50 protein-coding genes and 1 riboswitch (1 of these 51 running past the window's edge) are annotated in these 55,766 nt (G+C 73.6%); of the genes, 20 read left to right on the top strand and 30 right to left on the bottom strand.

The genetic code is table 11. From position 1 onward, the window contains the following. Positions 1-691, top strand: partial view of a hypothetical protein gene (locus tag EV384_RS05750; RefSeq protein WP_130330821.1) — the 3' portion only. 263 nt of this gene lie to the left of the window's left edge; the window shows 691 of its 954 coding nt (coding positions 264-954); its start codon lies off the left edge, out of view; it ends in the stop codon at positions 689-691. Beyond that, complete coding sequence (locus tag EV384_RS05745; RefSeq protein WP_130330819.1) at positions 691-1,626, top strand: serine hydrolase; 936 nt, start codon at positions 691-693, stop codon at positions 1,624-1,626. The genes EV384_RS05750 and EV384_RS05745 overlap by 1 nt, the downstream gene beginning before the upstream one ends. 140 nt (positions 1,627-1,766) lie before the next feature. On the opposite strand, the gene EV384_RS05740 is transcribed toward EV384_RS05745, so the two are convergent. Genes EV384_RS05740 through EV384_RS05730 form a run of 3 tightly spaced genes read right to left on the bottom strand, consistent with a single transcriptional unit; the run spans position 1,767 to position 4,590 of the window. Then, the gene (locus EV384_RS05740) at positions 1,767-2,618 is read right to left on the bottom strand and encodes a menaquinone biosynthetic enzyme MqnA/MqnD family protein (RefSeq protein ID WP_130330817.1); all 852 of its coding nucleotides are present in this window, start codon (positions 2,616-2,618) and stop codon (positions 1,767-1,769) included. Between the two features lie 33 nt (positions 2,619-2,651). Continuing rightward, positions 2,652-3,965 carry an MFS transporter gene (locus EV384_RS05735; protein WP_130330815.1) on the bottom strand — a complete coding sequence of 438 codons (1,314 nt, stop codon included), beginning with the start codon at positions 3,963-3,965 and terminating at the stop codon, positions 2,652-2,654. 43 nt (positions 3,966-4,008) lie between these two features. Beyond that, entirely contained in the window at positions 4,009-4,590 is a 582-nt protein-coding gene (locus tag EV384_RS05730; RefSeq protein ID WP_130330813.1) for an ArsR/SmtB family transcription factor, read from the bottom strand. Positions 4,591-4,849: 259 nt separating this feature from the next. Between EV384_RS05730 and EV384_RS05725 the strand changes: the two genes are divergently transcribed. Then, entirely contained in the window at positions 4,850-7,021 is a 2,172-nt protein-coding gene (locus EV384_RS05725) for a HelD family protein (protein ID WP_130330811.1), read from the top strand. Positions 7,022-7,025: 4 nt separating this feature from the next. On the opposite strand, the gene EV384_RS05720 is transcribed toward EV384_RS05725, so the two are convergent. Then, positions 7,026-8,075 carry a WD40/YVTN/BNR-like repeat-containing protein gene (locus EV384_RS05720; protein WP_130330809.1) on the bottom strand — a complete coding sequence of 350 codons (1,050 nt, stop codon included), beginning with the start codon at positions 8,073-8,075 and terminating at the stop codon, positions 7,026-7,028. A 78-nt stretch (positions 8,076-8,153) separates the two neighbouring features. On the opposite strand from EV384_RS05720, the gene EV384_RS05715 reads away from it, so the two are divergent. From EV384_RS05715 to EV384_RS05705, 3 genes are read left to right on the top strand one after another with little or no spacing between them, the layout of a single operon-like run. Continuing rightward, positions 8,154-9,080 (top strand): ABC transporter ATP-binding protein, encoded by a 927-nt coding sequence (locus EV384_RS05715; RefSeq protein ID WP_242623952.1) that lies wholly within the window; start codon positions 8,154-8,156, stop codon positions 9,078-9,080. 8 nt (positions 9,081-9,088) lie between these two features. Continuing rightward, positions 9,089-9,826 (top strand): ABC transporter permease, encoded by a 738-nt coding sequence (locus EV384_RS05710; RefSeq protein WP_130330807.1) that lies wholly within the window; start codon positions 9,089-9,091, stop codon positions 9,824-9,826. Positions 9,827-9,871: 45 nt separating this feature from the next. Beyond that, the gene (locus EV384_RS05705) at positions 9,872-10,678 is read left to right on the top strand and encodes a VOC family protein (RefSeq protein WP_423202889.1); all 807 of its coding nucleotides are present in this window, start codon (positions 9,872-9,874) and stop codon (positions 10,676-10,678) included. 125 nt (positions 10,679-10,803) lie between these two features. Here EV384_RS05705 and EV384_RS05700 read toward each other — a convergent pair whose 3' ends face one another. From EV384_RS05700 to EV384_RS05685, 4 genes are all read right to left on the bottom strand, one after another. Then, the gene (locus EV384_RS05700; RefSeq protein WP_130330803.1) at positions 10,804-11,583 is read right to left on the bottom strand and encodes an ABC transporter ATP-binding protein; all 780 of its coding nucleotides are present in this window, start codon (positions 11,581-11,583) and stop codon (positions 10,804-10,806) included. After that, positions 11,580-12,722, bottom strand: coding sequence for a FecCD family ABC transporter permease (locus tag EV384_RS05695; protein ID WP_423202888.1), 1,143 nt, complete (start codon positions 12,720-12,722; stop codon positions 11,580-11,582). Before EV384_RS05695 ends, EV384_RS05700 begins: the two co-directional genes overlap by 4 nt. Positions 12,723-12,729: 7 nt before the next feature. Further along, a complete protein-coding gene (locus EV384_RS05690; protein ID WP_130330801.1) occupies positions 12,730-13,668 on the bottom strand; it encodes an ABC transporter substrate-binding protein in 939 nt (312 codons plus the stop codon). A 115-nt stretch (positions 13,669-13,783) separates the two neighbouring features. Continuing rightward, a riboswitch (cobalamin riboswitch) is annotated at positions 13,784-13,873 on the bottom strand. 109 nt (positions 13,874-13,982) lie between these two features. Continuing rightward, the gene (locus tag EV384_RS05685; protein ID WP_130330799.1) at positions 13,983-15,848 is read right to left on the bottom strand and encodes a M14 family metallopeptidase; all 1,866 of its coding nucleotides are present in this window, start codon (positions 15,846-15,848) and stop codon (positions 13,983-13,985) included. A gap of 203 nt (positions 15,849-16,051) precedes the next feature. On the opposite strand from EV384_RS05685, the gene EV384_RS05680 reads away from it, so the two are divergent. After that, complete coding sequence (locus EV384_RS05680; protein WP_130330797.1) at positions 16,052-17,389, top strand: peptidase C39 family protein; 1,338 nt, start codon at positions 16,052-16,054, stop codon at positions 17,387-17,389. 51 nt (positions 17,390-17,440) lie between these two features. Here EV384_RS05680 and EV384_RS05675 read toward each other — a convergent pair whose 3' ends face one another. From EV384_RS05675 to mqnE, 4 genes are all read right to left on the bottom strand, one after another. Then, complete coding sequence (locus EV384_RS05675) at positions 17,441-17,914, bottom strand: hypothetical protein (RefSeq protein ID WP_130330795.1); 474 nt, start codon at positions 17,912-17,914, stop codon at positions 17,441-17,443. Positions 17,915-18,038: 124 nt separating this feature from the next. Beyond that, positions 18,039-18,320 (bottom strand): DUF4229 domain-containing protein, encoded by a 282-nt coding sequence (locus EV384_RS05670; protein WP_130330793.1) that lies wholly within the window; start codon positions 18,318-18,320, stop codon positions 18,039-18,041. 45 nt (positions 18,321-18,365) lie between these two features. Further along, positions 18,366-18,788 (bottom strand): hypothetical protein, encoded by a 423-nt coding sequence (locus EV384_RS05665; RefSeq protein WP_130330791.1) that lies wholly within the window; start codon positions 18,786-18,788, stop codon positions 18,366-18,368. Positions 18,789-18,798: 10 nt separating this feature from the next. Further along, positions 18,799-19,968, bottom strand: a complete 1,170-nt coding sequence (mqnE, locus tag EV384_RS05660) for an aminofutalosine synthase MqnE (protein ID WP_130330789.1) — start codon at positions 19,966-19,968, stop codon at positions 18,799-18,801. A gap of 242 nt (positions 19,969-20,210) precedes the next feature. Here mqnE and EV384_RS05655 point away from each other — a divergent pair, with 242 nt between their 5' ends. The 4 genes from EV384_RS05655 to EV384_RS05640 all read left to right on the top strand — a co-directional run bounded on the left by EV384_RS05655 (position 20,211) and on the right by EV384_RS05640 (position 25,955). Beyond that, entirely contained in the window at positions 20,211-21,791 is a 1,581-nt protein-coding gene (locus EV384_RS05655) for a C40 family peptidase (RefSeq protein WP_165439879.1), read from the top strand. 113 nt (positions 21,792-21,904) lie between these two features. Continuing rightward, on the top strand, positions 21,905-23,341 hold the full coding sequence (locus EV384_RS05650; protein WP_130330785.1) for a hypothetical protein: 1,437 nt from the start codon (positions 21,905-21,907) through the stop codon (positions 23,339-23,341). A gap of 208 nt (positions 23,342-23,549) precedes the next feature. Beyond that, the gene (locus tag EV384_RS05645) at positions 23,550-25,232 is read left to right on the top strand and encodes a DEAD/DEAH box helicase (RefSeq protein ID WP_423202887.1); all 1,683 of its coding nucleotides are present in this window, start codon (positions 23,550-23,552) and stop codon (positions 25,230-25,232) included. Between the two features lie 102 nt (positions 25,233-25,334). Further along, a complete protein-coding gene (locus tag EV384_RS05640; protein WP_130340265.1) occupies positions 25,335-25,955 on the top strand; it encodes a putative glycolipid-binding domain-containing protein in 621 nt (206 codons plus the stop codon). 16 nt (positions 25,956-25,971) lie between these two features. Here EV384_RS05640 and cds1 read toward each other — a convergent pair whose 3' ends face one another. The 3 genes from cds1 to EV384_RS05625 all read right to left on the bottom strand — a co-directional run bounded on the left by cds1 (position 25,972) and on the right by EV384_RS05625 (position 28,505). Further along, positions 25,972-27,063, bottom strand: a complete 1,092-nt coding sequence (gene cds1, locus EV384_RS05635) for an L-cysteine desulfhydrase Cds1 (protein WP_130330781.1) — start codon at positions 27,061-27,063, stop codon at positions 25,972-25,974. Positions 27,064-27,085: 22 nt separating this feature from the next. After that, positions 27,086-27,955, bottom strand: coding sequence for an SDR family NAD(P)-dependent oxidoreductase (locus EV384_RS05630; RefSeq protein WP_130330779.1), 870 nt, complete (start codon positions 27,953-27,955; stop codon positions 27,086-27,088). Positions 27,956-28,046: 91 nt separating this feature from the next. Then, complete coding sequence (locus EV384_RS05625) at positions 28,047-28,505, bottom strand: Lrp/AsnC family transcriptional regulator (protein WP_130330777.1); 459 nt, start codon at positions 28,503-28,505, stop codon at positions 28,047-28,049. Between the two features lie 267 nt (positions 28,506-28,772). Between EV384_RS05625 and EV384_RS05620 the strand changes: the two genes are divergently transcribed. After that, complete coding sequence (locus tag EV384_RS05620) at positions 28,773-29,039, top strand: BldC family transcriptional regulator (RefSeq protein ID WP_130330775.1); 267 nt, start codon at positions 28,773-28,775, stop codon at positions 29,037-29,039. 26 nt (positions 29,040-29,065) lie between these two features. On the opposite strand, the gene EV384_RS05615 is transcribed toward EV384_RS05620, so the two are convergent. Further along, complete coding sequence (locus EV384_RS05615; RefSeq protein ID WP_130330773.1) at positions 29,066-29,710, bottom strand: UbiX family flavin prenyltransferase; 645 nt, start codon at positions 29,708-29,710, stop codon at positions 29,066-29,068. A 207-nt stretch (positions 29,711-29,917) separates the two neighbouring features. Here EV384_RS05615 and EV384_RS05610 point away from each other — a divergent pair, with 207 nt between their 5' ends. Next, a complete protein-coding gene (locus EV384_RS05610) occupies positions 29,918-30,883 on the top strand; it encodes a terpene synthase family protein (RefSeq protein ID WP_130330771.1) in 966 nt (321 codons plus the stop codon). A 9-nt stretch (positions 30,884-30,892) separates the two neighbouring features. On the opposite strand, the gene mqnP is transcribed toward EV384_RS05610, so the two are convergent. After that, positions 30,893-31,804 (bottom strand): menaquinone biosynthesis prenyltransferase MqnP, encoded by a 912-nt coding sequence (gene mqnP / locus EV384_RS05605; RefSeq protein WP_130330769.1) that lies wholly within the window; start codon positions 31,802-31,804, stop codon positions 30,893-30,895. After that, complete coding sequence (locus EV384_RS05600; RefSeq protein ID WP_130330767.1) at positions 31,804-33,264, bottom strand: menaquinone biosynthesis decarboxylase; 1,461 nt, start codon at positions 33,262-33,264, stop codon at positions 31,804-31,806. The genes mqnP and EV384_RS05600 overlap by 1 nt, the downstream gene beginning before the upstream one ends. Before the next feature lie 132 nt (positions 33,265-33,396). Here EV384_RS05600 and EV384_RS05595 point away from each other — a divergent pair, with 132 nt between their 5' ends. Further along, positions 33,397-34,269, top strand: coding sequence for an alpha/beta fold hydrolase (locus tag EV384_RS05595; RefSeq protein ID WP_130330765.1), 873 nt, complete (start codon positions 33,397-33,399; stop codon positions 34,267-34,269). Between the two features lie 4 nt (positions 34,270-34,273). Here the strand turns inward: EV384_RS05595 and EV384_RS05590 are convergent, their stop codons facing one another. Next, positions 34,274-34,834 carry a carboxymuconolactone decarboxylase family protein gene (locus tag EV384_RS05590; protein WP_130330763.1) on the bottom strand — a complete coding sequence of 187 codons (561 nt, stop codon included), beginning with the start codon at positions 34,832-34,834 and terminating at the stop codon, positions 34,274-34,276. Positions 34,835-34,897: 63 nt separating this feature from the next. Between EV384_RS05590 and EV384_RS05585 the strand changes: the two genes are divergently transcribed. The 3 genes from EV384_RS05585 to EV384_RS05575 are packed head-to-tail and all read left to right on the top strand — an operon-like array spanning position 34,898 to position 37,068. After that, complete coding sequence (locus EV384_RS05585; protein WP_130330761.1) at positions 34,898-35,368, top strand: MarR family winged helix-turn-helix transcriptional regulator; 471 nt, start codon at positions 34,898-34,900, stop codon at positions 35,366-35,368. A 57-nt stretch (positions 35,369-35,425) separates the two neighbouring features. Next, positions 35,426-35,653: a hypothetical protein gene (locus tag EV384_RS05580; RefSeq protein ID WP_130330759.1), complete on the top strand. Its 228-nt coding sequence runs from the start codon at positions 35,426-35,428 to the stop codon at positions 35,651-35,653. A gap of 59 nt (positions 35,654-35,712) precedes the next feature. Beyond that, positions 35,713-37,068 carry a hypothetical protein gene (locus EV384_RS05575; protein WP_130330757.1) on the top strand — a complete coding sequence of 452 codons (1,356 nt, stop codon included), beginning with the start codon at positions 35,713-35,715 and terminating at the stop codon, positions 37,066-37,068. Between the two features lie 58 nt (positions 37,069-37,126). Here EV384_RS05575 and ccsB read toward each other — a convergent pair whose 3' ends face one another. The 6 genes from ccsB to hemL are packed head-to-tail and all read right to left on the bottom strand — an operon-like array spanning position 37,127 to position 43,136. Beyond that, complete coding sequence (gene ccsB / locus EV384_RS05570; protein ID WP_130330755.1) at positions 37,127-38,107, bottom strand: c-type cytochrome biogenesis protein CcsB; 981 nt, start codon at positions 38,105-38,107, stop codon at positions 37,127-37,129. Beyond that, on the bottom strand, positions 38,107-39,726 hold the full coding sequence (gene resB, locus EV384_RS05565; RefSeq protein ID WP_130330753.1) for a cytochrome c biogenesis protein ResB: 1,620 nt from the start codon (positions 39,724-39,726) through the stop codon (positions 38,107-38,109). The genes ccsB and resB overlap by 1 nt, the downstream gene beginning before the upstream one ends. Next, positions 39,726-40,574: a cytochrome c biogenesis CcdA family protein gene (locus EV384_RS05560; protein ID WP_130330751.1), complete on the bottom strand. Its 849-nt coding sequence runs from the start codon at positions 40,572-40,574 to the stop codon at positions 39,726-39,728. Before EV384_RS05560 ends, resB begins: the two co-directional genes overlap by 1 nt. Then, complete coding sequence (locus EV384_RS05555) at positions 40,574-41,146, bottom strand: TlpA family protein disulfide reductase (RefSeq protein ID WP_130330749.1); 573 nt, start codon at positions 41,144-41,146, stop codon at positions 40,574-40,576. The genes EV384_RS05560 and EV384_RS05555 overlap by 1 nt, the downstream gene beginning before the upstream one ends. Then, positions 41,146-41,793: a histidine phosphatase family protein gene (locus tag EV384_RS05550; protein WP_130330747.1), complete on the bottom strand. Its 648-nt coding sequence runs from the start codon at positions 41,791-41,793 to the stop codon at positions 41,146-41,148. Before EV384_RS05550 ends, EV384_RS05555 begins: the two co-directional genes overlap by 1 nt. Positions 41,794-41,798: 5 nt before the next feature. Beyond that, entirely contained in the window at positions 41,799-43,136 is a 1,338-nt protein-coding gene (gene hemL, locus EV384_RS05545; protein WP_130330745.1) for a glutamate-1-semialdehyde 2,1-aminomutase, read from the bottom strand. A 187-nt stretch (positions 43,137-43,323) separates the two neighbouring features. Here hemL and EV384_RS05540 point away from each other — a divergent pair, with 187 nt between their 5' ends. After that, positions 43,324-43,656 (top strand): STAS domain-containing protein, encoded by a 333-nt coding sequence (locus EV384_RS05540; protein ID WP_130330743.1) that lies wholly within the window; start codon positions 43,324-43,326, stop codon positions 43,654-43,656. Between the two features lie 101 nt (positions 43,657-43,757). Here EV384_RS05540 and EV384_RS05535 read toward each other — a convergent pair whose 3' ends face one another. Together EV384_RS05535 and EV384_RS05530 are read right to left on the bottom strand one after the other, a co-directional pair. Then, on the bottom strand, positions 43,758-45,350 hold the full coding sequence (locus tag EV384_RS05535) for an ABC transporter permease (RefSeq protein ID WP_130330741.1): 1,593 nt from the start codon (positions 45,348-45,350) through the stop codon (positions 43,758-43,760). Then, positions 45,347-46,249, bottom strand: coding sequence for an ABC transporter ATP-binding protein (locus EV384_RS05530; protein WP_130330739.1), 903 nt, complete (start codon positions 46,247-46,249; stop codon positions 45,347-45,349). The genes EV384_RS05535 and EV384_RS05530 overlap by 4 nt, the downstream gene beginning before the upstream one ends. Before the next feature lie 93 nt (positions 46,250-46,342). Between EV384_RS05530 and EV384_RS05525 the strand changes: the two genes are divergently transcribed. Further along, a complete protein-coding gene (locus EV384_RS05525) occupies positions 46,343-46,852 on the top strand; it encodes a GbsR/MarR family transcriptional regulator (RefSeq protein WP_130330737.1) in 510 nt (169 codons plus the stop codon). Between the two features lie 75 nt (positions 46,853-46,927). Here EV384_RS05525 and EV384_RS05520 read toward each other — a convergent pair whose 3' ends face one another. Continuing rightward, positions 46,928-47,485: a response regulator gene (locus EV384_RS05520; protein WP_130330735.1), complete on the bottom strand. Its 558-nt coding sequence runs from the start codon at positions 47,483-47,485 to the stop codon at positions 46,928-46,930. Beyond that, the gene (locus EV384_RS05515; RefSeq protein ID WP_130330733.1) at positions 47,482-51,846 is read right to left on the bottom strand and encodes a hybrid sensor histidine kinase/response regulator; all 4,365 of its coding nucleotides are present in this window, start codon (positions 51,844-51,846) and stop codon (positions 47,482-47,484) included. The genes EV384_RS05520 and EV384_RS05515 overlap by 4 nt, the downstream gene beginning before the upstream one ends. 253 nt (positions 51,847-52,099) lie before the next feature. On the opposite strand from EV384_RS05515, the gene EV384_RS05510 reads away from it, so the two are divergent. Continuing rightward, a complete protein-coding gene (locus EV384_RS05510) occupies positions 52,100-54,160 on the top strand; it encodes a SpoIIE family protein phosphatase (protein ID WP_207232558.1) in 2,061 nt (686 codons plus the stop codon). Between the two features lie 127 nt (positions 54,161-54,287). On the opposite strand, the gene EV384_RS05505 is transcribed toward EV384_RS05510, so the two are convergent. Next, a complete protein-coding gene (locus EV384_RS05505) occupies positions 54,288-55,715 on the bottom strand; it encodes an FAD-binding oxidoreductase (protein ID WP_130330729.1) in 1,428 nt (475 codons plus the stop codon). Positions 55,716-55,766: the final 51 nt, after the last annotated feature.

Raw genomic sequence — 55,766 nt, 5'->3', positions numbered from 1 at the left:
CGGCGCCAAGAACATGACGTCGACCAACTCGACCGAGTCGATGATCAAGGCGTGGATCGTCTCCGACTACCTGCGCCAGCTCAAAGACAAGCCGCTGAGCGCGGCGCGGAAGAAGCAGGCGGACACCGCCATCCGGGACAGCAACGACATCTCCGCCGAGGCGTTGTACAACGCCGGCGGGCGGCGGCCGGTCCTGGAGCGGCTGATCAAGATGTGCAAGCTGACCGACACGAAGATCGAGGCCACGAGGGCCAAGTGGGCGTACACCCAGATGTCGCCGCAGGACGCGGTGCGGATGGGTGACTGCATCGGGGACGGCACGGCCGCCGGACCGAAGTGGACCAAGTGGGTGCTCAGCGAGATGGCCAGCGTCCGCGGCGGCGTCAAGGACCAGCAGGCCACCCAGGGTGGCGGCCACTGGGGCATCATCGACGGCCTGCCGGACGAGATCACCGCGCAGGGCCCGGTCAGCATCAAGAACGGCTTCACCATGCTGTGGGCGGACGTCCAGTGGCACGTCAACTGCCTCGCGGTGACCGACAAGTGGACCCTCGCGGTGATGCTGCGCTACCCGCAGAAGTACGGCCTCGAGTACGGCGCGAAGGTCTGCGCCAGCGTCGCCACCCAGCTCGTCACCCCGCAGCCCGGCGCGGCCCTCAAGGTGCCGCAGCAACCGGTCGGGAAGCTCTGATGGCCGGTAACCGGCGCCGCCCGGGCAGCCACCAGCGCCCCCTGACGTTCGCCGCCGTCGCCGCCGTGCTGGTCGGCCTGGTGCTCGTCTCGCTCCGGCTGGTCCCCGGCTCCCCGCTGCGCCCCACGGCCGCCTCCCACCCGGCCGGGTCGGCCGGCCGGACCACCAACGCGCCCACCGACCGCAGCGACCGGCCCCAGCCGACCCCGTCGCCGTCCCCCTCTCTGGAGCCCCTGCCGTTCCAGGCCCAGGAGCTCGACCTCGACATCAAGGGCTGGTACGCCTGGAGCGTGCTGGACAAGCGGACCGGCCAGATCATCGGCTCGAAGAACATGGGCGAGACCAGCACCACCGCCTCGATGATCAAGTCGTGGATCGTCGCCGACTACCTGCGCCGGGCGGCCGAGGCCGGGCAGACCCCGAGCGACGCCAAGCTCGCCGACGCCACCCGGATCATTCGGGACAGCGACAACACCCGGGCCGAGCAGTTCTACAACAACGTCGGCCGGTCGGCCTCGATCAAGCGGCTGATCTCGACCTGCAAGCTCACCGACAGCAAGGTGGCCGCGGACGGCGGCTGGAGCCGGACCAACCTGTCGCCCCGAGACACCGCGCGGCTCGGGCTCTGCATCTCCGACGGGCGGGCCGCCGGGCCGAAGTGGACGAAGTGGCTGCTCAACGAGATGCGGCTGGTCCGCGGCGCCGGCGACTTCGGCATCCGCAAGGCGTTCCCGGCCGCCGAGCGGAAGACCATCGCGATCAAGAACGGCTGGATCGACCGGACCCGCGAGCAGGAGATGCACATCAACTGCCTCGCCATCGGCGACACCTGGACGATGGGCGTGATGGTCCGCTACCCGATCAACATGGGCTACGAATACGGCATGAAGAACTGCCAGAAGATCACTGAGGCGCTGCTCCGCCCGGCCACCTGAGCCGACGTCCTCCGCTTCGCCGACGTGGCGGTGTCCCGGTCCCCGGGGTGCCGCCACGTCGCCGTTCCGCCGAAAACCGGCCGGCGCGGGCCGGCCGGCGCGGACCGGCCGGCGCGGACCGGCCGGCACGCCCGCCGGGGTCAGCCGGCGAAGAACGCAGGGCCGCCCTCGGGCAGGGCCGGGGCCTCACCGAGCGCGGCGGCCCGCCGGGCGAACTCGCGCAAGCCGGCCACCTGCCGCTCGCCGAGGGAGAAGTCGAGAGTGCGGAAGTAGGTCGCCAGGGTCGCCGCGTCGAACGGCTCCCACCGGGCGGCCGCCTCGGCGACCTGGTCCAGCTCGGCCAGGCAGAGGTCGCGCGAGCGCAGGAACGCCTCGTGCACCTCCTTGACCAGGCCGGGGTGGGCGGCGGCGAAGTCGCGGCGGACCGCCCAGACGGCGAAGACCATCGGCAGGCCGGTCCACTCCCGCCAGGCCTGGCCGAGGTCGGTGACCTCCAGGCCCCGGCGGGGCGCCTCGTAGAGGGCGCGCAGCGCCACGTCGCCGATCAGCACCCCGGCGTCGGCCTCCAGCAGCATCTGGGTCAGGTCCGGCGGGCAGCGGAAGTACTCGGGACGGACGCCGTACCGCTCGCCGAGCAGCATCTGGGCCAGGAGCACGCCGGTCCGGGAGGTCGAGCCGAGGGCGACCCGGCCGCCGTCCAGCTCGGCGAGGGGCTTGGTGGAGACCACGTTGACCGAGAGCACCGGGCCGTCGCTGCCGACCGCCAGGTCCGGCAGGAGCAGCAGCTCGTCGGCGTGCCGCAGGTACTCCACCTGCGAGATCGGCCCGATGTCCAGGTCGCCGGCGACCAGCGCGGCGTTCAGCCGGTCCGGCGAGTCCTTGTGCAGGTCGACGTCGAGCAGCGCGCCGGACCGCATCAGCCCCCAGTAGATCGGCAGGCAGTTCAGGAACTGGATGTGTCCGACCCGGGGGCGGGCGATGCGGTCAGCCATGCCCCGACCGTATCCCCGCCGCCGACGCCCGGCTCAACGGGAGGGCACCGGAGTGGCCAACTCCGCACCGGCCGCCGGCACCGCGGCGGCCTCCTGCCGGTCGTTGTCGGCCGGCTCAGGGTTGCTCACCCGCGGGCGGCCCATCCGCTCGGCCCGGACGGCGCGGCGCACCGGCAGCGCGACCGCACCCACCGCCAGCAGACCGGCCACCCCGGCGCCGGCGACCAACGGTCGTGGCTCGGCCACCTCCAGCAGCAGCCCGCCGATCAGGAAACCGCCCATCCCGGCGCCCTGGACCGCGGCACCGAACACGGCGAACGCGCGGCCCCGGTCCGCCGCGGGCACCCGGCGGGCCAGCAGCAGGTTGTTGAAGACGTTGTCGCCCCCGTTGGCCACCCCGCCGGCCAGCCAGATCGGCACGAGCAGCAGCGCGGCGGGCACCGCCGCCGAGGCCAGCACCGCCAGGCAGCAGCCGCCGAGCAGGGCCAGGCCGGCGCCGAGCAGCGCGCCGTCGTCGGTGAGTCGCCGGGCGAGCCGGGCGAAGAGCCAGCCGCCGAGCACGATGCCGAGTGTCCAGGAGCCGGTCACCAGTCCGTACACGGTGGTGGAGCTGCCCAGGGTCTCCCGGATGAAGAAGACCTCGACCACGTTGATCGCGCCGACCGCGGTGACCACCGCGGCGAGGGCGCCGACCATCACGACCAGCAGCGGGTCGCGGCGCAGCCGCCAGGTGGGGTGCGCGCCGTGGGCGGCGGTGGGCTCGGGGCGCCGCCGGCCGCCCCGCCGGGTGCGGATGAGCAGCCCGGCCGCCACCAGCGCGAGGTAGCTGCCGGCGTCGACGAGCAGCGGCAGGCGGGCGCCGAACTCGCCGACCAGCAGCCCGGCCAGCGCCGGCCCGGCGAGCGCCCCCAGGGTGCCGGCGGTCTGGTTGAGGGCGCTGGCCCGGGGCAGGTCGTCGGCCCGGACCATGGCGGGCACCAGGGCGGCGAGCACCGGCTGGGTGACCGCGAGACCGGCGGCGAGCAGTGCCACCAGGCCGATGACCAGGGCCGGGTGCCCGGCGTACGCGAGGGCGAGGCAGGTCCCGGCCTGGGCGAGCCCGGCGACCACCAGCAGCAGCCGGCTGTCCACCCGGTCGGCGAGCCGCCCGGTCAGCGGGGCGAGCGCCACCAGCGGCAGGGTGGCCGCGAGCAGCAGGCCGGAGACGGCCAGCCCGCCCGCCCCGGCGGACTGGAGGGCCAGCGTGAGGGCGCTGGCGGCGAGGAAGTCGCCACAGCTGGAGATTCCCCGGGCGGCGGTGGCGAGCCAGACGTCGGACCAGCGCGACGGGCCAGGTGTGAAGGACATACTTCGAAAATAATGCTTCACATCTGGTCGGCACAAGCCCCCTTCACTCGAGGGGCAGCGCCCGGTACTGGACGGCGACGGTGCGCGCACCCGCCGGCGGGTCCCGGCGGATCCGCCGGCGGTACGGCTCCAACAGCTCGTGGACGGCCTCGTTCAGCGCCGCCAACTCCTCGGCGGTGAGCAGCAACAGGGTGTCGCTGAGCCGGGCGGCGTCGTACCACTCCGCCGGCTCGCCCGCCGCCCGGTCGAGCCAGTCGAAGGTCCGCTGCGCGTCCCGGGCGGTGTGCGCCTCCACCAGCGCCCGCTCGGCGGCCCGCGCCTCCGAATCGGCCGACCGTCCCGGCTCGATGTAGTAGGACGGGCTGAACGCCCGCCACACCCGCTCCCGGGCGTCACCCCGGCTCGGCGCCGGCTCGATCAGGCCGAACTTCGCCAACGCCCGCAGGTGGTAGCTGGTCGCGCTCGGCGACAGGCCGGCGATCTCGGCGCACTCGGTGGCGGTGGCACCGCCCTCCAGCGAACTGAGGTGTTCCATGATCGCGAGTCGGGCCGGATGGGCCAACGCCCGCATCACCTGCGGGTCGCTGATCGTCACCCGGCGCTGCTCGGGGCGCGCCTCGGTCATGCCCCCTATGATCCCGCTCCCGCTCCGCGTGGTCCGACCGGCCGGGCCCGGTCGGGCGTCCGTAGCGGCGGAACCAGCCACCATCGCCCCGCCGCAACCGGAAAATGCGTGGCCCGCGGCCACGACGAGGCGTAACGTGGAGCGCCGCGCGCGAGGCCGCGCGCCACCTCGCCACCGGGCACAGCCGGCACCGCGTCTGACGGAGCGCCGGGCGGCCCAGGTCAACCGATCACACGAACGCACCGGAAGGTCGCCTCGGATGACCCTTGCCGCCGAACCCCACCGCGCCAGCCTGCCCGCCCGACCCGACACCCCACCCCGCGACGAGCTGGACACCCAGCTCGCCGCCGAACGCGCCCACCTGGACACCTCCCGGGCCGCGCTGCGCCGGATGCGGGAACGCGCCGAAGCCCTCTTCGCCGGCGGCGAGCAGGTCGCCGGCGACCCGTACGCGGCGGAGATGCTGGGCCGCACCCTCGCCCGGCGGGTCGCCGAACTCGCCGACGACCCGACCACCCCGCTCTTCTTCGGCCGGCTCGACTTCGGCGACGCCGACCCGGACCACGCCGGGCGGGACTACCACGTCGGGCGGCGGCACGTCACCGACGAGGCGGGCGAGCCGCTGGTGCTGGACTGGCGGGCCCCGGTCTCCCGCTCGTTCTACCGGGCCAGCGCCCGGGACCCGCAGGGCGTCGCGGTCCGGCGGCGGTTCGGCTTCAGCAGCGGCCTGCTGACCAGCTTCGAGGACGAGCACCTGGACCGGGGCGAGGAGCTGGGCACCGCCAGCCGGATCCTCACCGCCGAGATCGAGCGGCCCCGCGTCGGGCCGATGCGGGACATCGTCGCCACCATCCAGCCCGAGCAGGACGAGCTGGTCCGCGCCGACCTGGCCGACTCGATCTGCGTCCAGGGGGCGCCGGGCACCGGTAAGACCGCCGTCGGGCTGCACCGGGCCGCGTACCTGCTCTACCTGCACCGGGAGCGGCTGCGCCGCTCCGGGGTGCTGATCGTCGGGCCGAACCGGGCCTTCCTGTCGTACATCGCGGCGGTGCTGCCGGCGCTCGGCGAGGTCGAGGTCGCGCAGGCGACCGTGGAGGACCTGGTCGTCCGGGCGCCGGTACGGGCCGTCGACGACCCGGCCGTCGCCACCCTCAAGCACGACGTCCGGATGGCCGAGGTGCTGCGCCGCGCCGTCGACGCGCACATCGGTACGCCGACCGAGCCGATCATGGTCTCGGACGGATCGTTCCGCTGGCGGATCGGCCTCGACCCGCTGCACCGGGTGGTCGAGGAGACCCGCCGGGAAGGGCTGCCCTACGCCACCGGCCGGGAACGCGTCCGGGCCCGCGTGGTCGGGCTGCTGCAACGCCAGTCCGAGGCGCGCCGCGCCGAGTCACCCAGCGACGCCTGGCTGCGCCGGATGGCCAAGGCGAAGCCGGTCACCGCCTTCCTCGACGCGGTCTGGCCGGCGCTCACCCCCGAGGGGCTGGTGCACACCCTGCTCAGCGACCCGGACGCGCTCGCCGCCGCCGCGGACGGCCTGCTCACCGCCGAGGAGCAGGCGCTGCTGCTCGGTTCGGCGGTCACCGCCGGACCGGCGGCGGAGACGGGCGACGGCGCGGCCACCGACGGGGCAGCCGGGCGGCGGAGCGGCCGGACGGCGACCGGGACGAAGCTCGGCCGGACGCCGAAGGCCACGAAGTGGACGGCCGCCGACGCGGTGCTGATCGACGAGGCGGCCGGGCTGATCGAGCGGCCGGCCGGCTTCGGCCACGTGGTGGTCGACGAGGCGCAGGACCTCTCCCCGATGCAGTGCCGGGCCATCGCCCGGCGCAGCGAGCACGGCTCGATCACGCTCCTCGGCGACCTGGCCCAGGGCACCGCGCCGTGGGCCGCCAGCGACTGGCGGGAGTCCCTGGCCCACCTCGGCAAGCCGGACGCGGTGGTGGTGCCGCTGAGCGTCGGCTTCCGGGTGCCGACGGTGGTGGTCGCGTTCGCCAACCGGCTGCTGCCGGCGCTCGCCGTCGACGTACCGCCGGCCGAGTCGCTGCGCCGCGACGGCGGCCTGGACGTGCGTACCGTGGCCGACCTGACCGTGGCGACGGTGGCCGAGGTGCGGGCGGCGCTCGCGCACGACGGCTCGGTCGGCGTGATCGCCGCCGAGGACACGGTGGACCGGCTCCGGGCGGCGCTCGCCGACGCGGGCGTCGAGACCGCGAGCGCCGACGACGTGGCGGCCGCGGCGCGCGTCACCGTGGTGCCCGCGACCCTGGTCAAAGGCCTGGAGTACGACCACGTCGTGGTCGTCGAGCCGGCGGCGATCGTCGCGGCGGAGCCGCGCGGGCTGCACCGCCTCTACGTGGTGCTGACCCGGGCGGTCTCCCGGCTCTCGGTGCTGCACCGCGAGCCGCTGCCGGAGCCGCTCGGCTGAGCGGTCAGCGCCAGCTCAGCCGGGCCACCCGCCCCAGCTCGCCGGAGGCCCAGCAGGCGCCCGTCGGGGTGCACTCGACCGCGTCGAAGCTGCCGGTGTCGAAGCGCCGCCAGGTCCGGCCGCCGTCCCGGCTGACGTCGCTGCCGGTCGGGCCCACCGCCAGGGCGGCGCCGCCGGGCGCCCAGGTCGCCCCGGACCGGTACTCGCCGGGCTGTGCGGCGGCGACCGTCCAGGTGCGACCGCCATCGGTAGAGCGGACCGCGCCGTCCGGGGCGCTGGTCGGGGTGGCGTAGTCCCCGCCCAGCGCGATGCCGTGCCGGGGGTCGCGGAACGCCAGCGAGTAGATGCCGGCGGACGGGCCGCCGGGCACCGGGGTGTCGGCGACCTGCCAGCTCAGCCCCCGGTCGTCGGTGCGGAACACCCGGGCGGTCGCCCCGCCGCCAGTGGCGAACCAGGCCCGGTCCGGGTCGTGGTCGGCGGTGACCAGGCAGGTGCCGCTCGCGGCGAACGCGAACTCGCCGGGCAGCGCGGCGGGCATGCCGGCGGTCGGCAGCACCGACCAGGAGCGGCCGCCGTCGGCGGTGGCGACCAGCCGGAACCGGCCGTCCACCGGGTCCGACAGGGCCAGCCCGTGCCGGTCGTCGAAGAAGGCGAGGCAGTCGTAGAAGGCCGCGACGTCGGCGTTGCGGAAGGTCTCGGCCCAGCTCTGCCCGCCGTCGTCGGTGCGGTAGACCCGGGACTCGCCGCCCGGCCCGATCGACAGGACCACCGCCCGGAGCGCGTCGAACGCCTCGATGTCCCGGAACTGCAGCGGTACGTCGGTGGTCGGCCCCACCTGCGCCCAGTGCCGTCCACCGTCGACGGTACGTAGCACGGTGGAGGCGCTGCCGCTGGCCCAGGCCACCCGGCCGTCGACCGGGGCGAGCCCGCGCAGCCGGGCGGTCACCCCCGTCTCGGTGAGCTGCCAGTCGGGCTCCGGGTGCCAGGCGGCCCCGGAACCGGTGGCGATGACGGCGGCGGCCAGGACGAGAGAGGTGAGCGCACGCATCCGCATGCGCCGGAACCTACCGGAGATCGGCGACAACCGATACCACCGGCGCCCGTGGTGGTCCGGATCGGCTATACAGGAGCCGTGCCCGACATCGCGCCCGCAACCGCGACAATCCCCGGCGACGTGCTCGCCCGCGCCGACCAGGCCACCCGCCGCTACGGCGACGTGCTCGCCCTGGACCGGGTCGACCTGACCGTGCACGCCGGCGAACTGGTCGGCCTGCTCGGCCCGAACGGCGCCGGCAAGAGCACCCTGCTCAACCTGCTGGTCGGGCTGCGCCGCCCGACCGCCGGCCGGGTGGAGCTCTTCGGCGGCGACCCCCGCGACCCGGCCAGCCGGCGGCTGATCGGGGTGACCCCGCAGGAGACCGGGCTGCCCGGGACGCTGCGGGTCGGCGAGGTGGTGGACTTCGTCGCCGCGCACTTCCCCGACCCGGTCCCCCGGGACGAGCTGCTCGACCAGTTCGGCCTCACCGAGCAGGTGCGGCGGCAGACCGGCGGCCTCTCCGGCGGCCAGCGCCGCCGGCTCGCGGTCGCCCTCGCCTTCGTCGGCCGGCCCGGGCTGGTCATTCTCGACGAGCCGACCACCGGGCTGGACGTCGAGGCGCGGCACACCCTCTGGGAGGCCATCCGGGGCTTCCACGCTGACGGCGGCACGGTCCTGCTGAGCAGCCACTACCTGGAAGAGGTGGAGGCGCTCGCGCACCGGGTGGTGGTGATGGGCCACGGCCGGGTGCTCGCGGACGACACGGTGGACGCCGTCCGCGGCATCGTCGGTGTACGCCGCGTCAGCCTCGTCGCCGGCGACCTGCCGCCGCTGCCGGGCGTGGTCGCCACCGAGCGGTCCGAGGGGCGTACCCACCTGCTCACCACCGACGCCGACCAGCTCGTCCGCGACCTGGTCACCGCCGGGGTCGCGTTCCACGACCTGGAGGTACGCCCCACCTCGCTGGAGGAGGCGTTCCTCGCCATCACCGCCGACGACCGGCCCGCGACCACCACCGTCTAGGAGCATCCGTGCCGCTCGCCCTGGTTCACGCGCGCTACCAGCTGCTGGAGACCCTCCGGATCCCGGTGGCGGTCTTCGGCAGCGCGTTCTTCCCCGCCGCCGCGATGCTCTTCTTCGTGGTGCCGTTCGCCGCTGACGACGCGGTCGGCGCCACCTACGCCACCGGCGCCATGGTCACCTTCGCGGTGATGAGCGCCAACATCTTCCAGTACGGCGTCGGCGTCGCCGAGGACCGCGACCAGCCCTGGAACCCGTACACCCGGACCCTGCCGGCCGGACCGGCCCCGCGCCTGGCCGGCCGGATCCTGGCCGGCCTGGTGCTGACGTACCTGTCGATGCTGCCGGTGGTGGTGATCGCCGCGGTGGCCACCGCGGCCCGGGTCACCCCGGTGCAGCTCCTGCTCGGCGCGGCCACGGTCGCCGCGGTCTCTGTGCCGTTCACCCTGATGGGGCTGGCTGTCGGCTACTCGCTGCCGAGCAAGGCGGCGATCGTGGTCGCGCAGATCATCTTCTTCCCGCTCGCCTTCGGCGGCGGGCTGCTCTCCGGCCCGGACGACGCGCCCGGCTTCATCCAGGCGATCGCCCCCTTTCTGCCGACCCGGGGCGCGGTCGAGCTGATGTGGGCGGCGACCACCGACTGGCGGCCCGACCGGGTCTCGGTGGTGATGCTCGGCGTCTGGATCGTCGTGCTGGCGGCGGTCGCCGGGTGGGCGTACCGGCGGGACGAGGGACGCCGCTTCACCTGACGTTTTGTCCGGAACCGGCCCGGCGGGCCCGGGGACGGTGCCACGATGCCGGCAGGGCGTGCCGTCGGGCCGCCACCGGCGAGAGGGGTCACCGTGAACGGCGTCGAGCCCGGCACGCCCTGCTGGGCCGACCTGGCCACCCCCGGCCTGGAGGACGCGAAGCGGTTCTATCCGGAGCTGTTCGGCTGGACCGGCCGGGCCTCCCCCGAGCCGGAGGCGGGCGGGTACACCGTCTTCCTCAAGAACGGCAGGTCGGTCGCCGGCGTCGGCCCGCCGGCCACCCCCGACCAGGTGCCGATCTGGTCGACGTACGTGGCGACCGACGACGCCGACCTGGTCGCCACCCGGGTCGAGGCGGCCGGCGGGCAGGTCTTGGTCACCCCGTTCGACGTCTTCGACCAGGGCCGGATGGCGGTCCTCGCCGACCGGGCCGGCGCGGTGTTCAGCGTCTGGCAGCCGATGGCGATGCGCGGTGCGGAGTTGTTCAACGTTCCGGGCGCGCTGTGCTGGAACGAACTGGTCACCCCCGATCCGGAGGGGGCGCGGGAGTTCTACGCGCTGGTATTCGGCTGGCAGCCGGAGGAGCAGCCGATGGGCCCGGTCACCTACACCGGCTGGCGCTGCGGGGCGCGGGTGGTCGCCGGGATGATGCCGCCGCTGGAGGATCTGCCAGCCGACCTGCCGGCGTACTGGTCGGTCTACTTCGCGGTCGAGGACGCCGACGCCACCGCCGCCCGCGCCGCCGAACTCGGCGGCACCATCCTCGTCCCGCCCCGCGACATCCCGGCCGGCCGCACCGCCGCGCTCCGCGACCCCCAGGGCGCCCTCTTCTCCATCACCGCCCTCCGCTGACCCCCTCCCCGCGCCGATCTTGCACCTGGGGCCCCGGGCTTGCGCCAGCTATCCGTTTCGCCGGGCATCAAGTGCAAGATCGCGGGAGCGAGGGGAGCGAGGGGAGCGGGGGGAGGGGCAGGGGGTTAGTGGGGGCGGATGGGGACCACCAGGGGGCCGCGGTCGCCGGGGATGACGCGGACGTGGGCGCGGTAGTGCTTCGCCAGCAGGGGTTCGGTGAGGACCTCGTGGGGTGGGCCGGTGGCGGCGACGCGACCGTCGGCGAGCAGGACCATCCGGTCGGCGTACTCGCCGGCGACGGAGAGGTCGTGCATGGTGGCGAGCACGGTCAGGCCGTGCTCCCGGCGGAGCTGGTCGACCAGCTCCAGCACCTCCTGCTGGTGGCCGATGTCCAGCGCGCTGGTCGGCTCGTCGAGCAGCAGCAGGGTGGCGCCCTGCGCCAGCGCCCGGGCCAGGAAGACCCGCTGCCGCTCGCCGCCGGAGAGGGTGGCCAGCTCCCGGTGCCCGAACGCGGCGAGATCCAGCCGGTCCAGCACCTCGTGCACGGCGACCAGATCGGTGGCGGACTCCCGGCCCAGCGGCGGGATGTACGGGGTCCGGCCGAGCAGCACGTAGTCGAGCGCCGACATACCGGCCGGCACCACCGGGGACTGAGCGACGGTGGCCACCACCCGGGCCCGGTCCCGGCGGCGCAGCGCCTGGATCGGCGTACCGAATAGGGCGACCCCGCCCGGCGCGGGCAGCAGGCCGCCGACGGCGCGCAGCAGGGTCGACTTGCCGGCGCCGTTCGGGCCGATCACGGTGACCCACTCGCCGGCCGCGACGGTCAGGTCGACGCCGGCCAGGATCGGCGCGCCCCCCAGCCGCACGTGCAGGTCACGGACCTCGACCGCCGGCGCGCTCATGTGAGCACCCGGCGGGCGGTCCGCAGGACCAGCACGAAGAACGGGCCGCCGAGCAGAGCGGTGACCACGCCGATCGGGATCTCGGCGGGGGCGGCGGCGGTCCGGGCGACCACATCGGTCAGCGCCAGGAACGCCCCGCCGAAGAGCATCGACAGCGGCAGGATCACCCGGTAGCTGGACCCGGCGAGCAGCCGTACGGTGTGCGGCACGATGATGCCGACGAAGCCGATCAGGCCGGAGGCGGAGACCGCGGCGGCCGTGCCGAGCGAGGCGGCGGCGATCAGCAGGTAGCGGGAGCGCTGTGGGTGCAGGCCGAGGCTGGTCGCCTCGTCGTCGCCGACGGAGAGGACGTCGAGCTCGCGCCGGTGCAGCAGCACCACCACGGCGGTCAGCACGAAGTACGGCAGGACCAGGCGGACGTCGTGCCAGCCGGCGGTGGCCAGCCGGCCGAGCAGCCAGGAGTAGACCTGCTGGATGTTGTCCGAGTGGCGTTGCAGCAGGTACGTCTGCCCGGCGGCGAGGAACGCCGACACCGCCACCCCGGCCAGGATCAGCGTGGCGGGTGACCGGTCCCGCCCGCCGGCCGCGCCGAGCAGGTACGTCATGGCGACCGCCCCGAGCGAGCCGACGAACGCCGCGAGGGGAATGGTGACCGGCATCCCGGTCAGCGCCCCGCCCGCCCCGGCGCCGAGGGCGATCACCGCGGTCACCGCGAGCCCGGCGCCGGCCGCCACGCCGAGCAGGTACGGGTCGGCCAGCGGGTTGCGGAACACCCCCTGGTAGCAGCCGCCGGCGAGGGCGAGCAGCCCGCCGACGAGCAGGCCGAGCACCACCCGGGGCAGCCGCAGCTCGGTGACGATGGCGATCTCGCGTTCGGTCAGCCCGCTCTCCAGGTGCACCCCGGGCAGCAGGTTGAGCAGCTCGGCGGCGACGCTGCCGGGCGGCAGGCTGACCGGCCCGAGGGACACCCCGGCGACCAGGGCGACGAGGACGGCGACGACTCCGGCGGCCAGCCACCGTTTGCGCAGCCCGGCCGGCCGGACCGTCGCACCCGGTCCGGCCGGCCGCGTCCCGGCCGGCCGGGACGCGTCGGGCGTCCCGGCCGGCCGGCCTACGTATTCCGCTGGTCGCACGGTCACCGACGGATCACGCGGGCACCTTGGCGGTCGCGTCGACGATCGCCTTGAGCAGGTCGACGACGCGCGGGCCCCAGCGCGAGGCGACATCGTCGTCGAGGGCGACGATCTGGTCGTTCTTCACCGCGGTGACGGCGGCCCAGCCGCTGCGCGCCTTGACCGTGTCGGGGGTCTGCTTGCAGCACTTGGTGTCGGCCAGGAAGACGAAGTCCGGGTTGGCCTTGACGATGACCTCCTGGGAGAGCTGCGGGTAGCCGACGTTCTTGCCGTCGGCGTCCGACGGGTCGGCGATGTTCTCCAGGCCGGCGAGGGCGTAGATCGAGCCGATGAAGGTCTTGCTGGTCGCGCTGTACAGCTCCGGGCCCAGCTCGTGGTAGTAGGTCAGCTTCTTCGCCCGCTGCGGCAGGTCCTTGGTCAGCGCGGCGATGTCGTCCTTCATCTTCCTGGTGACGTCGGCCGCCTCCGCCGGGTGGCCGGTGAGCGCGCCCAGGTCGGTGATCTGCTGGTACGTGTCGTCGAGGGTGGTCGCCGCCGGGGTGAGCAGCACCGGGATCTTCAGCGTGGTGAGCTGGTCGACGATCTTGTTGGTGTCGTTGGAGAGCACCACCAGGTCGGGGCTCTTGCCGGCGATCGCCTCGGCGTTCGGCTGGAAGCCGGACAGGTCGCTCTTCGGCGCGTCGGCCGGGTAGTTCGACTGGTCGTCGACGGCGGTCACCTGCTTGCCCGCGCCGACGGCGAAGAGCATCTCGGTCGCCGACGGTGAGAGCGAGACGATCTTCTCCGGCCGCTTCTCCAGGGTCAGCTTGCCGGCGGTGACCGGGAAGGCGGCGGCCGCCGAGCTGCCGCCGGCGGCGGGGGTGTCGTTCGAGGTCTTCTCGGCGCAGGCGCCGAGGGCCAACGCGGCCACCGCGAGGGTCGCGGCGAAGAGCCGGGGGGTACGTCTGGACATGGGGTCCTCCTGTCGGTCGAGGAGTGTGGTGCTTCGCCGACAGGGACCGCCTTGGCGTGCCCGTCCGCGAGGCGCCCTTCCTCGAGAGCGCGTGTCGCGACCGTGCCGCAGGCGACCTGGCTCGTCCCCACACACGTCGGCGCCGGCCGGAGCCGACGCCGTGCGGGGCATCACAGTTGCGGGACAGCACCGGTTTCGCACCGGCTTCGCTGCGGGTTGGTCGCTGTCACGGTAGCGCACGAGCAGCGAAGATCGTCCGGACGGGCGGGCCGGGTGGGGCCCCGCGGGGGTGGATCGGGGCCCCACCCGGGGAATCACGAACTGGTGATGGTGACGTTGTCCACGGCCGCCTCGACCAGGCTGGCGCCGGAGGCGTCCGCCGCGTCCACCTGGATCCGCACCGACTGGCCGGCGTACGGGGTGAGGTTGAGGCTCGACAACGCCCAGGCACCGTCCCGGTCGCTGGCCGCGCCGGCCACGTTCAGCAGCGTGGTGGTGCCGCCGTTGTGGAGCACGCTGACCCGGAGGTGGTCCGCCGACGAGGCGTTCGAGCCGTGCGCCAGGTACCAGGCCAGCGAGAGGGTGAGCGTCCCGGTCGAGGGCAGGGTCACCGCCGGGGAGCGGGCGCTGGTCACCCCGCCGTCGACGTCGTATTCGCCCGCCGCCGTGCCGGCGAGCCGGCCGGTGACCAGGTCGTTGCTCCCGGCGTACGGGGTGAGCTGCTTGGCGCCGGAGGAGCTGGTCGCCTGGGCGGCGCCCCGCTCCCACGCCCCGGTGGTGGCGGTGTCCGTGCCGGCCGGGTTGGTGGTCCAGCCGGTGGCCGTCTCGAAGGTGTCCGACCAGACCGTGGTGCCGCCACCGCCGGTGCCGCAGTACTGGGACTGCTTCCCGATGGCCCGGTACGGGCAGTCGGCGTACTCGGCGAGCAGCAGCACCGCCTCCTTGTTCCGGGAGGTCTGCGCGGGGATCACCTCGTCGGGCGGGTAGAAGCCGCCCCCGGTGGCCGAGCCCGGGTACATCTCGAAGGTGTACGCCCAGATGCCGTGGGCGGCCCACATCCAGTCGATGCTGGTGCCGTCGGCGATGTAGAGGTCGCTGGACTGCTCCGGGGTGTAGCCGTTGCTGGCCGCCATCTGCTGGCCGATGGTGGCGAAGGTGCTGTACTGGTCCGCGCTCATCCCGGTCGGGGTGTTCGCGGTGGTGTAGCCGAAGGGCCAGAGCACCAGCTGCGAGTACGTGTGGAAGTCGATGTTGGCTTCGATCTGCTGGACGCCGCCGACCACTCGGCTGTTGACGAAGTTGCGCAGCGCGCTGGTCTCCGGCGCGGAGAAGGCGGACGGGCCGCGGTAGGTCTCCGACGAGGTGGAGCCGGACGAGCCGCCGCAGCAGCCCCACTGGTAGGACCAGTTCCGGTTCAGGTCGGTGCCGACGTACGACGAGCCGCTGTTCGGCTGCCGGTTCTTCCGCCAGGACCGGTACGACCCGGTGGCGATGTCGTACTCGCTGCCGTCCGGGTTGACGGTGGGGACGATCCAGAGCTCCCGGGAGTTGACGATGTTGGTGATCCGGGAGTCGGTCCCGTAGCTGTCGGTGAAGAGGTTGAGCAGGTAGATCGCCATCTCGACGGTCAGGTGCTCGCGGGCGTGCTGCTGGGCGTTGAAGAGGATTTCCGGCTCGTTCTCGTCGGTGCCGACGTTGTCGGAGATCTTCACCGCCATCAGGTCCCGACCCTCGTACGAGGTGCCGATGCTGGTCTTCCTCGCGATGGCCGGGTGGTCGGCGACGACCTGGTTCACCACCGCGGTCAGCTCGGCGTAGTCGTGGTAGTTGGAGTCGGCCGGCGGGAAGGCGAGGGTACCGGCCTCGCCGGTGGGGGCGGGCGCGGCGTCCTTCTCCAGCCGGAAGCCGAGCCGGGTGATCGCGGCGGCCTCGGTCCCGGTAGCGGTGACGTGCAGGACGCCGTGTTCGGAGTAGTCGATCGCCGCGCCGGTGCGCGCGACGGCGTTCCGGTCGGCGAGGGTGCGCGGGCCGAGCACCCGGTAGCCGACGGCGGCCGGCTCGGCGGAACGGTCCGGGGCCGGCCCTGCGGAGGCCGGGCCGGTGACGACGGTGACGAGGCCGAGGCCGACGGCGGCGACGAGCGCCAGCCGGCGGCGGAGCGGGGACGTGTGGAGGGCCATGGACAACCTCCTCGGGGTACGGGAGATCCCGTTGTCCGCACACTTCACCAGCAGTCACATGGTCATATCAACATTCATCGCTATAGTGATTCATCCCGAACGCCTCCTCACACCGGCAATGATTTTCCGTCCGTGAACATCTGGCGAAAGTTCCTTCCAAGCGGGACAGTGAACGGCAACGACGCCTCTCCTGTGGAGCTGCCATGGCCACGACATCCCTGCGCGCGGTCGCCCTCGCCGGCATGACCGCGCTCGCCCTCCTCGGCACCACCGCCCCCGCCGGGGCCGTCACCCAGGTCACCGCCGAGTCGGTGACCCACGACGAGCAGATCACCTGGCAGGGCTGGTCCGGCGACGCCGGCTGGCAGGCCGGCACGGCCGCCGGCACGCTGGTCACCCCCGCCGGCCTCACCCTCGGCACCCCGGTCGGCACGACCGCGTACAAGGACCCGCACAGCAAGAGCAAGCGGACCTGGGCGTACGGCACCTGGACGACCCCGCTGACCGAGGTCGGCTTCGGCGCCAGCGAGCTGGTCGCCTCCTGGAACGCCGACACGCCCGCCGGCACCTGGATCCAGGTCGAGCTCCAGGGCACCTACACCACCGGCGCCCAGACCCCCTGGTACGTGATGGGGCGCTGGGCCTCCGGCGACGCCGACATCAAGCGGACCACCGTCGACAAGCAGGGCGACAAGACCTCCAGCATCTGGACCGACACGTTCTCCATCGACGACACCAGCGCCGGGGTGCTGCTCGACGCGTACCAGCTGCGGCTCACCCTCTACCGTGACCCGGCGCAGACCGCCTCGCCGGTGGTCCGCTCGCTCGGCGCGATGAGCTCGAACGTGCCGGACCGGTTCACCGTCGCGCCCAGCGCCGGCCACATCGCCTGGGGCACCGAACTGGCCGTCCCGCGCTACTCCCAGAACATCCACGCCGGCCAGTACCCGGAGTACGACGGCGGCGGCGAGGCCTGGTGCTCGCCCACCTCCACGGAGATGGTGGTCGAGTACTGGGGCCGCAAGCCGTCGGCGGCCGACACGTCCTGGGTGGACCCGACCTACGCGGACCCGACGGTCGACCACGCCGCGCGGATGACCTACGACTACCAGTACGAGGGCGCCGGCAACTGGCCGTTCAACACCGCGTACGCGGCCAGCTTCCCCGGGCTGGAGGCGAAGGTGACCCGGCTGCACTCGCTGGACGAGCTGGAGCACTTCATCGCCGCCGGCATCCCGGTGGTGACCAGCCAGTCCTTCCTCGCCAGCGAGCTGGACGGGGCGGGCTACGGCACCTCCGGGCACCTGATGGTGGTGATCGGCTTCACCGCCGACGGCGACGTCATCGCGAACGACCCCGCCTCGTCCAGCAACGAGGCGGTCCGGAACGTCTACAAGCGCGACCAGTTCGAGCAGATCTGGCTGCGGACCAAGCGGACGACGGCCAGCGGCGGCACCGGCAGCGGCTCCGGCGGCATCGCCTACCTGATCAAGCCGACCGACGTGGCCTGGCCCCAGGTGGCGGGCTCCACCAACTGGTAGACACGACAACGCCCGGCCCGGTCCGCTCAGGACCGGGCCGGGCGCGTGTTCTCAGCCCTGTACCGGCGTCCTGGCGAGCCGGTCGATCGCGGCCTTGTCGCGGCGTCGGGTGGTGATCGTGCGGACCACGATGACCACCCAGGCGATCGCGGCGAGCGCGCCGGCCAGCGTGATCCCCGTGACGAGCAGCCAGGTGGAACCGCCCTCGGCGGAGAAGACCCCCTTGCCTGCCCCGGTGTCCCGCGCGGCTGCGGTGCCACCCGCGGTCAGACCGTCGGGCGCGTCGTAGAGGATGACGTCCGCTGCGCCGCCCTCGGCGGCTTCGAAGTCGCCGTGCCAGGTGCAACTGCGGCGACCGCACTCCTCGCTGACCGCGGTGAACGTGCCCGCCGTGCCGCCGCCGGACTTCGCCTGCCAGGCCGGCCCGACATCGGGCGCGGACATGGCCAAACCGATGATGGCGATGACGGGAAGCCCGACCCAGAGGAAGAACTTCATCCGCCAGCTACTGATCTTCTCAATCACGGTGGCCGACCCTAGCCGGAAGCACCATGGTCCCGCTGCCCCGTTTCCGGCCCGACGGTCGCCGCCGTGGTTCACGCGATCCAGTGGCGGCCTGGTGTCCGCGCCGGCCGCCGAGGTTCCGGGGTCAGCGGCGCTGGTCGCCGGGCTCGCCCTCGGCCGGCTGGTCCTCGCCGGCCAGGGCGGACCGGAGTCGTTCCTTCTCCGCGCGGCGACGCTCCGCCGACTCGGCCATCTCGCCGGCCATCTCGTCCCGCCAGCCGCGGAGCAGGAAGAAGGAGAGCGCGGCGGAGAACACCAGCGCCAGCATCAGCCGCAGGAACATGTTCATCTCGACGAACCAGAGGGCCGCCAGCACGCCGACGAACAGCCCGATCCGGCCCAGCGTGTACTTGACCGCCGCGCTCACGTTCGCACTCCGTTCTCCGCCGCCCGGTCTCCCGGTGCGGGAGGTTCAGCCCGTCCGGCGGGCCAGCCAGTGGACGCCATGAAACCAGATCACCGCGTACGCCAGGGTGAAGACCGCCGCGGCCAGCGCGCCGGAGACCAGCGGCGGCAGCCCGGCCGCCAGCCCGGCCGCCAGCAGCCCGGCGACCACCCCGATCACACCGGCGACCAGCGCCGCGATCACCCGGGCCGCACCGAACTCCCAGGCCCGGAAGTCGTCCCAGAAGAGCCAGAGCGGCAGGATCACCGCCAGCCAGCCGTTGGTCCGGCCGAACCCGCCGGCGCCCATCGTGGCGAACGCCCACTCGAAGAGCACCAGCGCCAGCACCCCGATCACCAGACCGGCGAGACTCACCCCGAGCAGATCACCCAGGGCGAGGATGCGGCCCTCGGCGTCCCGCCGGGGGAAGGCGCGCTGCTGCTCCGTCATCGGTCCGGGGTCAGGCCCAGACCTGCTGCGGCTCGGAGCGCCGCTCGGCCAGCGACGGCGCCTTGTCGTACTCCCGGACCACGTTGTAGCGGGTGTCCCGCTCGACCGGCTGGAAACCGGCGTCCCAGATCAGGTTCAGCAGGTCGTCCCGGTGCATCGTGTTCGGGGTGCCGTACGAGTCGGCGTCGTGGGTGATCTTGTATTCCACGACGGAGCCGTCCAGGTCGTCCACGCCGAAGTTCAGCGAGAGCTGGGCCACCGAGAGGCCGTGCATCACCCAGAAGTTCTTGAGGTGCGGGACGTTGTCGAAGAGCAGCCGGGAGACCGCGAAGGTCTTCAGCGACTCGGCCGGCGAGGCCATGGTGGTCCGGGCCTGGATCCGGTTACGGATCTTGCCGTCCGCCGAGTCGACGAAGTCGTGCTGGTAGCGCAGCGGGATGAAGACCGCGAAGCCGCCGGTCTCGTCCTGCAGCTCGCGCAGCCGCAGCACGTGGTCGACCCGGTGCCGGGGTTCCTCGATGTGGCCGTAGAGCATCGTCGACGGGGTCTTCATGCCCTTCGAGTGGGCCAGCCGGTGGATCCGCGACCAGTCCTCCCAGTGGCAGGCGTGGTCCACGATGTGCTGGCGTACCTCCCAGTCGAAGATCTCCGCGCCGCCACCGGTCAGCGACTCCAGGCCGGCGTCCATCAGCTCGTCGAGGATCTCGTCGGCGCTCAGGCCGCTGATCTTCTCGAACCACTGCACCTCGGTCGCGGTGAAGCACTTGAGCTTGACGTTCGGCAGCGCCGCCTTCAGTTCGCGCAGCACCTTCGGGTAGTAGCGCCAGGGCAGGGTCGGGTGCAGGCCGTTGACGATGTGCAGCTCGGTGAGCTGCTCGTCCTCCATCTCCTTGGCCTTGCGGACCGCCTCGTCGATGCGCATCGTGTACGCGTCCTTCTCGCCCGGCTTGCGCTGGAAGGAGCAGTACGCGCACGAGGCGGAGCAGACGTTGGTCAGGTTGAGGTGCCGGTTGACGTTGAACATCACCCGGTCGCCGTTCATCTCGGTGCGCTTGTGGTGGGCCAGCCGGCCCAGCCAGGCGAGGTCGTCGCTGTCGTAGAGGGCGATCCCGTCCTCGCGGGTCAGCCGCTCGCCCGCGTACACCTTCGCTTCGAGCTCGCGCTTGAGTCCGGCGTCCATCGAAAGCCACGTCCCTTCCACCTGCGGTCCCGGTCGAGCGTACGTCGGCCCTCCGACGGTCCGGCGGGCCGGTCAACCCCAGCGATGAACTTCACCGGACTTCCAGCCCACCGTCACCCTCCGCGCATCGACATCCCTGCGTCCGTGAGGTAAGACAGGGTGGGGCGGAACACACACTGGTACCGTCCCGGATCACCGCGCCCAACAGGGCGCGGAACACGCCGGACCGGACGGGGAGCGGAATGGTCGACAGCGCACGGGGCCGACGACAGCGACGCGGAAACCCGGTGATCTCGCCGGTGCTGCGTCCGGCGCTCTGGTCCGCGCTGCTCGGCGCGGTGGCCGCCGCCGCGCTGGCCACCCCGGCCTGGGCCGAACCACCGCTGCCCGACACGGTCCCCGACACCGGGTCCCGCCCGGTCGTCGCCGGCGGCCTGCGGCTGCCCGGCTCGGTCCCGGGCCTGCCCGGCGCCGGCCTGCCGGGCGCCTTCGGCACGACCCCCGGCGCGGCGACCGCCAACCCCGGCGACGGCCCGCTCATCGCCCAGATCAACGCGGCGGACGCGCTGGTCGGTCAGCTCGGCGACGACCTGCTCCAGATCAAGGGCCAGCGGGACGAGGCCCAGGCCCAGCTCGCCCTCGCCGCCACCGAACTCCAGCGGGCCCACGAGGCGCTCCTGGCCGCCCAGGAGAGCGCCAAGGCCGCCGCCGCCGACGCGGTCAAGGCCGCCGCCGCGCTGCCCCCCGGCGAGTTCGGCGCCGACCTGCACGACTTCAGCATGCTGCAGCGGATCACCCGCGGCGACAAGGCCGAGGGCGCGACCACCGCGGTGGCCGGCGAGGTGGCCCGGGCCACCGCGGCCGAGAACATCGCCCGGGAGGCGCACGCCGCCGCCGAGGCGCGGGTCCAGGAGCGCAACGCCGCGTACGCGACGGCCGAGGCGGCCCTGCACCGGCAGGAAGCCGCGCTGCTCAAGCTGCGCAAGGACAACGCCGCGCGGCTGGTCGAGATCGAGAAGCGCGAGGACGCCGCCGAGCAGCAGATCGGCGCGTCGTACGTCAACAGCCAGAGCGTGAGCGGGCTGGTCGCCGACCCGCGGGCGCAGGCCGCCGTGCGGTACGCCCTGGCCCAGCTCGGTGACCCCTACCTCTGGGCGGCGGAGGGACCGGACCGGTTCGACTGCTCCGGCCTGATGCTCGCCGCGTACCAGTCAGCCGGGTACCACGACCTGCCCCGGGTCTCCCGGGACCAGTACTACGCCACCCGCTCCCGCACCGTGGATCCCGCCGCCCTGCTCCCGGGTGACCTGCTCTTCTTCGCCTCCGGCAGCAGCTGGCAGAGCATCCACCACGTCGCGATGTACATCGGTGGTGGCAAGATGGTCGAGGCGCCGCGCACGGGTGACGTCGTCAAGATCTCGGTCGTCCGGTGGACCCGGCTCTACGCCGCGACCCGGGTCGTCGGCGCGGTGCCCGCCCCGGCCATCCCGGTGCCGCTGCCCACCCAGACGACCACCCCGCCGAGGCCGGGCACGACGCCGACGCCGACCCCGACGCCCAGCCGGACGGCCACCCCGAAGCCGACCCGGACGGCGACGCCGAAGCCCACGACCACGACGCCGAGCCCCAGCACCAGCACCAGCCCGTCGACCTCGCCGTCGCCGAGCACGTCCCCCTCGCCGTCGCCGACGCCGAGCACGGACCCCTCGCCGTCCGAGTCGACCAGCCCGGCGACGAGCAGCGAGCCCGCTCCGACCGACAGCGCCGCCCCGACCGACAGCACCTCGGACGGCACCTCGAGCAGCCCGAGCACGAGCGGCTGACCGCAACCGTCCACTCCGGCTGTGCTGCCGGGCCGATCTGTGGCACGGTGAGATCCAGGCACTCCCGGGCCGCCCGCCGCGGTCCGGGTGCGAGCGTGGGCGCGGAGGCGAGCATGGGCGAGCTAGAGGTTCCGGCGGGGACGGTCCATCCGGGATCCGTGCCCAGCACCGACCGGCCGGCCGATCCCGCACCGGGCCGGGTGGCGGCCGACCCGACGGACGACGGGGGCTCGGTGGGAACGAGCCCCGGCGTGGCCCGCGGCCGGGTCAGCGTGGCCGCCACGGCCGCACCCGCGGACGGCGAGGGGCCGGCCGCACCGGCCACCGCCACCACGTACCGGGCGGGCAGCCCGGCGGGGGCGGCGCCGCTGGACCGGCGTCAGCCCGGCGCCACCGTCGCGCCGCCCTCCACCTGGTCCGGCTTCGCCGCCGCCGAGCGGCCCGCCGATCCCGACCCGGACCGGTCGGCCGCCCCGGACGACGCCTCGGCCGGCCGCGCACCAGCCCCGACCGTCTCCGGATCCGCCCGGGTCGCCGCCTCACCCGCCCCACCCGCGCCGGAGGCCTCGACGCCGGGCCCGGCGGTGCCGGGGCAGCGCGACGCGGCCGAGGGGGCATCCGCCCGGGCCAGCGCCTCGGTGCCGGGGCTGCGCCGGATCTCCGCCGACGAGGAGGGCGCCGCCGACGCCGCGGTGGCCGCGAAGGCCGGCGGCACCACGATCTACCGGGCCGGGCCCGTCAATCCCGAGCCGCCCGAGCCGGCGCAGCCGCCGGAGCCGGCCCAGCCCCCGGTGCCGCCCACGCCGGAACCCGAGCCGGTTCCCACGCCCGTACCGGGACCGACGCCACCCTCGCCCGCGCCGCCCGTGCCGGCACCGAAGCCCCCCTCCCCGGCGCCGCCGGTGCCCGCGCCGCCCCGGCCGACACCGCCCGGGCCGACGCCGCCCGGGCCGGTACCGCCGATTCCCGGGCCACCGGTGCCGCCGCCCGGGCCGCCGGTGCCCGCGCCACCGCCGCCACCGGGCCCGATGCCCGCCCCGCCGTTCCCGCCCCCGCCCGCCATGGCCACCCCGGCGGGCGGGCCGGTCTCCGCACCACCGGTGGTGCCGGCGCCCGCGCTGCCGAGCTGGCCACCGTCGACCAACCCCACCGACCACCGCACCGCCGGGCGCGGCCGCGTCGCCGCCCACCCCTACCCGACCAGCGCGCCGCCGGCCGCGGACCGCCCGGTCAGCGCGCTGCCCGCCGCCGGGCGCCCCGGCCCGCTCCCCTACCGGGGCGGCCCGGACCTGGCCGGCACGGCCTACGGCGGCACCGAGGGGCCCGGCTTCGCCACCGTGTCGCTCCCGACGGGCAACCCGCTGGAGAATTCCGGCTCGCTGACCGGGCACATCCTGGCCCAGGGCTGGGCCGAGGACGCCCCGACGACCCGGTCCAGCAACACGAAGGTGGTCATCGTGCTGGCCGCGTCGCTGGGTCTGCTGATCGCGATCAGCCTGGTGGTGGTCTTCCTGGCCAACGACGCGTTGAGCGGGATGACCGGCCGATGACCGGCGGGTGACGGGTCGGCGGGAGCATGGTGAGCCCGCCCACTACGGCCTCGCGGTGCGGTGGCGGCTCTGGCGCGCCGCCGTACACTTGGGTAGATCACTGACCTGGCGCGCCTGTCACGCGCCCATGGGCGATCTTGCGGGCGATTCGGCGGCATTCAGCCGCAGCGGGCCATCGCGAAGATGCGCCCCGCTCGAAAGGCATTTCTTGACCACCTTTGCTGACCCCGGCACGTCCCCGTCCGCCCACGACGCCCCGGCGCAGGAGAACCGCGCCGACGTCGACACCCCCGACTTCGCCGCGCTGGGACTGCCCCGGCAGCTCGTCGCCGCGCTGGCCCGCCAGGGCATCACCACCCCGTTCGAGATCCAGCGGGCCACCCTGCCGGACGCCCTCGCCGGCCACGACGTGCTCGGCCGGGGCCAGACCGGCTCCGGTAAGACCCTCGCCTTCGGCCTGCCGCTGATCGCCCGGCTCGCCGAGCGCAACCGGGCCCGCCCGCTGCACCCCCGGGCCCTGATCCTGGTGCCCACCCGGGAACTGGCCATGCAGGTCAACGACGCGCTGATGCCGCTCGGCAAGGCCGTCGGCATCTTCGTCAAGACCGCCGTCGGTGGCGTGCCGTACGACCGGCAGATCGACGCGCTCCGCCGGGGTGTGGAGATCATCGTCGCCACCCCGGGCCGCCTCGGCGACCTGGTCTCGCGCGGCGTCTGCAACCTGGACGACATCGAGATCACCGTGCTCGACGAGGCCGACCAGATGGCCGACATGGGCTTCCTGCCGGAGGTCACCGACCTGCTGGCGAAGACCCCGGCGGGCGGCCAGCGGCTGCTCTTCTCCGCCACCCTGGACGGCGACGTCGACTCGCTGGTCAAGCGGTTCATGACCGACCCGGTCACCCACTCGACCGCGCCGTCGACCGCGTCGGTGTCCACCATGGACCACCACCTGCTGCTGATCCCGCCGCACGACAAGTTCGCGGTCGCCGCCTCCATCGCTGCCCGCTCCGGCCGGACGATGCTCTTCGCGCGTACCCAGCTCGGCGTCGACCGGCTGGTCGAGCAGCTCGCCGCGGTGGGCGTACGCGCCGGTGGGCTGCACGGCGGCAAGACCCAGCGGATGCGTACCAAGACCCTGGCCGAGTTCCGCGAGGGTCGGATGAACGTGCTGGTCGCCACCGACGTGGCGGCCCGCGGCATCCACGTCGACGGGGTCTCGCTGGTGCTGCACGTCGACCCGCCGAAGGACCCGAAGGACTACCTGCACCGGGCGGGGCGTACCGCCCGGGCCGGCGAGTCGGGCGCGGTGGCCACCCTGGTGCTGCCGAAGCAGCGCCGGACCACCCTGGCCATGCTGGAGAAGGCCGGAGTCGCGCCGGCGGAGGCCCGGGTCCGGGCCGGCGACCCGGCCCTCGCGGAGCTGATCGGCGCGCGCGAGCCCAGCGGGGTGCCGGTCCGCCAGGAGCCGCAGGAGCAGCGCCGCTACGGCGACCGCCCGTCCGGCCCGCGCCGCTTCGGCGACCGGGACGGCCGGCGCTTCGGCGACCGCGGCTCCTTCGACGGCCGCGGCGAGCGCCGGTCCGGCGACCGGGGCGACCAGCGCTTCGGCCGCCCGACCGGCGAGCGGCGCTTCGAGGACCGCCCCACCGGCGAGCGGCGCTTCGGCGACCGCCCCACCGGCGAGCGGCGCTTCGAGGACCGGCCGACCGGCGAGCGGCGCTTCGGTGACCGGGACGCCCGGGACGAGCGTACGTTCGGCGAGCGGGGCGGCGAGTTCCGGTCGGCGGACCGCCGGGGCGGGTTCCGTCCCGAGGGTCGGGGCCAGGACGACCGGCCGCGCGACGACCGGCGGGGCTTCGGCGGGCGACCGCCGGCGCGTACCCACTGACCTGACGCCCGGACGCCGCCGCGGAGCATTCGCTCCGCGGCGGCGTTTCCGCATCCCGCGCCGGCGTCCGCGCCGTGGCGTAACGTCCGGTTCATGCCGACCATGCCGAAGTCGCTCTTCTGGACCAGGACGGACATCGCCGGGGCGGAGCATGTCGTCCTCGACGGCCAACAGGGACTCGCCGCGCGGGGCGTGGCGCTGGCGGTGGACCCGATCCCCTACACCTGCCGGTACCAGCTCACCGTCGGCCCGGACTGGGCGGCGACCCGGCTGGAGGCGGCGGCCGAGGGGGCCGGCTGGTCGCGGAGCGTACGGCTGGAACGCGCCGGGGACGGCTGGCGGGTGCGGACCGGCGAGGAGGGTGACCTGGACGCGGCGTTGCGGGCGGCCGGGCACGCCCCGGTTGGGCTGCCGGGCACGGACGACCCGAACCGACTGGCGGACGCGCTCGACATCGACCTGGGCGGCTCCCCGCTCTTCAACACCCTGCCGGTACGCCGCCTCGGGCTGAGCCGGGTGCCGGCGGACCAGGCCCGCCGGGTGGACGTCGCCTGGGTGCTCGTGCCGAGCCTGGCCGTGGTTCCCGCCGAGCAGGTCTACACGTCGCTCGGGCCCGGCCGGGTGCGCTTCGCCAGCGACACCTTCGCCGCGGACCTGGACGTCGATCCGGACGGCTTCGTGGTGCGCTACCCGGGCCTCGCCGAGCGGGTCGACCCCCGCTGATCCCGGACCGACTTGGTCAGGCCGGCCAGGCGCCGGTGGCCAGGAAGCGGTCGATGGTGGCCAGGTGCGGGGCGAGGTCCAGCCCCTGCCGGGCCACCCAGTCGTCGGCGTAGTACGTGTCGGCGTACCGGTCGCCGGCGTCGCAGATGAGGGTGACCACGGACCCGGTCCGCCCCACCGCCAGCATCTCGGCGATCAGTCCGAACGCGCCCCACAGGTTGGTGCCGGTCGAGCCGCCGACCCGGCGGCCGAGCACGGTGGAGCCGGCCCGCATGGCGGCCAGCGAGGCGGCGTCCGGCACCTGGACCATCCGGTCCACCACCGAGGGCAGGAAGGACGCCTCGACAGAGGGCCGGCCGATGCCCTCGATCCGGGAGCCGCGGTCGGTCCGCACCGACCAGTCGCCGGCCTGCCAGGCCGGGTAGAAGGCGGAGTTCTCCGGGTCGACCACGCAGAGCTTGGTGGGCAGCCGCCGGTAGCGGGCGTACCGGCCGATGGTGGCGCTGGTGCCGCCGGTCCCGGCGCCCACCACCACCCAGGCCGGCACGGGGTGCCGCTCCAGCGAAAGCTGCGCGTAGATGGACTCGGCGATGTTGTTGTTGCCCCGCCAGTCGGTGGCCCGCTCGGCGTAGGTGAACTGGTCCATGAAGTGCCCGCCGGAGTCCTCGGCGAGCCAGCGCGCCTCGATCACCACCTTCGCCGGGTCCTGGACCAGGTGGCAGCGGCCGCCCTGGAACTCGATCTGGGCGATCTTCTCGGGCGAGGTGGAGGCGGGCATGACCGCGATGAACGGCAACCCCAGCATCCGGGCGAAGTACGCCTCGGAGACGGCGGTCGAGCCGGAGGAGGCCTCGAGGATGGTGGTGTCCGGGCCGATCCAGCCGTTGCAGAGCCCGTAGAGGAAGAGCGACCGGGCGAGCCGGTGCTTCAACGAGCCGGTGGGGTGCACCGACTCGTCCTTCAGGTAGAGGTCGATGCCCCATGCGCGGGGCAGCGGGAAGGGCAGCAGGTGGGTGTCGGCGGACCGGTTGGCGTCGGCCTCGACCGTGGCGATCGCCTCGGTCACCCACGTCCGGCTGGCCTCGTCGCACCGGTCCAGATGTGTCACGTCGGCAACGTTACAAGCGAGGTCAGCTCGGGTTCGGGCCGACCCGGCGGCGCTGCCGGCGCTGGCCGGCCCGGCCGGTGGCCCGGACCACCGGGGTCAGCGCGAGCGCCAGCCGGGGCAGCGCGTCGAGGAGCCGTACCTGGGCGCCTCGCCAGCGCGGCAGGCTGACCACCGGACGCGGCCGGCGGGCCAGCCGCGCGGCCCGCGCGGCCACCCGCTCCGGCGTCAGCATCGACCCGGTGAAGGAGGCCAGCGCGCCGGGGTCGTCGAGCCGGTCGTGCAACATCGGCGTCCAGATCCCGTCCGGGCAGAGACAGGACACGTGTACACCCCGGAGCCCGGCCATCCGCAGGTCGGACAGGGTGCCCAGGCTGAACGCGAGCAGGGCGTGCTTGCTGGCGGCGTAGACCGTCTCGCCGGGCGCGGCGATCAGCCCGGCGAGGGAGACGACGTTGAGCACGTGCCCGTGGCCCTGGGGCCGCATGACCTCCAGCGCGGCGAGGGTGCCGTTCATCGCGCCGAGGGCGTTCACCTCGACCAGCCGGCGGCGGGTCGCCGCGTCGTGCGTCCAGGACGGCCCGGTGACCAGGATTCCGGCGTTGTTCACCCAGAGCCCGAGCCCGCCGGCCGCCCCGCCCGCCGCCTCGGCGGCGACCGCGGCGCAGGCCGCCTCGTCGCGGACGTCCAGTGCCCGGGACCAGCCACCGAACGGCGCCGCGGCGGCGGCCACCGCGTCGGCGTCCAGGTCGGTCAGGAGCACGGTCCAGCCGTCGGCGTGCAGGGCGGCGGCGATCGCCCGTCCGAGCCCGCCCGCCGCCCCGGTCACCACGGCCGCTCCCGGCGCTCCGGCCGCTCCGGTCCCCGCGGCCGCTCCGGGCGCTGGCGTCGTCATCGACGCACGGTATCGCCGGGAGCCGGCCCGCGCCAGCGCCGGTCCCGGGTGACTCATTCACGACATCAGCTTGGTAGCGCCCGTCCCGGGGTCAGGAGGCGGAGGGCGCGATGGGCTGGGGGCGGTTCTCCCACTTGGTCGACAGGGCGATCCCGGTGCGGGTGGAGGCCACGCCCGGGGTGCGGTTCAGCCGGACGATCAGCTGCTCCAGCTCGGCGATCGTGCCCACCCGCGCCTTCAGCAGGAACGACTCCACCCCGGCCATGAAGTAGCAGGACTCGATCTCCGGCATCCGCCGGAACGCCTCCAGCACGTCGTCGGTGTCCCCGCCGGAGTCCTCGACGATGCCGATCAGCGCGGTCACGCCGAGCCCGATCGCCTCCGGCTCCACCTCGGCCCGGTACGCCCGGATGACCCCGCTGGACTCCAGCTTGCCGACCCGTTCGTGTACCGCCGGGGCGGAGAGGCCGACCTGGCGGGCCAGCTCGGCGTACGACAGGCGGGCATTGCCGCGCAGCAGCTCAACAAGGCTCAGGTCGATCGCGTCCACGGAGTGTGACCCTAGCCCTCCGGGCGTAACGTCCGACGCCGGCATCAGTTGAAGGTGACAACATGTACCCATTCACAAACTGATGGTCATGGGAGTTCTCTGCCGGTACCATTTACTAACTTCTCAAGCCGTGCGTTTTTCGCGTTTGGCGGACAGGCCAGCTCGCTGGTGCTGTAATTGCCATACGTCCCTCATGACGGCTCTGGGCTCGCACCGGCCGGGGGCAGTGTGTTCAGCCGGGGGCTTCGTCGACGCGAGGAGGGGGCTGTGGACACTGGAGATCGCCTGCTGACACCGGGTGAGGTCGCCGCGCTGTTTCGGGTTGACCCGAAGACTGTGACGAGATGGGCGGCGGCCGGCCGGATAGGCAGCATCCGGACTCCAGGCGGGCATCGCCGGTTTCGGGAATCCGAGGTGCGGGCCCTGCTTGAGGGGGAGGGCATGCTGGACGAGGCGGAGGACATGGGCAAGCCACGCAACATGGGCCCGACCGCCTCGACCGGCCCCGGACCGGCCAACGCCGGCATGTACTGAGTGCGGATCGGCACGCGGACCGGCCGTCAGGTCCGGTCCGCGTTCCGTTGCGCCGCGGCCAGCTCGCCCGACCAGCGACGGAAGAGCGTGTGCGGTACGCCGAGCGCGTCCAGCACCTTGCCGGCCACGAAGTCGACCAACTGCTGCGCCGAGGCGGAGGCGCCCGCGCCGTAGAAGCCCGGGCTGGCCGGCAGCACGACCGCACCGGAGTCGTGCAGCGCGATGAGATGCTCCAGGTGGCTGCGGGTCACCGGGGTCTCCCGGGGCACCACCACCACCGGCCGCCGCTCCTTCAGGTTGACCTCGGCCGCCCGCTGCAGCAGGTCCTTGGAGAGCCCGATCGCGATGCCCGCGCAGGCCGCCGTGCTCGCCGGCACCACCGCCATGCCGCGTACCCGGTAGGAGCCGCTGCTCGGGCCGGCGGCCAGGTCGCCCGCCGGCCAGTGCCGCAGGTCCGCGCCGGTCAGCTCGCGGCCCAGCCAGGCGGCCAGGTCGTCGGCCCAGTGCCCGTCCCGAAAGGGACGACCGGTCTCGTCGAGAATGGTCAGCCGGGCCGCCCGGGAGACGATCAGGTCCACCGCCTCGCCGGCGTCGAGCAGGCCCCGCACGACGGCTGCCGCGTACGGCGTGCCGGAGGCCCCGGAGACGCCGACCACCCATGGTTCGCGCATACGACAAGCCTGCCTGGTCGGCGGCGGGGACCGGCGGGCACCCCGCCTTACCGGTCCGGAGCGTCCCCCTTGTCCCGGGACCACCGCCGTTGTCCCGGCGGGCCACGACCGTCGCGGCGACCTGCCATGCTTCCGTCGGCGATCCACGACCGTCGCGGCGACCTGCCATGCTTCCGTCGGCGATCCACGGCCACGGGAGGGATCGGGATGACGGAGGCGGTGCTCCGGTCGCTGCGGTCCGACTGCCCGCTCGCGCCCCGACTCTCCCCGTACGCCGACCGCACCCAGCAGTGGCTGCCCGACCAGCTCGTCGGCCTCGGCCTGCCCCTGGACGCGGTGGCCCTGGACCGGCTGCGCCGGGCGGGCTTCGCCCGGTACGCCGGCCGGCTCTACCCGGACGCCGCCGAGTCGGACCTGCGCGTGCTGACCGTCCTGTTCACCTGGTTCTTCCTGGTCGACGACGCCTGCGACCGGCCGGACCGGCTGACGCCGCCGCAGATCCGCGCGCTCCGCGACGGGGTGCTCGCCCTGCTGCGCGAGGGGCCTCGGGCGCGTCATCCCGGCTTCTCGGGGCCGCTGCGGCGGCTGCTGGTGCAGGCCTGGCGGGAGCCCCGACGGCGGATGCCGGCCCGCTGGCGGCTGCGCTTCACCGACGCGGTCGCCCACCACCTGGACGGCGCCTGGCGGGAGGCGGTCGCGAAGGCCGCCGGCCGGGCCCCCGGGGTCGCCGAGTACGTGGAGCTGCGCCGGGCGACCTCGGCGGCGTACGTGTCGTACCCACTGATCGAGTTCGCGACCGGCCGGTCGCTGCCCGACGCGGTCTACCACCATCCCGTGCTGCGCCGGATCGCCGAAGTCGGCAACGATCTGCTCTCCTGGTTCAACGACCTGGCGTCGCTGGACCAGGACCGGGCCAGCGCCGGTGGCCACAACCTGGTGCTGGCGATGGCGACCGAGCACGGGGTGCCGGTGGAGACCGCGGTGGAGCTGGTGGCCGAGCGCTGGCGGGCGGGGATGGCCCGGTTCGTCGCGCTGCGCGCCGCGGTGCCGTCGTTCGGTCCGGCGCTGGACGAGGCGGTCACCGCCCACCTCGACGGGGTCGCCCACGCGGTGCGCGGCACGGTGGACTGGACGTTGGAGAGCGGCCGCTACCCGGTCGCCCCCGCGTCCTGACCCCGCCGCTCAGGGTCGCAGGTCGAGGCGGACCACCAGGTCGAGCACGGCGAAGACGAAGAGCGCGATGCCGACGAAGCCGTTGGCGGTGAAGAACGCCCGGTTGACCTTGCTGAGGTCGGTGGGGCTGACCACCAGGTGCTGGTAGCCGAAGGCGACCGCGGTGAACGCCAGCCCGATCCACCAGAGCCAGCCGAAGCCGACCAGGGCGCCGAACCAGATGAAGAGCGCGAAGGTGACCACGTGCGCGACGGTGGAGGCGTGCAGCGCGAAGCGCAGCCCGTAGCGCGCGGGGACGCTGTGCACGCCGATCTCCCGGTCCACGTCGGCGTCCTGGCAGGCGTAGATCAGGTCGAAGCCGCCGATCCAGAGGCCGACGGCCGCGCCGAGCAGCCAGGCCGGCCAGGAGCCGGCGAGGGTGCCGGTGACCGCGAGCCAGGCGCCGACCGGGCCGACCGCCTGGGCGATCGCCAGGATGGCGTGCGGCCAGTTGGTGAACCGCTTGCCGTACGGGTAGACGACCAGCGGGATCACCGCGAGCGGGGCGAGCACCAGGCAGAGCGGGTTGAGCAGGGCGGCGGCGGCGAGGAAGACGACCAGCGCGACGGCCGCGCCGGTCCAGGCCGTCCGCACGCTCACCGCCCCGGTGACCAGTTCCCGGTTCGCGGTGCGCGGGTTCCGGGCGTCGATCCGGCGGTCGAGGATCCGGTTGGCGGCCATCGCGAACGTCCGCGCCCCGACCATCGCGACGGTGATCAGCAGCAGGTCGAGCCAGCGGACCCGCCCGCCGTCGACCCGCATCGCGGTCAGCGCCGACAGGTACGCGAACGGCAGCGCGAAGACCGAGTGCTCGATCGCGACCAGTTTGAGGAAGGACTTCACCCGGCCCGGCTTCTCGGCCGGCGCGTCGAGGACGGCCATCAGATCCCGTACTCCTTCCAGCGCTTGTCGACCAGCGAGACCACCTCGGGCGACATCGACATCTCCTCCGGCCAGCCCCGGCTGTAGCCCTCGGTGGGCAGCTTGCGGGTCGCGTCGACGCCCACCTTGCCGCCCCAGAACTGCTGGTACGAAGCGTGGTCGAGGTGGTCCACGGGCCCCTCGGTGAGGAGCAGGTCGCGGGCGTAGTCGACGTTGCCGAAGGCGCGGAAGGCGACCTCGTTGTAGTCGTGCACGTCGCAGTCCTCGTCGACGATCACGATCAGCTTGGTCAGCGACATCAGGTGCGCGCCCCAGATCGCGTTCATCACCTTCTGCGCGTGCTTCGGGTAGCGCTTGCGGATCGACACGATCGCGCAGTTGTGGAAGACCCCGGCGGCCGGCAGGTCGTAGTCGACGATGTCCGGGATCAGCAGCTTGAGCAGCGGCTGGAAGATCCGCTCGGTGGCCTTGCCCAGGCCGTGGTCCTCCTGGGGCGGCTTGGACGTGATGATCGAGTGGTAGACCGGGTCGCGCTGCATGGTCATGGCCTCGATGTGCAGCACCGGGAACGGCTCGACCGGGGTGTAGAAGCCGGTGTGGTCGCCGAACGGGCCCTCGGGCAGCCGCTCGCCGGGCTCCAGGTAGCCCTCCAGCACGATCTGGGCGTGCGCCGGCACCTGGAGCGGCACGGTGAGGCAGTCGACCATCTCGACCCGCTCGCCGCGCAGGAAGCCGGCGAACAGGTACTCGTCGATGTCGCCGGGAAGCGGTGCGGAGGCGGCGTAGCTGACCACCGGGTCGCAGCCGATCGCGATCGCGACCGGCAGCCGCTGGCCGAGCCGCTCGGCGACCGCGTGGTGGGCGGTGGAGTCCTTGTGGATCTGCCAGTGCATGCCGAGGGTGTTCGGGCCGTGCTGCTGGAGCCGGTAGAGGCCGAGGTTGCGCTTGCCGGTCTCCGGGTGCTTGGTGTGGGTCAGCCCGTAGTTGTGGAAGATCCCGCCGTCGCCGGGCCAGACCTGGAGGCCGGGCAGCCGGTTCAGGTCGACGTCGTCGCCCCGGTAGACCACCTGCTGGCAGGGGGCGGTCTTCACCTTGCGCGGCGGCACCGACTTGAGCTGCATGACCTTGCCGAGGCCCTCGCGGATGCCGGACCAGCCGACCGGCAGCTCCGGCTTGATCAGCGCGCCGATCCGCTCGCCGATCTCGTCGAGGGAGTCGACGCCGAGCGCCATCGCCATCCGCTTCTCGGTGCCGAAGAGGTTGATCGCGACCGGCATCTCGCCCCGGGTGGGGCGCTCGAAGAGCAGCGCCGGGCCGCCGGCCCGGACGGTCCGGGTGACCACCTCGCTGATCTCCAGGGTGGGGTCGACCGGGACGCTCACCCGCCGCAGCTCGCCCGCGCGCTCCAGCGCCGCGAGGAAGTCCTTGAGATCGGTGTACGGGAAGCCACGAGCCGCCATGTCAGCCAGTCTCCCGCACCGGTCTCCCGGTCGCCCAAGCCGGGTGGTGTGACGCGGCCGATGCCGCCGCCGGCCGGGCATGGCCGGGCTGGCGGCGGGTAGTCGAGCCGTCCGACGGCGGAGGGGACGGTGATGGGCGAGGGACGGCTCCCGGCGGGGTTCGCCGAGCAGCGGGCGCAGGTCGGCGAGATCACGCTGAACTACCTGCGGGGCGGCGACGGTCCCCCGCTGGTGCTGCTGCACGGCTATCCGCAGTGCTGGCACATGTGGCGGCACCTGCTGCCCGAGCTGGGGCGCTCGTTCGAGGTGGTCGCGCCGGACCTGCGCGGCTTTGGCGACAGCGACACCCCGGCCGGCGGGTACGACAAGAAGACAGTCGCCGCCGACCTGCACGGCCTGCTCACCGGGCTCGGCCTGACCGGCGACATCCGGCTGGTCGGCCACGACCTGGGCACCATGGTCGCGTACGCCTACGCCGCCGCCCATCCCGACGTGGTGTCCCGGCTGGTGCTCACCGAGGCGCCCATCCCGGACGAGAGCATCTACGCCTTCCCGGCCCTGACGGCCGCCGGGCCGGCGGTGTGGAACTTCGGCTTCTTCAGCCTGACCAACGGCCTGCCGGAGCAGCTGATCACCGGCCGGGAGACGCTCTGGGTGGACCGCTTCACCGACTCGATCATGGTGAACAAGGGCAGCATCGGCCCGGACGACGTCGAGGAGTACGCCCGGCACCTGCGCGAACCGGACCATCTGCGGGCCAGCTTCGACTGGTTCCGGGCGTTCGGGCAGGACGTGGCGGACAACGCCGCGTACCGGTCGACGAAGCTGCCGATGCCGGTCCTCGCGGTCGGCGCCCGGGCGAGCCTCGGCGAGCAGGTGGCCGCGCAGGTCCGCGGGTATGCCGACACGGTCACCGGCGAGGTGGTCGAGGACTGCGGCCACTGGCTCTTCGAGGAGCGGCCGGCCGAGCTGGCCGCCCTGCTGCTGCCCTTCCTGCGCGGCTGATGCCTCACCCGGCCGGCTGCCAGGCGTACGCGGCCAGCGGCGGGTCGAGCGGCGCGTCGGTGAGCCGGTTCGCGAAGGTCGAGATGGTGTAGGTCCCGACGCCGAGCACCACGTCGAGGGCGTGCCGGGGCTGCCAGCCGGCGTCGAGGAAGGCGGCCAGCTCGTCGTCCGGGACGGCGCCCCGGTGGTCGAGGACGGCCAGGGTGAACCGGCGCAGCGCCGCGAGCCGGGCGTCGGGCGGCTCGGTCCCGTCGCGCAGGGCGGCGATCAGCTCCGGGGCGCCGCCGTGTCGCTCCAGCGTGGCGGTGTGCATCGCCACGCAGATGTGGCATTCGTTCCGGGTGGCGACGGTGAGCACGACCACCTCCCGGGCGACCGGGTCGAGGTCGGTGGACTCGAAGGTGGCGGCGGCGGTGAGGAAGCCCTTGAGCAGCTCGGGGGACTCCGACATCAGGCCGACGCCGGTGGGCAGGTGGCCGAGTTTGCGGTGGATGCCGGCCATGGTCGGACGCGCGGCGGCGGGCGCGGTGTCGGGCGTGTGGACGGTGAAGACCGGTCGGGACATGCCGACCCCTCTCGGATAAGATGGTCAATGTGGTTGACCAAATAGTAAACCTGGTTGTCGAACATGGCAACACCTGACCGCCCCGGCTTCGTGCTGCCCCTGCTGCTGCTGGCTGGCTTCCGCACGCTCATCGACGACCTGCACGCCGAGCTGGCCCGGCAGGGGCACCCGGAGCTACGACCCGCGCACGGCTTCGTCCTCCAGGCCGTCGGCCCGGACGGCACCACCGCCTCCGAGCTGGGCCAGCGCCTCGGCGTCTCCAAGCAGGCGGCCGGCAAGACGGTGGACCGGCTGGTCGCCCTCGGCTACCTGGAACGCGCCGACGACCCCGCCGACGCCCGACGCAAGCTGGTCCGGATGACGGAGCGCGGGGTGGACGGGCTGCGCCGCTCGGCGGTCGTCTTCGACGAGCTGCGCGACCGCTGGTCGGCGACGCTGGGCCCCGAGCGCGTCGCCGCGATGGAGGACGACCTGCGCGCGGTCGCCTCGGCCGACTTCTTCCGCCTCGACGTCCCCGGCTGGTTCGGCGCCTGACCGGCGGGCCGCGGGGCGGGAGCTGACAGGTCCGTCGCCGAGGGCCAGGATGGCCCCATGGACGACGCGTACGTGGTGGGCGACCCGGACGGCCTCTCGCCCCTGCTCCAGGAGATCCGGGACGCCGTGGCCCGGGAGCTGCACGCGCAGCTCGCCATGCGGGCCGACCGCCTCGACCTCGCCGACCTGCCCGAGGTCGCGTACCAGGTGACCCTGCGGGTCGACGACGTGCTGAACCGGCGTCGGCCGGCGACCGGGGCCACGGCCGTCGTCCCCTCCCCTTAGGATCGGCGCGCCGATCGGGCCGGACGGCCCGGCCGGTCCACCTTCCTCAAGGGAGTTCGATGAGATCTGTGCGCGTTACCCGCGCGTTCCGGGTCGCCACGGCGGCCCTCGCCGCAGCAACCATGGTCGGCGCGGTAGCGAGCCCGGCGGCGGCGGAGACCGACCCCGGCTGGGTCAGCGGCTGGCTCGGTGACACCACCATCGGTGCGGCCGGCGCCCCGGCCCGCACCGCCGGCCTCGTCCTGAGCAGCACCGGGGCGACCAACCCCCGGGTGACCTTCGACCTGAGCGGGCTGGCCGGGGTGGCCACCGCCGCCTTCCCGGACTGGTGCGTCACGGACGCCGCCTCGGTCACCTGCCCGATGCCGCCGACCGCCACCCCGGACGAGTTCGGCACGCTGAACGGCACCCTGCCGATCATGCTCCGGGCGGTCGCCGGTGCCGGCGACGGCGCCACCGGGACGATCAGCTACACAGCGTTGGCCGACGGCGTCGAGGGATGGGCGCAGCAGGCCACCGTCACCGTGCATGCCGGGCCGGACGTGATCGACCTGGTCGACGAGTACGTGAGCGGTGCGGCCACGGGCGACCAGCTCGCCATGCCGGTGGCGGTGATCAGCGCCGGCGACCAGCCGGCGAACGACCTGCGCGTCACCCTCCGCTTCCCGATCGGCCTGGAGCCGGCCGCCTACCGCAACTGCCGGTACGGCGCCGGCGACCAGCTCAGCACCATCGTGGTCTGCACCGTCGGGGGCGAGCTGACCCCCGGCGCCCGGTACGAGGTCCCCGGCGGCTTCACCACCACGGTCGGTGCCGCCGCCGTCGGCGACAAGCGGATCACCCAGTCCGTGGCGCCCGCCGACACGGCCGGGGCGCTGCCCGAGGGTGTGGTGTTCACCCGCCGCGACGCCGACCGGTCCCTGCGACTGCGTCAGGTCGGCGAGCCGGTCGACGTGATCGGGGCCGAGCACCAGTCGCCGGCCGGCCAGTACTACCTGCGCGGCATCCACGGCGCGTTCGACGTCGTCGCCCTCGGCGCGACCGCCACCGGGTCGGTCGGTGGGACCGTCCGGGTCGAGGTCGGCCTGCGCAACGACGGCCCCGGCGTGCCGGACGGCACCATCTCCGGCGACAACGCCGCCCGGTTCACCTTCACCCCGCCCGCCGGGACGACCGTCACCGGCAGCCCGGCCGGGTGCTGGCTCTGGGGTGACGAGGAGAGCGGCGAGACGCCGACGACCTGGTACTGCCCGAAGCCGGGTGGCATCTTCGCGGCCGGGGAGACCTACCTGGTCGCCTTCGACCTCCGGATCGACGGACCGGCCGGGGCGCCCGGCGAGGTCCGGCTCCAGAGCCCGTACCCGCGCGTCGACGACGACCCGGCGAACGACACCGCCCCGGTCACCGTCTCCTGATCCCGGAAACGACGCGACCGCCGGGAGCCCACGGGCTTCCGGCGGTCGCGCGTACGGGTCAGCTGACGCCGGCGTACGAGTGCAGGCCGGTGAAGAAGAAGTTCACCCCGAACAGGTTCATCAGCATGGTCAGGAAGCCCAGGATGGCGATCCAGGTGGCCACGTTCCGCTTGATGCTCGGGGTGGCCCGGGCGTGCAGGTAACCGGCGTAGACCACCCAGGAGATGAACGCCCAGGTCTCCTTCGGGTCCCAGCCCCACGCCCGGCCCCAGGCCGCCTCGGCCCAGATCGCCCCGGCGATCACCGCGAAGGTGAAGATCGGGAACGCGAAGGCGTGCAGCGCGAAGGTCATCCGCTCCAGCCCGGCCGCCGCGGGCAGCCGGCGGGCCAGGGTGTACGGGAAGCTGCGCCGCCCCTGCTCCCAGCCGGCCCGCATCAGGTACGCCGCCGCCGGCACCACACCCAGCAGGAAGATGCCGGAGGCGAAGACGATCGTCGACACGTGGATGACGAACCAGTACGACTGGAGCGCCGGCATCAGCGGCGTGACCTGGACGTAGAGCTTCAGCTCGGCGAAGGCCAGCAGCAGCACCATGACCAGGGTCAGGAAGAGCCCGAGCCGGCGCAGCGCGGGGCGCTTCCAGAGCACCGCCAGCCAGGCCGCGGTCCCGATGAAGGTGACCGTCAGCACGAACTCGTACATGTTGCCCCAGGGCATGCGCTCGGCGGCGAGCCCCCGGGTGACCAGCGCCCCGAGGTGGAGCGCGGCGGCGAGCGCGGTGACCCAGCCGGCGATCCGACCGGCCACGAGGGCCCGCTGCGCCGACCGGTCGGGCCGGGTCTCGGCCGGGGCGGCGGGGGCCTCGACGGTCCCGCCGGTGCCGCCGACGCCCGCGCCGACCAGCTCCCGGGCCGGGGCGGCGGCCCTCGCCGGCACCGCGCGGGCGTTGCCGAGCGCGTACTCGACGGCGTGGCTGATCATCGCGACCAGGTACGCCAGGATCGCGAAGGTCACCAGCTGGTCGGAGAGTGCGGACATCACTCGACTCCTTCTCGCGCCCGCTCGTCGCCCCGCTCGTCGGCGCTGACCGCGGCGACCAACTGGGCGAACTCGTCGGCGAACCCTGGATGTTCGGTGCGCGGCAGCCCACCGGCCTCCACCAAGCTACTACCGCTCGTCGGAGATCCACTGCCGGGGGGCGTCACCCGGAACCAGACCCGCCGCCGCCGGCCGAAGAGGGAACCCATCAGGCCGGTGAGCAGCACCACGCAGGCGCCGAGCATCAGCGTCTGCCCCGGGGCGTACCGGATGGAGAGGGTGACGTACGGCTTCGTCCCGACGAACTCCAGCGTGCTGCCGTCGTCCAGGGTCCACTTCTCGCCGACGCCGAGCTTCTTGTCGCCGACCTGCTTGAGCTTGCCGTTGGCGACCTGCCCCTGGTCGAGCTTGTAGACCGACCCGGGGATGCCGGCGTCCAGCCCGAGGTTGCCCCGGTACGCGACGAGCACCACCGCCGGGTTCCGCTCGGTCGGGTACTGCGATGCGACGAAGGGCGCGGTGTCCGGGGCGGTCGGCAGGTAGAGCCCGTCGAAGGCGACCTGCTGGTCGGCGGCCCGCTTGCCGGTCTTCGGGTCGACGTTGGCGTCCGGGAAGGCGGCCACGCCCTCGCTGGTGAGATTGGCGTCGCCGGTGGCGAGGAACGGCACGGTGCTGGTCTGGCTGCGGCCGTACCGGTCGGTGTACCTCAGGATCGGGGCGTACCCGTGGCCGAGCAGGTAGACGTTCGCCGAGCCGAGCCGCAGCGGCGAGTTGACCGAGAAGCCGGCGGTCCGCTTCGACCCGTCCGGCTCGTCCACAGTTACCGTGGCCCGGTAGCTCGCCGGCTGGCCGGACGGGAGGAACCTCGCGTCGAAGTCGTCCAGGGTGAGGCAGAACGGCGGCAGGTCGGCGCTGTCCACGCGCGGGCCGAGCGAGGCCTCGCTGTACTGCTGGCGGGTGTTGCAGAAGGCGTTCTCCGCGCCGGCCACCAGCAGCCGGTTGCCGTGCCAGCCGTACCAGGAGCCGAGCGCGACCCCGAGCAGCACGGCGACCAGCGAGGTGTGGAAGAGCAGGTTGCCGGTCTCCTTGAGGTAGCCCTTCTCGGCGGAGACCTCGTTGCCGCGGACCTCGACCCGCCAGCGGCGGCGGCGCAGCACGGCGGCGATGGCCGCCGGGTCGGCGGCGGCGGGGGCCTCCAGCACCGCGTGCTGGGGCAGCCGCTCCAGCCGCTTCGGGGCGGCCGGCGGCCGGGAGCGCAGCGCCCGCAAATGGTCCCGCATCCGGGGCAGGACGCAGCCGACCAGCGAGGTGAAGAGCAGCAGGTAGATCGCCGAGAACCAGATCGAGCCGAAGACCGCGAAGGCGCCGATCCGGTCGAGCTTCGGGGCCAGGTCCGGGTGGTCGAGGAAGTACTGGTTGACGTTCTCCGGGTTGACCCCGCGCTGGGGCAGCACCGAGCCGGGGATGGCGGCGACCGCGAGCAGGAAGAGCAGGATCAGCGCGGTACGCATGCTGGTCAGCTGCCGCCAGGAGTTGCGCAGCAGGGCGACCACCGGGTTGACCCGCCGCCGGGGCGCCTCGGCGGGCGGCGTCGCCGGCCGGTCGTCCACGGTCGTCATCAGATGCTCACCTCGCCCACGCCGACGTGCGTCTGCAGCCAGATCACGAAGTTCTGCCAGCCGCCGGTGACCAGCGCCAGGCCGATCAGGATCAGCAGGGCGCCGCCGATCCGGGTCACCCAGCGGCTGTTGCGCCGGACGGCGCGGAAGACCCCGAGCAGGCGGTGGAAGCCGAGCCCGAAGACGACGAACGGTACCCCCAGCCCGAGGCAGTACGCCACGGCGAGCAGCACCGCCCGGTCGCTCTTCCCCTCCACGGCGGCCATGCCGAGCACCGCGCCGAGCGTGGGGCCGGTGCACGGCATCCAGCTCAGCGCGAAGACCGCGCCGAGGACCGGGGCGCCGAGCAGCCCGGCGGCGGGCAGCCGGTGGATCCGGAACTCGCGCTGCATTCCCGGCACCAGGCCGAGGTAGCCGAGCCCGAGCACCACGACCAGCCCGCCGATGACGATCTCCAGCGCGCGCTCGTGCTCGAAGAAGACCCGGCCGACGCCGGAGAAGAGGATCGCGGTGGCGGTGAAGACGGCGGTGAAGCCGGCGATGAAGAGCAGCGTCCCGGCGAGCACCCGCCCCTTGACCGCGGCCGCCGGACGGGCCGCGACGGCCACCCCGCCGGTCGCCACGGCGACCCCGCCGCCGGTCGGGGCGTCCCCGCCGGCCGGCGCCGGTTCGGTCCGCGCCCGGCCCTCGAGGTCGGCGCCGGCCAGGCCGGTGACGTACGACAGGTAGCCCGGCATCAGCGGCAGGACGCACGGGCTGAGGAAGCTGACCAGCCCGGCGAGCGCCGCCGCGCCGATCGCCAGCAGCAGCGGCCCGGACTGCGCGAGCTCTCGGAACGTCTCGCCCATCAGCGGTTTCCGGAGGCCGCTTGCTCGGCGGCGATCCGCTCGACGACGGGGCGCAGGCCGTCCTGGGTGACCGCGGCCCGGATCACCGTGGCGATCCGGCCGTCCCGGTCCAGGACCACGGTGGCCGGGATGGTGTTCGGCGGAATGTCCAGGGCCAGCGCGAGCCGGCTGGCCGGGTCGAAGAGGCTCGGGTAGGTGACCCGGCCCTCCTCGAACGCGACCGCCTTGTCCTTGCTGTCCTGCACGTTGATGCCGAGGAAGGCCACCCCGGAGGCCTTGGTGGCCTGGTAGGTGGCCTCGAGATCGTCGGCCTCGGCCCGGCAGGGCGCGCACCAGGAGCCCCAGAAGTTGAGCACCACCACCTGGCCGCGGGCCTGCGCGACGTCGTAGTTGCCGCCGGCGAGCAGCTCACCGGCGATCTTCGGGGCCGCCGACCGCTGGTCCGGGGCGCACTCGATGATGCCGGCCTTGTCGGCGCACTTACTCTCCTCGCTGCCGGCGGAGCAGCCGACCAGCGCCGTCGCGAGGGCGACGGCGGCGAGCAGGGCGGCGACGGGCCTCCGGGAACGCATCAGGCCCCCTTGGCCGTCCGGGCGGTCGCCGAGATCGCGACCAGGTGGGCCGCCGGCTCGGAGTAGCCGATGCCGACGACCTTGGCGCCGTCGAAGTGGAACGAGGTGAGGCTGGCCAGCCCGCACTGCCGCTTGCGGGGGTCGTGCCAGAGCCGCTTGCGCTCGACGTACCGGCGCAGCGTCCAGATCGGCAGCTGGTGGGAGACCAGCACGGCCTCGCGCCCCTCGGCGGCGACCCGGGCGGCGTGCAGGGCGGCGAACATCCGCTCGGCGATGGCCTGGTACGCCTCGCCCCAGGACGGGGTGACCGGGTCGCGCAGCACCCACCAGTTGCGCGGGTCGCGGAACGAGCCGTCGCCCGGGGAGACCTTCTTGCCCTCGAACCAGTTGGCGCTCTCGATCAGCCGCTCGTCCACCCCGACGGGGAGGCCGAACTGCGCCGCGATCGGCTCGGCGGTCTGCTGGGCGCGCTCCAGCGGGCTGGCCACCACATGCACCACGTTGCGCTCGGCGAGCCCCTGCGCGGCGGCCTTGGCCATCTGGACGCCCAGCTCGGAGAGGCGGAAACCGGGCAGCCGGCCGTAGAGGACGCCCTCCGGGTTGTACACCTCGCCGTGCCGCAGCACGTGGACCACCGTCTCGCTCACGTTCCCTACCCCCCGTGACCCGCCGCTGCCGCCGCCGTCGCCGCGCCCGGCAGGGCGGCGGCGATCTGCTCCAGGGCGGCGTCGTCCAGCGCCGCCGACACGAACCACGACTCGAACGCGCTCGGCGGCAGGTAGACGCCGGCGGCGAGCATCGCGTGGAAGAACGCCTTGAACGCGGGGACCTGCTGGGTCCGCGCGCTGTCGTAGTCGACCACGTCGGCGTCGGTGAAGAAGATGGAGAACATGCTGCCCGCGTACGACAGGCGGTGCGGGACCCCGGCGGCGGCCAGCGCGTCGGCGGCGAGCTTGCCCACGACGGCGGCCGTCTCGTCGAGCTTCCGGTAGAGCGCGGCGTCGGCGAGTCGCAGCGTGGCCAGGCCGGCGGCGCAGGCGAGCGGGTTGCCGGAGAGCGTGCCGGCCTGGTAGACCGGGCCGGCCGGAGCGAGCCGCTCCATGATCTCCGTGCGCCCGCCGAAGGCCGCGGCGGGCAGGCCGCCGCCCATGACCTTCCCGTACGTCCACAGGTCGGCGTCGGACGGGTCGAGGCCGTGCCAGCCGGCGCGGGAGACCCGGAACCCGGTCATCACCTCGTCGACGATGAGCAGCGCGCCGTGCGCGTGGGCGATCCGGGCGAGCTGCTGGTTGAAGCCGTCGCGGGGGGCGACCACGCCCATGTTGCCGGCCGCCGCCTCGGTGATGATCGCCGCGATGTGCGGCCCCTCGGCGGCGAAGGCCTCCTCGACCGCGGTGATGTCGTTGTACGGCAGCACGATGGTGTCGCCGGCCGCCGCGCCGGTCACGCCGGGCGAGTCGGGCAGGCCGAAGGTCGCGACGCCGGAGCCGGCGGCGGCGAGCAGGGCGTCGGAGTGGCCGTGGTAGCAGCCGGCGAACTTGATGATCTTGGCTCGTCCGGTGAAGCCGCGGGCCAGCCGGATCGCCGACATGGTCGCCTCGGTGCCCGAGTTGACCAGCCGGACCTGCTCGACCGGGGTACGCGCGACGATCTCCGCGGCCAACTCGATCTCACCCGGGGTGGGCGTGCCGAAGCTGGTGCCGTACGCGGCGGCGGTCTGCACGGCCTCGACCACCTCGGGGTGGGCGTGGCCGAGGATCAGCGGCCCCCAGGAGCAGACCAGGTCGACGTAGCGCCGGCCGTCCGCGTCGAACATCCAGGGACCCTCCCCCCGGACCATGAAGCGCGGGGTGCCGCCGACGGCACGGAACGCGCGCACGGGGGAGTTCACCCCGCCGGGCACGATGGCCTTGGCGCGGTCGAACAGGGCCTCGGAGGCCGGCGCGTCGGCCGGGTAGCGGCCGGATCCGGCGGAAAGGGTATCGGTCACGATGCCGCCATTGTGTCAGCGCCGGCCGGCGAATCGGCAGCCACCCCGCGCCGGGGTTACCGGGCTCACCCGCCGCGCGGATCGCCGAGCGGGCGGGATCAGCCATGGAAGGTGGCCGGCCCGGTCGGACGCACAGCCGGGGGTTGCTCGGCGGGCCGGGTGGTCGAGACCGCGATAGGGTGACCGGGTGGATCGTGCCGAACTGTCCATCACGGTACACCGGACGGGCGACGAAGTGGTTCTTCGCCTGGCCGGTGAGATCGACATGCTCACGGCCACCCAGCTGTCGACCGTCGTCAACGAGGTCCTGGCCGACCCCCCGCCGCGCATCGTGCTCGACCTGGGCGGGGTCGGCTTCTGCGACTCGCAGGGGCTCGGCACCCTCGTCGTGCTCAGCCGCAAGGCCAGCCACGCGCAGAGCCTGCTGGTGCTGAGCAACGTCGGCGACTTCCTGCTCCGCGTCCTCGACATCACCGGCCTCCGCTCCGCCCTGATGATCCGCAACGAGACCCCGTCCTGACCTCCGTCCCACCCTGTTGACCAAGAAGTTTGCGTCTTCCGCAGACGGATTCCTGACGCAAACTCCTTGATCAACGCGGGCCTGGACCGGCGCGGGGCGGGTCAGGTGGTGGGGAGGTCGCGGCGGCGGAAGGCCGTGAGGCCGGTTGTGGCCAGCAGGAGGGCGACGGCGGTCAGGAGCCAGAGCGGGGTGGCGTGCCAGTGGTCGGCCAGCACCTGCGGGGTGTGGGTGAACGGCGAGAGGTCCAGCAGCCACTGGCTCAGCTCCAGCACCGCGCCGAGCTGGCCGAGCAGCACGCAGACCGCGAGCACCGCCCAGGCCACCCCGGCCAGCCGGGGCAGCAGCCCGTACAGCAGCACCGCGAGGCCGGCCAGCACCCAGGCCGCCGGCAGCTGCGCCAGTGCGGCGCCGACCATCCGGGGCAGTTCGCCCGGCACGTCGTGGACGCTGATCCCGTACGTCAGGCCGGTCGCGAACCCGGTGACGGCGAGCACCACCGCCGGTCCGACCAGGGCGAACAGCACGTGCGACAGGAGCCAGCGGGTCCGGGTCACCCCGGTGGCCAGCAGCGGCTCGGCACGCCCGTCGGTCTCCTCCGACCGCATCCGCAGCGCGGCCTGGATGCCGTATCCGGCGGCGGCCAGCCCGGCCAGGCTCAACGTCGCCCCGAGGTACGCCTCGGCCAGCCCCGAGGCACCACCGATCCTGGTCATGATCTGCTCCAGCTGGGGGTTGCCCTCGACCGAGCTGCCGGCGGCCTTCGCCGCCCCGCCGAGGATCAGCCCGAGCAGGCCGAAGCCGACCGACCACCAGAGGATCTGCCCGCGGTGCAGCCGCCAGGCCAGGCCGAACGGCCCGGCCAGGGATTCCCCGGCGGTGGCCGGGCCGAGCCGCGGCGGCAGCAGCCCGGCGCCCAGGTCGCGGCGCACCGACAGCGGGTACGCGACGGCGGCGAGCAGCGCAGAGAGCGCCACCGGCAGCGCCAGCACCCACCACCGGTCACCCTCGTAGGCCCGGATGCGCGGGCCCCAGCCCAGCGGGGAGAGCCAGCTCAGCCACTCCCGCTCCGCCGCGTCACCGGCGAGGCGGAGCGCGAAGGCCGCCCCGAGGACGGCGATGGCGATCCCCCGTGCCCCGCCCGCCGTCTCGGTGAGCTGGGCGGCGAGCCCGCCGACGGTGGCGAAGACGACGCCGACCAGCGCGCCGGCGAGCCCGTACGCCAGCGAGCCGGCGGCCGGCAGGCCGGTGGCGACCAGCCCCGCGGCGGTGAGCAGGCCGAGCAGCAGGTCGGCCGCGTACGTCACCAGCAGGGCGGCCGTCAGCCCGGCGTACCGGCCGAGCACCGTGCCGCCGAGCAGCTCCCGGCGGCCGGCCTCCTCCTCGGTCCGGGTGTGCCGGATGACGGTGAGCAGGCTGGCCAGCGCGATGATCACCAGCAGGAAGCCGCCACGCTGCGCGGTGAGCGCGCCGACGCTCTCGCCGTAGACCGGGCCGAGCAGCGCGACGATCGACGGGTTGCGGGCGGTGCCGGCGGCGTACGCGGCCCGCTCGGCGGCGGTCGGGAAGAGCTCGAAGAAGCTGGTCGCGTACGACATCGGCAGCACGGCGAGGACCAGCACCCAGAGCGGCAGCAGGACGCGGTCCCGGCGCAGGATCAGGCGGACCAGGTGACGGGTGCCGGTGAGGGTGCTCATCGGGTCGCCTCGGCGCCGGTCGACTCGTAGTGCCGCAGGAACAGCTCCTCCAGCGTGGGCGGCTGGCTGACCAGGCTGCGTACGCCGATCTCGGTGAGCCGGCGCAGCGCGGCGTCCAGCGCGACGTTGTCCACGTCGAAGCGCACCCGGTCGCCGTCGACCCGCAGATCGTGCACGCCGGGCAGCGTGGCGAGGCCGTCCAGCGGGCCGGCCAGCTCGGCGTCGATCGAGGTGCGGTGCAGGTGGCGCAGCTCGCCGAGGGTGCCGGTCTCCACGTTCCGGCCGTTGCGGATGATCGTCACCCGGTCGCAGAGCGCCTCCACCTCGGCCAGGATGTGGCTGGAGAGCAGCACCGTTCGGCCGTCGGACTTGGCGCGGATCACCCACTGCTGGAAGACCTCCTCCATCAGCGGGTCCAGCCCGGAGGTCGGCTCGTCGAGGATGAGCAGCTCGACGTCGGAGGCGAGGGCGGCGACCAGGCCGACCTTCTGCCGGTTGCCCTTGGAGTAGGCCCGGCCCTTCTTGCGCGGGTCCAGCTCGAAGGAGTCCAGCAGCTCGGCCCGGCGCTTCGGGTCAAGCCCGCCGCGCATCCGCCCGAGCAGGTCGATCACCTCGCCGCCGGAGAGGTTGGGCCAGAGGGTGACGTCGCCGGGGACGTACGCCAGCCGGCGGTGCAGGGCGACGGCGTCCCGCCAGGGGTCACCGCCGAGCAGTCGGACGGCCCCCGCGTCCGCCCGGAGCAGACCGAGCAGCACCCGGATGGTGGTCGACTTGCCGGAGCCGTTGGGGCCCAGGAAGCCGTGCACCTCCCCGGCGCGGACGGTGAGGTCGAGTCCGTCGAGCGCCCGGGTCCGGCCGAAGGTCTTCACCAGGCCGGACACCTCAATCGGAGTTTCCATGATTTGCAAGTTACGCTTGTTTCACAAACTTGTGAAGACTGTGAGACCTGAGGCACGATCGGGTCCAAGACGTGCAGTGAGGAGCACCGGCAGATGCCTGACGACCACCGCCCGACCCGGAACGAGGAGGAGATCCACCTCTTCGTCGAGCGGATGGCGATGGCCTTCGCGGACGTCGGCTTCCCCCGGATGGCCGCCCGGGTGCTCTTCACCGTGATGAGCGCCGACGGGCCGCTCACCGCCGCTGAGATCGGCGAGCGGCTGGGGGTGAGCGCGGCGGCAGTCTCCGGTGCGGTCCGCTACCTCACCCAGTTCGCCATGCTGGTCCGCGAGCCGGTGAAGGGCTCCCGGCGGGACCGTTACCGGATGCCGGACAACCCCTGGTACGAGGCCACGGTCACCAAGACCGGGCTCTACAAGAACTTCATCGACATCGCCTCGGGCGGGGTGGAGGCCCTGGCCGGTCGGGAGACCCCCGGCGGCGAGCGGGTCAGCGAGATGCGGGACTTCTTCCTCTTCGTACAGGAGGAGATCGACTCGCTCGGCGAACGGTGGCGCGCCCGGCGCGCCGCGACCGGACACGGCGGCCGGGCCGACGCCTGACCGGTGACCTGAGAGGCGCGGCCGCCCCGGGCGCGGACCGCAGCGGCACGCAGGTCGGACCGCTACCCGGCGGCGTCAGGCGTTGTTGCCCCAGCGGGCCTGTTCGAGGATGTCCACCGCGCGGTCCCGCGACTCCGGTCCGTCGTCGCCGCGCAGCAGGGTGGTGGCCTCGTCCACCGCGTCGGTGAGCATCCGCCACTGGGCGTCCCGCTCCCGCACCACGTCGGACTGGGCGGCGAGCTGCCGGGTCTTCACCCACAGCTCGACGAAGACCGAGACCTTCGCCCGCAGCACCCACGGGTCGAACGGCTTGGTCAGGTAGTCCACCGCGCCGACCGCGTAGCCGCGCAGCGCCAGCTGGGCGTCCCGGTCCGCGGCGGTGAGGAAGATTATCGGCACGTGCCGGGTCCGCTCCCGCCGCTTGATGTGGCTGGCCGTCTCGAAGCCGTCCATGTCCGGCATCTGGGCGTCCAACAGGATCACCGCGAAGTCGTCCACCAGAAGCTGCTTGAGCGCCGCCTCGCCGCTCTCCACGGCGACCGACTGCACCGGGAGGCCCTGGAGGATCGCCTCCAGGGCCATCAGGTTCTCCCGCCGGTCGTCCACCAGCAGCGCCTTGGCCGTCTGGGTCACGAAGTCTCCTCGGTTCGGCTGCCGCTGATCCAGGACGCCATCAGCTCGATGAGTTCGTCCAGGTCGACCGGCTTGGTGATGTAGTCGCTGCCGCCGGCGGCGAGCGCCGACTCACGGTCACCCGGCATCGCCTTCGCCGTCAGGAAGACGATCGGCAGGTCGGCGAAGCGGTGGTTGCGCCGGATCTGCCGGGTGGTCTCGTACCCGTCCTGGTCCGGCATCATCGCGTCCATCAACACGATGTCCACCTCCGGATGCTCGGCCAGCAGGCGAACCCCGTCCGCCCCGTTGTCCGAGTACAGCACGGTCATCCCGTGCAGTTCCAATGCGGAGGTCAGGGCGAAGACGTTGCGGACGTCGTCGTCGACGATCAGCACGGTCGCCCCATCCAGCCGCCGGGTCACCGGGGCCTCCGGCGGCTGCGGCAGCTCCATCGGGATGAGCAGCGACGACGGCAGGCCCGCGCGGGTCGGCGACGGCGGCGCCGGCGCCACCACCGCGTCCGGCGCCAGCACATCCGGTACGAAGAGGGTGAAGGTCGAGCCCTGCCCGGGCGCCGACGACACGGTGATCGTCCCGCCGATCAGCCGGGCCAGGTCCCGGCTGATCGACAGGCCCAGCCCTGTTCCGCCGTACCGGCGGCTGGTGGTGCCGTCCGCCTGCTGGAACGCCTCGAAGATCAGCGACAGCTTGTCGTCCGAGATCCCGATGCCCGTGTCGATCACCGTGAACGCGATCACCTGCCGGGCGTTGGTCAGCGCCGGCACGTCGAAGACGGCGTTCTCCGCGGCCGGGGCGATCCGCAGCGTCACCGCCCCGTTGTCGGTGAACTTGACCGCGTTGGAGAGCAGGTTGCGCAGGATCTGCTGCAACCGCTGGGCGTCGGTGACCAGCGCCGGCGGCAGGTCCTTGGCCACGCGGACCTGGAAGTCGAGGCCCTTCTCCTCGGCCTGTGGAGCGAACGCCTGCTCGACGTAGCCGCGGATCTCGGAGAACCGGACCTCGGTCGGCTCGACGTCCATCCGACCCGCCTCGATCTTGGACAGGTCGAGGATGTCGTCGATCAGCGAGAGCAGGTCCGAGCCGGCGCCGTGGATCGTCCGGGCGAACTCGATCTGCTTGCGGCTGAGGTTCCGCTCCGAGTTCTCGGCCAGCAACCGGGACAGCAGCAGCAGCGAGTTCAGCGGCGTACGCAACTCGTGGCTCATGTTCGCCAGGAACTCCGACTTGTACGCCGACGCCCGGGTGAGCTGCTGCGCCTTCTCCTCCAGGCCGAGCCGGGCCAGCTCGATCTCCCGGTTCTTCGTCTCGATGTTGCCCTTCTGCTCGGAGAGCAGCTGGGCCTTGTCCTCCAGCTCGGCGTTGGTGCGCTGCAACTCGGCCGACTGCTCCTGCAGCTCGTGGGCCAGCCGCTGGGACTGGGCCAGCAGCTCCTCCGTACGCCGGTTCGCCTGGATGGTGTTCACCGCCAGGCCGATGGTGAGCACCAGCCGCTCCAGGAACGACAGATGCAGCTCGGAGAAGGTGGTCACCCCGGCGAACTCGATCACGCCGAGCAGCTCACCCTCGAAGAGCACCGGCAGCACCACCAGGTCGGCCGGCGGCGTCTCGGCCAGCCCGGAGCGCAGGACGAGCCGACCGTCGGGCTGGGCATTGACCCGGATCGTCCGGCGGGAGAGGGCGGCCTGCCCGACCAGCCCCTCCCCCGGACCGAAGGTCACGTCGTGCCCGCGCGCCACGTAGCCGTACGAGGCGGTCAGCCGCAGCCGCATGCTGCCGTCGGAGCTGTCCGTCAGGAAGAACGCGCCGAGCTGCGCGTCGACCAGCGGGGTCACCTCCATCATGATCATGCGGCAGACCTCGCCGAGGTCCCGCTGACCCTGGAGCAGGCCGCCGATCCGGGCCAGGTTGGAGTCCAGCCAGCCCTGCTCGGCGTTCTTCTTGGTCGTCTCCCGGAGGGTGACGATCATCTGGTTGATGTTGTCCTTCAGCTCGGCGACCTCGCCCTGCGCCTTGACCGCGATCCGCTGGGTCAGATCGCCCCGGGTCACCGAGGTGGAGACCTGGGCGATCGCCCGGAGCTGAGTGGTCAGCGTCGAGGCGAGCTGGTTGACGTTTTCGGTGAGGTCCCGCCAGGTGCCCGAGACGCCCTTCACCTGCGCCTGGCCGCCGAGCTTGCCCTCGGTGCCCACCTCACGGGCCACCCGGGTCACCTCGTCCGCGAACGACGAGAGCTGGTCCACCATCGTGTTGACGGTGTTCTTCAGCTCCAGGATCTCGCCCTGGGCGTCCACGGTGATCTTCTGGCCGAGGTCGCCCTTCGCCACGGCCGTGGTGACCGAGGCGATGTTGCGCACCTGACTGGTCAGGTTCGACGCCATCGAGTTCACGTTGTCGGTCAGGTCCCGCCACGTACCGCTGACGCCCTTGACCTGCGCCTGACCACCCAGCTTGCCCTCGGTGCCCACCTCACGGGCCACCCGGGTCACCTCGTCCGCGAACGACGACAGCTGATCCACCATCGTGTTCACCGTCGACTTCAGCTCCAGGATCTCGCCCCGGGCATCCACCGTGATCTTCTGCGACAGGTCACCCTTCGCCACCGCCGTGGAGACCTGGGCGATGTTCCGCACCTGGGCGGTCAGGTTCGACGCCATCGAGTTCACGTTGTCGGTCAGGTCCCGCCAGGTGCCCGCGACGCCCCGCACCTGGGCCTGGCCGCCGAGCTTGCCCTCGGTGCCCACCTCACGGGCCACCCGGGTCACCTCGTCCGCGAACGACGACAGCTGGTCCACCATCGTGTTCACCGTCGACTTCAGCTCCAGGATCTCGCCCCGGGCATCCACCGTGATCTTCTGCGACAGGTCACCCTTCGCCACCGCCGTGGTGACCGAGGCGATGTTGCGCACCTGACTGGTCAGGTTCGACGCCATCGAGTTCACGTTGTCGGTCAGGTCCCGCCACGTACCGCTGACGCCCTTGACCTGCGCCTGACCACCCAGCTTGCCCTCGGTGCCCACCTCACGGGCCACCCGGGTCACCTCGTCGGCAAACGAGGAGAGCTGGTCGACCATGGTGTTGACGGTGTTCTTCAGCTCCAGGATCTCGCCCTGCGCGTCCACGGTGATCTTCTGCGAGAGGTCGCCCTTCGCGACCGCGGTGGAGACCTGGGAGATGTTGCGGACCTGGCTGGTCAGGTTGCCGGCGAGCTGGTTGACGTTCTCCGTCAGGTCGCGCCAGGTGCCGGAGACGCCCCGCACCTGGGCCTGGCCGCCCAGCTTCCCCTCGATGCCCACCTCACGGGCCACCCGGGTCACCTCGTCCGCGAACGACGAGAGCTGATCCACCATCGTGTTGACGGTGTCCTTGAGTTCGAGGATCTCGCCCTGCGCGGCGACCGTGATCTTCTGCGACAGGTCGCCCTTGGCCACCGCCGTGGAGACCTGGGCGATGTTGCGCACCTGCGCGGTCAGGTTCGACGCCATCGAGTTGACGCTGTCGGTCAGGTCCTTCCAGGTGCCGGCGACGTTCGGCACCTCCGCCTGACCGCCGAGCTTGCCGTCCGTGCCCACCTCCCGGGCCACCCGGGTCACCTGCTCGGCGAAGAGCCGCAGCGTGTCGGTGAGCGAGTTCATCGTGTCGGCCAGTTCGGCGACCTCGCCCCGGGCGCCCACGGTGATCTTCTGGGACAGGTCGCCCTTCGCCACGGCCGTCGCCACCTGGGAGATCGACCGCACCTGGCCGGTCAGGTTCGACGCCATGGTGTTCACCGAGTCGGTGAGGTCCTTCCAGGTGCCGGCGACCCCACGGACGTCGGCCTGGCCGCCGAGCTTGCCCTCGGTGCCCACCTCGCGGGCCACCCGGGTCACCTCGTTGGAGAAGGACGAGAGCTGGTCGACCATGGTGTTCACCGTGCGGCCGATGCGCAGGTACTCGCCGCGCAGCGGGCGACCGTCGATCTCCAGCGCCATGTGCTGGGAGAGGTCGCCGTCGGCGACCGCGACGATCACCCGGGCGATCTCCGTGGTGGGGCGGCCCAGGTCGTCGATCAGCGAGTTGATCGCCCGCTGGCCCTCCGCCCACGAGCCGTCCAGGCCCTCGTCGTCGAGGCGTTCGGTGAGCCGGCCGTCCCGCCCGACGATCCGGCTGATCCGGCGCAGGTCGAGGTGCTGCCGCTCCTGGAGCGACACCACGTCGTTGAAGGCGTCGGCGACCTCGGCGGCCAGGCCGGCCCGCCGGGGCAGCCGGACCTTGAGATCGCCGCGGCGGACCCGCCGCAGCGCCTCCACCAGCTCGCCGAGCAGCACCTCGTGATCGGGGGCGGACGGGTCCGCGGCTGTCGATTGTCTCGCCGTGGTCATCATTCCTCGCTCAGCTCGGGGCCAGCGGCTCGTGCCGACACGCGCCATCCCACCATTCTGCCCGCGCCGCCGTCGAGGCCAAGGCCGGCGAGCGGTCGCCACGCCCGCGCGTCGTCCCGACCGGGCCGCTGCGTCCGTCGCCGGCAACCCGGCGCCCGCCCGCGCGGTCCGGCCACGCAAACGACCGGGAGGTTTGGCGCCCGGGGCGACGGCGGTGGAGGATACGGAGGTGTCAGCGGAGGCGGAACCGGGCATGACCGACATGTCGGACGAGCACGTCCGACATGTCCGGCTCCCGGCTGACCGGCGTACGCCCGCCGCCGCGCGGGCCCTGGTCCGGTCCGTCCTCGCCGAGGCGGACCTGGAGGAGCTGCTCAACGAGGCGCTCCTGCTCACCACCGAACTCTCCACCAACGCGGTCGAACACGCCCGGACCGAACTGGACATCGAGGTCGTGGCGGACCGAACCGGGCTCACCGTGACGGTCTCCGACTTCGCGGCCGGCCCGGTGGACGAGCTGGTCGTCGGCGTGCGCAACGACTCCGACGAGATCACCGAGGTCGCCGAGCGGGGGCGCGGACTGCTGCTGGTGGACCACTTCGCCAGCCGCTGGGGCACCACCTACCTGCCCACCGGGAAGGGCGTCTGGTTCCGGCTGGACCGGCACGACGCCGTCCCGCCGGAGCGGCCGACGGCGGTCGCGGAGGCGCACAGCCCGCTCACCGGCGCCGCCCCCAACGGCGACGACGCGGCGCACGGCGCGCCGAGCGCGGCCGCGATGAGCGAGCTGATGCAGACCAGCCCCGACCCGTACGCCGAGGACCCGCTGCCGGAGTTCGCGACCGGGCTGGTGACCCGGCTGGCGGAGATGGTCGGCGCGGCCGGTGGCGTGATCCGACTGGACCGGGGCGACGGACAGGGCACCCAGGTCCTGGGCCGGTACGGGCGGCAGCCCCGGGACGACAACGAGCTGATCCGGGTGCCGCTGGCGGTGCACCGCCCGTACGCGGGTGAGCTGGAGCTGGACGCGGCGCCGTCGGCGTACGCCCGGCCGCTCGCGCTGCTGGCGGCCGAGCGGCTCTCGCTGCACCTGGAGAACGACCGGCTGCGCCGGGCCGACGTCCGCCGGTCGGCCTGGCTGACCTTCCTGGCCGAGGCGAGCGAGCTGCTCGCCCAGTCCCTGGACGTCGAGCTGACCATGGCGCTCATCCCGCAGCTGGTGGTACCCCGGCTCGGCCAGTGGTGTGCGGTGCACACCACCGACGAGTGGGGCCGGCTGCGGCTCGCCGCATCCAGCCACGCCGACGAGTCGGTGCTGCCGCAGCTGCACAAGGTGCTCCAGGAGACCGGGCCGGAGTCGGTCCAGGCCCGGCTCCGCGAGGCGTCGCGGAGCGCGTCGCAGGTCCCGCTCGGCGCCCCGATGGAGGGCTTCGCCGTTCCGCTGATCGCCCGCGGTCAGCGGCTCGGCACCCTGGCCGTCGGCCGGCACCAGCGGCACCGGCACGACCCGGACGAGGTCTCGGTGCTGGAGGACGTGGCCCGCCGGGCCGCCCTGGCGATCGAGAACGCCCGGATCCACGCCGAGCGGCGCCGGGTCGCGCAGACCCTCCAGCAGTCGCTGCTGCCGCCGGTGCTCCCGGTGGTGGAGGGCATCGGCTTCGCCGCCGAGTACGTCCCGACCGGCGACGACGCCGAGGTCGGGGGCGACTTCTACGACGTGGTGCCGCTGCCGGACGGCCGGTGGCTGGTGGTCATCGGCGACGTCTCCGGCAAGGGCGTCCAGGCGGCGGCGGTCACCGGCCTGGTCCGGGACGTGATCCGGGTGCTGGTCGGCGACGGCAAGCCGCTGCCGGAGGTGCTGGGCCGGTTGAACGAGACGCTGGTCGAGCGGGGCGGCGGCCGGTACTGCACCCTGGCCCTGGCGGCGGTCGGGCCCGGCGGGAACGGCCAGCTCGACGTGGCCCTGCACCTGGCCGGCCACGACCGGCCGGTGCTGCTGCGCGGCGGTGGGGGCGCCACCTTCGTCGGCACCGGCGGCACGGCACTCGGGCTGCTCGACTCGATCGCCACGCCCACCGCCCACATCCCGCTCGGACCGGGCGACGCGCTGATCTTCTACACCGACGGGGTGACCGAGCGGCGGCGCGGCCGGGAACTCTTCGGCACCGAGCGGCTGCGCGACGCGGCGGCCCCGCTGGCCGGCTACTCGGCGGACGTGACGGCCGCCCGGCTGCGCGCCACCGCGATCGGCTTCTCGGTGGAGGCCCCCCGCGACGACATCGCGATCCTGGTCCTCCGCAACGACGCCTTCTAGGCCCCAACCCCGCCCCACCCCGGCCGGTTGATCAGGAAGTTTGCGTCCGCCGGAGCTCGTCTCCTGACCGAAACTTCTTGATCGACACGGCGGGGGCGGGGCGCCGGGGGGTGGGGGTGGGGTGGGGTCAGAGGCCGCCGGGGAGGCGGCCGGGGGCGAGGCGCTGGTGCGGGTCGAGATGTGCCTTGGCGGCGCGGAGGCGGGGCAGCGTGGGCAGCTCACCCCAGAGGTCGACCACCCGGCGGACCGGGGCCGGCGCGGCCACCACGACGCAGCGGCCCTGCCGGGCGAGCAGCACCCCGCGCACCGCGGCGAGGATCGACGCCACCCGGTCGGGCGGCAGGGACCCGGGCAGCGCGGCGTGCACCGTGCCGACCCCGGCCGAGCCACGGACCGGCACCGGGGTGCCCGCCGCGTCGCGCAGCGCGTACACCGCCGCGTGCAGGTCGTTGATGGGCACCTCGATCCGCAACGCCGTGTCGCCCGGGCCGAAGGGGTAGTGCCCCCACCACTCCGGCGCGGCGTGGCCGACGACGGTCTCCCCACCCAGCACGGCGACCAGCCGGTCGGCCCGCTCGGCGACGTCGGCCGGGCCGCCCTCCAGCAGCACCACCAGGCTGCCCGCCGCGGCCGGCTCCCCGGCGCGCCGGGCCACCGAGGGGTGGCCGGGCCGGTGGACGACCGACGGGTGGTCGGGGTGGACCCGACGCCGGGGCAGGAGCACCGGCACGGGCAGGTCCAGCTCGACGGCCGCCGGGTCGAGCCGGGCGGCCAGGATCGCGCGGACGAGGTCGTGCACCTCCAGCGGGGTCCAGACCGGCCGGGTTACCCAGACCCGGCTGGCCGGGACGGCCTGCACCCGCATGGTCGCCGAGACCAGCACGCCCAGCCCGCCCTGCGACCCGCAGAGCAGCCGGGCCACGTCCAACCCCGGCACCTGCGCCGCGCCGAACAGCGCCGCCGCGCCGCCGCTCGCCGGCCCGGCCCGGCCGTGCGGCGCGGTGCCGGCCGCATCCAGGCTGACCAGCTCGCCGTCGGCGTCCAGGTAACGAACCCCGACCAGCTGGGCGCACGGGCTGCCGTGCCGGTGCCGCAGCGGGCCGGCCTCGTCGGCCGCGAGCACCCCGCCCAGGGTCGCCCCCGGCGAGGGCGCGTCGATCGGCAGGCGCTGGCCGGTGCGGTCCAGGGTCGCCTGGACCGCCCGCAGCGGGGTGCCGGCGCCGATCTCGGCGACCGGCGAGCCCTGCGGCTCGTGCCAGATCCCGGCGAGCCGGCCCGTGTCGAGCATGATGTCGACCTGCGCCGGGGCGGCACCCCAGTCGATCTTGGTGCCCGCGCCGCGCGGCACGACGGTGAGCTGGTGCGCGGCGGCCAGCCGCAGCACCTCGGCGGCGGCGTGCGGGCCGCCCGGCACCGCCACCCAGCGGGCCGTCCGGCCGGCCACCTCGTCGGCCGGGCCGGCGAAGCGGGCGAACGGCGGGCCGCAGATCTCCGCCAGTCGCCGGGTGATCTCCAGGGCTCCGGGCCGGTCCGTCGAACTCGCTGCAGCCGCCATGCCGGTCATCGTACATGTGTTCGAAAGACGTGGCGGTGGGGTTGCCGGAAC

The organism is Micromonospora kangleipakensis, from assembly GCF_004217615.1.
Classification (GTDB): Bacteria; Actinomycetota; Actinomycetes; order Mycobacteriales; family Micromonosporaceae; genus Micromonospora; species Micromonospora kangleipakensis.
The sequence above is the reverse complement of the archived record's forward strand: the minus strand, read 5'-3'. Positions and strand labels throughout refer to the sequence as shown.

Excerpts from the sequence above, each read along its gene's own strand:
- EV384_RS05745 (WP_130330819.1), top strand. The coding sequence starts at position 691 with ATGGCCGGTAACCGGCGCCGCCCGGGCAGCCACCAGCGCCCCCTGACG.
- EV384_RS05740 (WP_130330817.1), bottom strand. The coding sequence starts at position 2,618 with ATGGCTGACCGCATCGCCCGCCCCCGGGTCGGACACATCCAGTTCCTG.
- EV384_RS05735 (WP_130330815.1), bottom strand. The coding sequence starts at position 3,965 with ATGTCCTTCACACCTGGCCCGTCGCGCTGGTCCGACGTCTGGCTCGCC.
- EV384_RS05730 (WP_130330813.1), bottom strand. The coding sequence starts at position 4,590 with ATGACCGAGGCGCGCCCCGAGCAGCGCCGGGTGACGATCAGCGACCCG.
- EV384_RS05725 (WP_130330811.1), top strand. The coding sequence starts at position 4,850 with ATGACCCTTGCCGCCGAACCCCACCGCGCCAGCCTGCCCGCCCGACCC.
- EV384_RS05720 (WP_130330809.1), bottom strand. The coding sequence starts at position 8,075 with ATGCGGATGCGTGCGCTCACCTCTCTCGTCCTGGCCGCCGCCGTCATC.
- EV384_RS05705 (WP_423202889.1), top strand. The coding sequence starts at position 9,872 with ATGCCGGCAGGGCGTGCCGTCGGGCCGCCACCGGCGAGAGGGGTCACC.
- EV384_RS05700 (WP_130330803.1), bottom strand. The coding sequence starts at position 11,583 with ATGAGCGCGCCGGCGGTCGAGGTCCGTGACCTGCACGTGCGGCTGGGG.
- EV384_RS05690 (WP_130330801.1), bottom strand. The coding sequence starts at position 13,668 with ATGTCCAGACGTACCCCCCGGCTCTTCGCCGCGACCCTCGCGGTGGCC.
- EV384_RS05685 (WP_130330799.1), bottom strand. The coding sequence starts at position 15,848 with ATGGCCCTCCACACGTCCCCGCTCCGCCGCCGGCTGGCGCTCGTCGCC.
- EV384_RS05680 (WP_130330797.1), top strand. The coding sequence starts at position 16,052 with ATGGCCACGACATCCCTGCGCGCGGTCGCCCTCGCCGGCATGACCGCG.
- EV384_RS05665 (WP_130330791.1), bottom strand. The coding sequence starts at position 18,788 with ATGACGGAGCAGCAGCGCGCCTTCCCCCGGCGGGACGCCGAGGGCCGC.
- mqnE (WP_130330789.1), bottom strand. The coding sequence starts at position 19,968 with ATGGACGCCGGACTCAAGCGCGAGCTCGAAGCGAAGGTGTACGCGGGC.
- EV384_RS05655 (WP_165439879.1), top strand. The coding sequence starts at position 20,211 with ATGGTCGACAGCGCACGGGGCCGACGACAGCGACGCGGAAACCCGGTG.
- EV384_RS05650 (WP_130330785.1), top strand. The coding sequence starts at position 21,905 with ATGGGCGAGCTAGAGGTTCCGGCGGGGACGGTCCATCCGGGATCCGTG.
- EV384_RS05640 (WP_130340265.1), top strand. The coding sequence starts at position 25,335 with ATGCCGAAGTCGCTCTTCTGGACCAGGACGGACATCGCCGGGGCGGAG.
- EV384_RS05630 (WP_130330779.1), bottom strand. The coding sequence starts at position 27,955 with ATGACGACGCCAGCGCCCGGAGCGGCCGCGGGGACCGGAGCGGCCGGA.
- EV384_RS05615 (WP_130330773.1), bottom strand. The coding sequence starts at position 29,710 with ATGCGCGAACCATGGGTGGTCGGCGTCTCCGGGGCCTCCGGCACGCCG.
- EV384_RS05610 (WP_130330771.1), top strand. The coding sequence starts at position 29,918 with ATGACGGAGGCGGTGCTCCGGTCGCTGCGGTCCGACTGCCCGCTCGCG.
- mqnP (WP_130330769.1), bottom strand. The coding sequence starts at position 31,804 with ATGGCCGTCCTCGACGCGCCGGCCGAGAAGCCGGGCCGGGTGAAGTCC.
- EV384_RS05600 (WP_130330767.1), bottom strand. The coding sequence starts at position 33,264 with ATGGCGGCTCGTGGCTTCCCGTACACCGATCTCAAGGACTTCCTCGCG.
- EV384_RS05595 (WP_130330765.1), top strand. The coding sequence starts at position 33,397 with ATGGGCGAGGGACGGCTCCCGGCGGGGTTCGCCGAGCAGCGGGCGCAG.
- EV384_RS05590 (WP_130330763.1), bottom strand. The coding sequence starts at position 34,834 with ATGTCCCGACCGGTCTTCACCGTCCACACGCCCGACACCGCGCCCGCC.
- EV384_RS05585 (WP_130330761.1), top strand. The coding sequence starts at position 34,898 with ATGGCAACACCTGACCGCCCCGGCTTCGTGCTGCCCCTGCTGCTGCTG.
- EV384_RS05580 (WP_130330759.1), top strand. The coding sequence starts at position 35,426 with ATGGACGACGCGTACGTGGTGGGCGACCCGGACGGCCTCTCGCCCCTG.
- EV384_RS05575 (WP_130330757.1), top strand. The coding sequence starts at position 35,713 with ATGAGATCTGTGCGCGTTACCCGCGCGTTCCGGGTCGCCACGGCGGCC.
- ccsB (WP_130330755.1), bottom strand. The coding sequence starts at position 38,107 with ATGTCCGCACTCTCCGACCAGCTGGTGACCTTCGCGATCCTGGCGTAC.
- resB (WP_130330753.1), bottom strand. The coding sequence starts at position 39,726 with ATGACGACCGTGGACGACCGGCCGGCGACGCCGCCCGCCGAGGCGCCC.
- EV384_RS05560 (WP_130330751.1), bottom strand. The coding sequence starts at position 40,574 with ATGGGCGAGACGTTCCGAGAGCTCGCGCAGTCCGGGCCGCTGCTGCTG.
- EV384_RS05555 (WP_130330749.1), bottom strand. The coding sequence starts at position 41,146 with ATGCGTTCCCGGAGGCCCGTCGCCGCCCTGCTCGCCGCCGTCGCCCTC.
- EV384_RS05535 (WP_130330741.1), bottom strand. The coding sequence starts at position 45,350 with ATGAGCACCCTCACCGGCACCCGTCACCTGGTCCGCCTGATCCTGCGC.
- EV384_RS05530 (WP_130330739.1), bottom strand. The coding sequence starts at position 46,249 with ATGGAAACTCCGATTGAGGTGTCCGGCCTGGTGAAGACCTTCGGCCGG.
- EV384_RS05525 (WP_130330737.1), top strand. The coding sequence starts at position 46,343 with ATGCCTGACGACCACCGCCCGACCCGGAACGAGGAGGAGATCCACCTC.
- EV384_RS05515 (WP_130330733.1), bottom strand. The coding sequence starts at position 51,846 with ATGACCACGGCGAGACAATCGACAGCCGCGGACCCGTCCGCCCCCGAT.
- EV384_RS05510 (WP_207232558.1), top strand. The coding sequence starts at position 52,100 with ATGACCGACATGTCGGACGAGCACGTCCGACATGTCCGGCTCCCGGCT.
- EV384_RS05505 (WP_130330729.1), bottom strand. The coding sequence starts at position 55,715 with ATGGCGGCTGCAGCGAGTTCGACGGACCGGCCCGGAGCCCTGGAGATC.